At 69.9% G+C, this 46,311-nt stretch carries 39 protein-coding genes and 1 pseudogene; 21 read left to right on the forward strand and 19 right to left on the reverse strand.

The window, feature by feature from the left end:
* Positions 1–18: 18 nt before the first annotated feature.
* A complete protein-coding gene (locus tag STRIP9103_RS38620; protein WP_009336563.1) occupies positions 19–852 on the reverse strand; it encodes a D-alanyl-D-alanine carboxypeptidase family protein in 834 nt (277 codons plus the stop codon).
* A gap of 302 nt (positions 853–1,154) precedes the next feature.
* Between STRIP9103_RS38620 and STRIP9103_RS38625 the strand changes: the two genes are divergently transcribed.
* Both STRIP9103_RS38625 and STRIP9103_RS38630 read left to right on the forward strand, forming a co-directional pair.
* Positions 1,155–1,868 carry a GntR family transcriptional regulator gene (locus STRIP9103_RS38625; RefSeq protein ID WP_048821752.1) on the forward strand — a complete coding sequence of 238 codons (714 nt, stop codon included), beginning with the start codon at positions 1,155–1,157 and terminating at the stop codon, positions 1,866–1,868.
* Positions 1,865–3,190, forward strand: a complete 1,326-nt coding sequence (locus STRIP9103_RS38630; RefSeq protein ID WP_009336531.1) for an MFS transporter — start codon at positions 1,865–1,867, stop codon at positions 3,188–3,190. Before STRIP9103_RS38625 ends, STRIP9103_RS38630 begins: the two co-directional genes overlap by 4 nt.
* 260 nt (positions 3,191–3,450) lie before the next feature.
* Here STRIP9103_RS38630 and STRIP9103_RS38635 read toward each other — a convergent pair whose 3' ends face one another.
* Entirely contained in the window at positions 3,451–4,275 is an 825-nt protein-coding gene (locus tag STRIP9103_RS38635; RefSeq protein WP_009336566.1) for a maleylpyruvate isomerase family mycothiol-dependent enzyme, read from the reverse strand.
* 213 nt (positions 4,276–4,488) lie between these two features.
* Between STRIP9103_RS38635 and STRIP9103_RS38640 the strand changes: the two genes are divergently transcribed.
* A complete protein-coding gene (locus STRIP9103_RS38640; RefSeq protein ID WP_009336583.1) occupies positions 4,489–5,307 on the forward strand; it encodes a carbon-nitrogen family hydrolase in 819 nt (272 codons plus the stop codon).
* 99 nt (positions 5,308–5,406) lie between these two features.
* On the opposite strand, the gene STRIP9103_RS38645 is transcribed toward STRIP9103_RS38640, so the two are convergent.
* Positions 5,407–5,910, reverse strand: coding sequence for an LURP-one-related/scramblase family protein (locus STRIP9103_RS38645; RefSeq protein ID WP_009336515.1), 504 nt, complete (start codon positions 5,908–5,910; stop codon positions 5,407–5,409).
* A 173-nt stretch (positions 5,911–6,083) separates the two neighbouring features.
* Between STRIP9103_RS38645 and STRIP9103_RS38650 the strand changes: the two genes are divergently transcribed.
* On the forward strand, positions 6,084–7,943 hold the full coding sequence (locus STRIP9103_RS38650; protein ID WP_009336556.1) for an NHL domain-containing thioredoxin family protein: 1,860 nt from the start codon (positions 6,084–6,086) through the stop codon (positions 7,941–7,943).
* Positions 7,944–7,961: 18 nt separating this feature from the next.
* On the opposite strand, the gene STRIP9103_RS38655 is transcribed toward STRIP9103_RS38650, so the two are convergent.
* From STRIP9103_RS38655 to STRIP9103_RS38665, 3 genes are all read right to left on the reverse strand, one after another.
* The gene (locus STRIP9103_RS38655; protein ID WP_009336550.1) at positions 7,962–8,201 is read right to left on the reverse strand and encodes a DUF6458 family protein; all 240 of its coding nucleotides are present in this window, start codon (positions 8,199–8,201) and stop codon (positions 7,962–7,964) included.
* A 131-nt stretch (positions 8,202–8,332) separates the two neighbouring features.
* Positions 8,333–9,631 (reverse strand): M18 family aminopeptidase, encoded by a 1,299-nt coding sequence (locus STRIP9103_RS38660; protein WP_009336522.1) that lies wholly within the window; start codon positions 9,629–9,631, stop codon positions 8,333–8,335.
* Positions 9,632–10,076: 445 nt separating this feature from the next.
* Positions 10,077–11,918 carry an acyl-CoA dehydrogenase gene (locus STRIP9103_RS38665; RefSeq protein ID WP_009336539.1) on the reverse strand — a complete coding sequence of 614 codons (1,842 nt, stop codon included), beginning with the start codon at positions 11,916–11,918 and terminating at the stop codon, positions 10,077–10,079.
* Between the two features lie 148 nt (positions 11,919–12,066).
* On the opposite strand from STRIP9103_RS38665, the gene STRIP9103_RS38670 reads away from it, so the two are divergent.
* The 3 genes from STRIP9103_RS38670 (at position 12,067) to STRIP9103_RS38680 (ending at position 14,181) form a co-directional block, all read left to right on the forward strand.
* A complete protein-coding gene (locus tag STRIP9103_RS38670) occupies positions 12,067–12,576 on the forward strand; it encodes an SseB family protein (RefSeq protein WP_009336570.1) in 510 nt (169 codons plus the stop codon).
* 274 nt (positions 12,577–12,850) lie between these two features.
* Entirely contained in the window at positions 12,851–13,066 is a 216-nt protein-coding gene (locus STRIP9103_RS38675; protein WP_009336535.1) for a hypothetical protein, read from the forward strand.
* A 143-nt stretch (positions 13,067–13,209) separates the two neighbouring features.
* Positions 13,210–14,181 carry a pirin family protein gene (locus tag STRIP9103_RS38680; protein WP_009336520.1) on the forward strand — a complete coding sequence of 324 codons (972 nt, stop codon included), beginning with the start codon at positions 13,210–13,212 and terminating at the stop codon, positions 14,179–14,181.
* Positions 14,182–14,321: 140 nt separating this feature from the next.
* Here STRIP9103_RS38680 and STRIP9103_RS38685 read toward each other — a convergent pair whose 3' ends face one another.
* Positions 14,322–15,074, reverse strand: coding sequence for a right-handed parallel beta-helix repeat-containing protein (locus tag STRIP9103_RS38685; RefSeq protein ID WP_009336552.1), 753 nt, complete (start codon positions 15,072–15,074; stop codon positions 14,322–14,324).
* Positions 15,075–15,384: 310 nt separating this feature from the next.
* Between STRIP9103_RS38685 and STRIP9103_RS38690 the strand changes: the two genes are divergently transcribed.
* Positions 15,385–16,488: a helix-turn-helix domain-containing protein gene (locus STRIP9103_RS38690; protein WP_063747360.1), complete on the forward strand. Its 1,104-nt coding sequence runs from the start codon at positions 15,385–15,387 to the stop codon at positions 16,486–16,488.
* A gap of 355 nt (positions 16,489–16,843) precedes the next feature.
* Positions 16,844–17,887, forward strand: a complete 1,044-nt coding sequence (locus STRIP9103_RS38695; RefSeq protein WP_009336527.1) for an AI-2E family transporter — start codon at positions 16,844–16,846, stop codon at positions 17,885–17,887.
* A 118-nt stretch (positions 17,888–18,005) separates the two neighbouring features.
* On the opposite strand, the gene STRIP9103_RS38700 is transcribed toward STRIP9103_RS38695, so the two are convergent.
* Positions 18,006–20,447 (reverse strand): SpoIIE family protein phosphatase, encoded by a 2,442-nt coding sequence (locus tag STRIP9103_RS38700; RefSeq protein WP_199790612.1) that lies wholly within the window; start codon positions 20,445–20,447, stop codon positions 18,006–18,008.
* A 336-nt stretch (positions 20,448–20,783) separates the two neighbouring features.
* Between STRIP9103_RS38700 and aspS the strand changes: the two genes are divergently transcribed.
* Positions 20,784–22,547: an aspartate--tRNA ligase gene (gene aspS / locus STRIP9103_RS38705; RefSeq protein ID WP_009336577.1), complete on the forward strand. Its 1,764-nt coding sequence runs from the start codon at positions 20,784–20,786 to the stop codon at positions 22,545–22,547.
* A gap of 178 nt (positions 22,548–22,725) precedes the next feature.
* Positions 22,726–23,664 (forward strand): intradiol ring-cleavage dioxygenase, encoded by a 939-nt coding sequence (locus STRIP9103_RS38710; protein WP_048821750.1) that lies wholly within the window; start codon positions 22,726–22,728, stop codon positions 23,662–23,664.
* Between the two features lie 634 nt (positions 23,665–24,298).
* On the opposite strand, the gene STRIP9103_RS38715 is transcribed toward STRIP9103_RS38710, so the two are convergent.
* Positions 24,299–24,895: an O-methyltransferase gene (locus STRIP9103_RS38715; RefSeq protein ID WP_009336560.1), complete on the reverse strand. Its 597-nt coding sequence runs from the start codon at positions 24,893–24,895 to the stop codon at positions 24,299–24,301.
* Between the two features lie 49 nt (positions 24,896–24,944).
* Entirely contained in the window at positions 24,945–25,622 is a 678-nt protein-coding gene (locus STRIP9103_RS38720; RefSeq protein WP_009336548.1) for a hypothetical protein, read from the reverse strand.
* Positions 25,623–26,017: 395 nt separating this feature from the next.
* Between STRIP9103_RS38720 and STRIP9103_RS38725 the strand changes: the two genes are divergently transcribed.
* From STRIP9103_RS38725 to STRIP9103_RS38730, 3 genes are read left to right on the forward strand one after another with little or no spacing between them, the layout of a single operon-like run.
* A complete protein-coding gene (locus STRIP9103_RS38725) occupies positions 26,018–26,860 on the forward strand; it encodes a helix-turn-helix domain-containing protein (RefSeq protein WP_009336568.1) in 843 nt (280 codons plus the stop codon).
* A gap of 3 nt (positions 26,861–26,863) precedes the next feature.
* Positions 26,864–27,037 carry a DUF397 domain-containing protein gene (locus tag STRIP9103_RS47710; protein WP_078614193.1) on the forward strand — a complete coding sequence of 58 codons (174 nt, stop codon included), beginning with the start codon at positions 26,864–26,866 and terminating at the stop codon, positions 27,035–27,037.
* Complete coding sequence (locus STRIP9103_RS38730; protein ID WP_009336564.1) at positions 27,034–27,411, forward strand: hypothetical protein; 378 nt, start codon at positions 27,034–27,036, stop codon at positions 27,409–27,411. Before STRIP9103_RS47710 ends, STRIP9103_RS38730 begins: the two co-directional genes overlap by 4 nt.
* 41 nt (positions 27,412–27,452) lie before the next feature.
* Here the strand turns inward: STRIP9103_RS38730 and STRIP9103_RS38735 are convergent, their stop codons facing one another.
* The 5 genes from STRIP9103_RS38735 to STRIP9103_RS53255 all read right to left on the reverse strand — a co-directional run bounded on the left by STRIP9103_RS38735 (position 27,453) and on the right by STRIP9103_RS53255 (position 33,150).
* Complete coding sequence (locus STRIP9103_RS38735) at positions 27,453–27,890, reverse strand: hypothetical protein (protein ID WP_009336544.1); 438 nt, start codon at positions 27,888–27,890, stop codon at positions 27,453–27,455.
* A 115-nt stretch (positions 27,891–28,005) separates the two neighbouring features.
* Positions 28,006–28,194, reverse strand: coding sequence for a hypothetical protein (locus STRIP9103_RS38740; protein WP_009336584.1), 189 nt, complete (start codon positions 28,192–28,194; stop codon positions 28,006–28,008).
* An 18-nt stretch (positions 28,195–28,212) separates the two neighbouring features.
* The gene (locus STRIP9103_RS38745; protein WP_009336542.1) at positions 28,213–28,947 is read right to left on the reverse strand and encodes a hypothetical protein; all 735 of its coding nucleotides are present in this window, start codon (positions 28,945–28,947) and stop codon (positions 28,213–28,215) included.
* Between the two features lie 70 nt (positions 28,948–29,017).
* Complete coding sequence (locus STRIP9103_RS38750) at positions 29,018–29,656, reverse strand: pathogenesis-related family 1 protein (protein ID WP_009336546.1); 639 nt, start codon at positions 29,654–29,656, stop codon at positions 29,018–29,020.
* A gap of 248 nt (positions 29,657–29,904) precedes the next feature.
* Entirely contained in the window at positions 29,905–33,150 is a 3,246-nt protein-coding gene (locus tag STRIP9103_RS53255; RefSeq protein ID WP_009336529.1) for a S8 family serine peptidase, read from the reverse strand.
* A gap of 245 nt (positions 33,151–33,395) precedes the next feature.
* Between STRIP9103_RS53255 and STRIP9103_RS38760 the strand changes: the two genes are divergently transcribed.
* The 5 genes from STRIP9103_RS38760 to STRIP9103_RS38775 all read left to right on the forward strand — a co-directional run bounded on the left by STRIP9103_RS38760 (position 33,396) and on the right by STRIP9103_RS38775 (position 38,467).
* Entirely contained in the window at positions 33,396–33,998 is a 603-nt protein-coding gene (locus STRIP9103_RS38760; RefSeq protein WP_009336575.1) for a DUF4956 domain-containing protein, read from the forward strand.
* The gene (locus STRIP9103_RS38765) at positions 33,995–34,843 is read left to right on the forward strand and encodes a VTC domain-containing protein (protein WP_009336518.1); all 849 of its coding nucleotides are present in this window, start codon (positions 33,995–33,997) and stop codon (positions 34,841–34,843) included. Before STRIP9103_RS38760 ends, STRIP9103_RS38765 begins: the two co-directional genes overlap by 4 nt.
* The gene (locus STRIP9103_RS38770) at positions 34,840–36,732 is read left to right on the forward strand and encodes a carbohydrate-binding domain-containing protein (RefSeq protein ID WP_234022412.1); all 1,893 of its coding nucleotides are present in this window, start codon (positions 34,840–34,842) and stop codon (positions 36,730–36,732) included. The genes STRIP9103_RS38765 and STRIP9103_RS38770 overlap by 4 nt, the downstream gene beginning before the upstream one ends.
* 89 nt (positions 36,733–36,821) lie before the next feature.
* Positions 36,822–36,953 (forward strand): hypothetical protein, encoded by a 132-nt coding sequence (locus STRIP9103_RS52925; RefSeq protein ID WP_009336511.1) that lies wholly within the window; start codon positions 36,822–36,824, stop codon positions 36,951–36,953.
* Between the two features lie 146 nt (positions 36,954–37,099).
* The gene (locus tag STRIP9103_RS38775; protein ID WP_009336540.1) at positions 37,100–38,467 is read left to right on the forward strand and encodes a pectate lyase family protein; all 1,368 of its coding nucleotides are present in this window, start codon (positions 37,100–37,102) and stop codon (positions 38,465–38,467) included.
* Positions 38,468–38,557: 90 nt separating this feature from the next.
* Here STRIP9103_RS38775 and STRIP9103_RS38780 read toward each other — a convergent pair whose 3' ends face one another.
* The 3 genes from STRIP9103_RS38780 to STRIP9103_RS53800 all read right to left on the reverse strand — a co-directional run bounded on the left by STRIP9103_RS38780 (position 38,558) and on the right by STRIP9103_RS53800 (position 42,364).
* Positions 38,558–38,923: a PH domain-containing protein gene (locus tag STRIP9103_RS38780; RefSeq protein WP_048821751.1), complete on the reverse strand. Its 366-nt coding sequence runs from the start codon at positions 38,921–38,923 to the stop codon at positions 38,558–38,560.
* A gap of 92 nt (positions 38,924–39,015) precedes the next feature.
* A complete protein-coding gene (metG, locus tag STRIP9103_RS38785) occupies positions 39,016–40,734 on the reverse strand; it encodes a methionine--tRNA ligase (protein ID WP_009336537.1) in 1,719 nt (572 codons plus the stop codon).
* Positions 40,735–40,915: 181 nt separating this feature from the next.
* On the reverse strand, positions 40,916–42,364 hold the full coding sequence (locus STRIP9103_RS53800; protein ID WP_459170922.1) for a VWA domain-containing protein: 1,449 nt from the start codon (positions 42,362–42,364) through the stop codon (positions 40,916–40,918).
* A 1,553-nt stretch (positions 42,365–43,917) separates the two neighbouring features.
* On the opposite strand from STRIP9103_RS53800, the gene STRIP9103_RS38795 reads away from it, so the two are divergent.
* Complete coding sequence (locus STRIP9103_RS38795; protein ID WP_009336579.1) at positions 43,918–46,002, forward strand: PhoX family protein; 2,085 nt, start codon at positions 43,918–43,920, stop codon at positions 46,000–46,002.
* Positions 46,003–46,046: 44 nt separating this feature from the next.
* The gene (locus tag STRIP9103_RS52930; protein WP_009336586.1) at positions 46,047–46,169 is read left to right on the forward strand and encodes a hypothetical protein; all 123 of its coding nucleotides are present in this window, start codon (positions 46,047–46,049) and stop codon (positions 46,167–46,169) included.
* 45 nt (positions 46,170–46,214) lie between these two features.
* Here STRIP9103_RS52930 and STRIP9103_RS49445 read toward each other — a convergent pair.
* Positions 46,215–46,311, reverse strand: a pseudogene (locus tag STRIP9103_RS49445) (hemerythrin domain-containing protein); the annotation flags it as partial.

Raw genomic sequence — 46,311 nt, forward strand, 5'->3', positions numbered from 1 at the left:
CTCCTCGTATCAGTGTGGTCAGACCTTGAAGCCGTAGTTCAGGAGCTTCTTCGCGTCCGACAGACGGTCGGCCTCGGTCGGGGCGGCGAGGACCGTGCCGATGATCGTCTTGCCGTTACGGGTGGCGGCGAAGACGAGGCACTTCTTGGACTCGGGGCCCGAGCCGGTCTTCACGCCGATCGCCCCGCTGTAGGTGCCCAGCAGCGGGTTGGTGTTCTTCCACGGCTCCATCGTCCGGGTGCCGCCGGACTTCGTTTTGGTCTTCGCCGTGTACGTCTTCGTCTTGACGACCGTGCGGAACGTGGAGTTCTTCATCGCGTTGCTGGCGAGCTTCGTCAGGTCGCGCGCCGTCGAGTAGTTCGCCCCGTTGCCGATGCCGTCGAACGAGTCGAAGTGCGTGTTCTTCAGGCCAAGGCTCTTGGCGGTGGAGTTCATCTTGCCGATGAACGACTTCACACGCGCAGCGCGGGTCGAGCCCGTGCCGAACTTGTCGGCAAGCGCGTAAGCGGCGTCGCAGCCGGACGGAAGCATCAGGCCGTACAGCAGCTGACGGACGGTGACCTTGTCTCCGACGATCAGGCGAGCCAGGGAGGCGTTGTTCTTCACGACGTAGTCGCTGTACGCCTTCTGGATCGTGACCTGGGAGTTCAGGTTGAGGTTCTTCTGCTTCAGCACCACCAGTGCCGTCATGATCTTGGTGGTCGAGCCGGTGGACAGCTTCTTGTCCGCGTTCTTCGTGAACAACGACTTGCTCGTGCCGTTGTTCATCACGAACCCGCCCGTGGCGGTGATCGTGGGCTTCGCGACGGCCGCCTGCGCGGGAGCGGAGCTGATGACTCCGGTCGCGATCATCGCACCGGTGGTGACGACTACAGCAGCGGCTCTGCGGACACGTGCGCCCTTTATGGCGGTAATCAAGTCAAATACCCCGATTGCGTCAAATGTCTGTGGAGCGCGGCCATTTGGGTGCCGACGTGCAGGCAAAGCGCGGCCGCTACTCGTGAGACAAGTGAGTAGCACAAAAGGTTGTGCGGCGGTTGAGGCGGGGGCCGATTCAGGCCTCTCCGACAGTGCTCCGACAGCTCCTTGACGGCATTCGTCCCGGATCGTGGACAAGGGCAGTCATGCGTACGTGTTGTATCTATGCTGTGGGCATGCCCTCAGTGTCGCCCACGACCACGCCGAACCGGACCGCCGCCACAGCCACTTCCAGCACCGCCGCCCCGGCCCTCAGGCAGCCGCCCGCCGCGGACCGCGTCTACTCCCATGTCAAACAAGGAGTCTTGGAGCGCCGCTACGAAGGCGGCACGCTGCTCACCGAGGGCGAGCTGGCCGAGGCGGTCGGGGTGTCGCGGACGCCGGTGCGGGAGGCGCTGCTGCGGCTGGAGGTCGAGGGGCTGATCAAGCTCTACCCGAAGAAGGGCGCCCTGGTGCTGCCCGTCTCCGCACAGGAGATCGCGGACGTGGTGGAGACCCGGCAGCTGGTCGAGGAGCACGCCGTCCGCAAGACGGTCCCGGCCTCGCCGCAGCTCATCGCCCGTCTGGAGGAGCTGCTGGAGCAGCAGAAGGCGCAGGCGGCGGCCGGTGACCTGGCAGCCGCGGCGGTGACCGACCGCTGTTTCCACGCCGAGATCGTCCGCAGTGGCGGCAACGAGATCCTCTCCCGCCTCTACGACCAGCTCCGCGACCGGCAGTTGCGCATGGGTGTCGCCGTCATGCACGCCCACCCGGACCGTGTCACCAAGACGCTCACCGAACACGAGGAGATCCTCCAGGCGCTGCGTGCCGGCGACGCCGAGGCGGCCGTGGACCTCGTCCACCGGCATGTCAGCTGGTTCTCCAACCTGGCGCGGGGGGAGGTCCGTTGAGCAGCGCGGGTATATCCTCGTCGTCCTCCGCGTCCCTCCCCGGTGACCCGCCCGGCGGCCGTCGTGCCCTCGCGGTCTGGAGCATCGGCGTCGCGGTCTACTTCGTCGCCGTCATCTTCCGTACGTCGCTGGGGGTGGCCGGCCTCGACGCCGCCGACCGCTTCCATGTGAGCGCCTCCGCCCTGTCCACCTTCTCCATACTCCAGTTGCTCGTGTACGCGGGCATGCAGATACCCGTCGGTCTGCTGGTCGACCGGCTCGGCACCAAGAAGGTGCTGACCCTGGGCGCCTTGCTGTTCACGGCCGGCCAGCTCGGCTTCGCTCTGTCGCCGTCGTACGGCACGGCGCTGGCCTCGCGCGCGCTGCTGGGCTGTGGCGACGCGATGACGTTCATCAGTGTGCTGCGGCTGGGTACCCGCTGGTTCCCGGCCCGGCGCGGGCCGCTGATCGCGCAGTTCGCGGGGCTGGCCGGCATGGCGGGCAACCTGGTCTCGACGCTGGTGCTGGCCCGGCTGCTGCACGGTGTGGGCTGGACGGCGGCGTTCGCGGGCAGTTCGGCCGCCGGGCTCGTCGTCCTCGTACTCGTCCTGCTGTTCCTGAAGGACCACCCCGAGGGCTACGAGCCGGAACCGTCACCGCACCAGGGCGCGGCGTACGTACGGCGGCAGATCGCGACGTCCTGGCGGGAGCCGGGGACGCGGCTGGGTCTGTGGGTGCACTTCACCACGCAGTTCCCGGCGATGGTGTTCCTGCTGCTGTGGGGGCTGCCGTTCCTGGTCGAGGCGCAGGGGCTGAGCCGGGCCACCGCCGGTGATCTGCTCACCCTCGTCGTCCTCTCCAACATGGTCGTCGGACTGGTGTACGGCCAGGTGGTCGCCCGGCATCACGCGGCGCGGCTGCCGCTGGCGCTCGGCACGGTCCTCGCGACGGCGACGGTCTGGGCGGCCACGCTCCTGTACCCCGGTGAGCACGCGCCGATGTGGCTCCTGGTCGTCCTGTGCACGGTCCTCGGCGCCTGTGGCCCCGCCTCCATGCTCGGCTTCGACTTCGCCCGCCCGGCGAACCCGCCGGAGCGTCAGGGCACCGCCTCCGGAATCACCAACATGGGTGGTTTCGTCGCCTCCATGACGACCTTGCTCGTCGTCGGCGTGCTGCTGGACATGACGAACGACGACTACCGCGTCGCCTTCTCCGCCGTCTTCGTCCTCCAGGCCCTCGGCCTGAGCCAGATCCTCCGGCTCCGGGGCCGCGCGGCCCGCCGTGAGCGGGAACGGCTGGTGGCGAGCCGGGTGGAGACGGTCCACGTACCGGCGTCTCGGTGACGCATGGTGCCGTGACGGGGGCGGGCCGGCAACGCGCGCCGTCGTGCGCGGGCGCGGAACGACGGCATACGCGAGCCGAACGCGGGTCGAGCACCGGGCAGCGGACCCCAGCCTCATGGCCATGGGCCGAACCGCTACCGGCCAGAAGGCCCATGCTCCGTCGGCCAGAGGCGGAACCGTCACCGCTCAGAGGCGGAACCGTCACCGCTCAGAGGCCGAATCGTCGCCGCCCAGAGGGCTGAGCCGTCGCCGGCCCCGGGCTAGACCGTCACCGCGAAGGAGCGCAGGATCGCGGCGATCAGCTGCGGGTCGCCCTCGCCCTTGATGCGGTCGGCGACGGCATCGGCGGTGACGCGGCCGCAGGCCAGGCGGACGTAGGTCTCCCAGTCGAGGGTGAGGGTGGCGGCGGGGCCGAGGGCGGGGGCGGTCTCCAGGGTGCCGCGGCCCTGGATGTCGACGCGGACGGTACGGATGAACTCCACCGGGCCGTGCACGTCGAAGACGACGGCCGAGCTGCGCGGCGCCTGCGCGTCCTCGGCGACGACCTTCGGCAGTACGGACAGCAGCTCGTCGCGGACGACGTACGCGCCCGGCGAGTCCAGATTCCCCGGCTGCCCCAGCGCGGCGCGCAGGTCCTGCTCATGGACCCACACGTCGAACGCGCGGTTGCGCATGGCCTGTTCCAGCGTCAACTCCGTACCGAGCGGTCCACGCACGATGTGGTCCGGCATCCGCGACTCGTTCCGCAGCTGGCGGTTGCGGCGGATGATCGTGTACTCCAGCTCGGCGGTCATCTCCGGCGCGGTGTGGTGCCGGCGGGCGTCGACCTGCATCTCCATGTATCGCTGGTGCTCGGTCCGTACGTGGTACAGGTCACGCGGGAGGGTGTGGATCGGCCGCGGGTCGCCGAGCATCTCGGAGTCGAGGCCGATCACATGGGAGACCACATCGCGCACCGACCAGCCGGGGCATGGGGTCCGCCTGTTCCACTCGCCCTCCACGAGCGGTGACACCAGCTCGGATATAGCGTCCACGGAGTGGGTCCAGGCGTCGGCGTAGGGCTGAAGAGTGGGATGCAGACTCACGGAACGGGACCCCTCGGGCGGTCGGTACGGTCGGTACGTGGTGGGTGGGTTCTCGGTGGGGGCGTCGACGTTGACGGCGGTGAGCGGGCGTGGGCGGCTGTCGGTGGGTGCTGTGGAACGTTAAGTTACGCTGCTGAGCGGCACCCCGGCAGTGCTTTCGTGTGACGATCGTAGGGCCGGTATGGACGGCTCGAATGCCAGGACGGTGGTAGTGTGCGCGCCTCGCTCATCCAGATCGGCGTAGACGAGGGCGAATCGGTCGATTCGCGCAGGCGGCGGGTGGCTTCGCTGGTGCGGGAGCAGGCCGGCGCCGATCTCGTCGTCCTCCCGGAGCTGTGGACCACCGGCGCATTCTCGTTCGAATCCTTCACCGTGGAGGCCGAGCCGCTCGACGGCCCGACGTACGAGGCGATGGCCAAGGCGGCGAGTGACGCGGGCGTCTGGCTGCACGCCGGCTCGATCCCCGAACGGGCTGCCTCCGACAGCGGCTCCGCCGCGGGCGCGGGCCCCCTTTACAACACCTCCCTGGTCTTCTCACCCTCTGGTGAACTCGCCGCCGCCTACCGCAAGATCCATCGCTTCGGCTTCGACAAGGGCGAGGCCGTACTGATGGGCGCGGGCACGGAGCTGGTGACGCTCCGCCTCCCCGAGACCACTCTCGGCATCGCGACCTGCTACGACCTCCGTTTCCCCGAACTCTTCCGCGGCCTCGTGGACGCCGGCGCCGAGACCTTCGTGCTCTCGGCGGGCTGGCCGGAGCGCCGCCGCTCCCACTGGACGCTCCTCGCCCAGGCCCGGGCCGTCGAGAACCAGGCGTACGTCCTCGCCTGCGGAACGGCGGGTACGCACGCGGGAGTTCCCCAGGCCGGTCACTCGATCGTGGTCGATCCGTGGGGGGAGGTGCTGGCGGAGGCCGGCGCCGACGAGGAAGTCCTCATGGTGGAGTTCGACCCGGCGAAGGTGGCGACCACGCGGGAACAGTTCCCCGCGCTGAAGGACAGGCTGCTGGGGGTGGCGGCCCCGCGCCGCTGATCCCGACCGAGCGGTGGGCCTACGGCCGGTCGGATCATGGCCGTCAGCCGTCAGCCGTCAGCCGTCAGCCGTCAGCCGTCAGCCGTCAGCCGTCAGCCGTCAGCCGTCAGCCGTCAGCCTCTCCTTCTCCGCCAGGTGGATCACGCACACCGCGACGGCGATCAGCAGCGCGGGGTCCGCGTCGTCCCGTACGACGTCCAGACCGTATGTCTCCCTCACATGCAGCCAGCGGCACGAGACGACGGCGAGCAGGTCACCCTCGTACTCGACGACGAACTCACGGTCGAGGATCTTGCCGCTGACGTCGAGTTCGGTGCGGCCGTCCGCCAAGGACACGCGGTAGTGGTTGCGGAGCAGGGAGAGACGTTTGCGGCGGACGGTGGCCAGGGGTTCGCCGTCCCGTTCGATCACCATGGTGTCGCGCAGCGCGAACATCTTCTGCCGGATGTCGATCAGAACCCGCCCTTGGGTGTCCTTCAGATCGAAGGTGTCCCGCAGTCGCATGGCCTTGCCGTCGACGAGGAAGGCCTTCCTGCCGTGCTCGTCCTCGATCCAGTAGTCGTCACCGATGCCGAGGAGCCGGTCGCGTACGAGGAATCTCATGTTCCCAGGGGTTCCCCGGGGCCCGCTCCGAAACGTCCCCGATAGGCCGGAAGGGCCAGCTCGCGAACACTGTCCACAGTTCGTGGGGAGGTTGTCCACAGGCCGGTACGGGAGTTGCGGCAGGTTGTCCACAGGCTCGCGAGCGGATCTTGCGCAAGTGGCAGTCTGGACCCATGAACGACTCCACGACCAAGCACCCGGTACCCCGCCGTGTCCGTGTCCGCGCCCCCGAGCTGATCGGGAAGGGCGGCTGGCTGAACACGGGTGGGAAGCAGTACAGCCTCGCCGACCTGCGGGGAAAGATAGTGGTGCTGGATTTCTGGACGTTCTGCTGCATCAACTGTCTGCATGTCCTGGACGAGCTGCGGCACTTGGAGGAGAAGCACCGGGACACGGTGGTGGTCATCGGGGTGCACTCGCCGAAGTTCGCGCACGAGGCGGAGCATCGGGCGGTGCTCGACGCCGTCGAGCGGTACGAGGTGGAGCACCCCGTGCTCGACGACCCGGAGCTCGCCACATGGAAGCAGTACGCGGTACGGGCCTGGCCGACGCTCGTGGTGATCGACCCGGAGGGCTACGTGGTCGCCCAGCACGCGGGCGAGGGGCATGTTCACGCCATAGAGCGGCTGGTCACCGAGCTGGAGACCGAGCACGCGGCGAAGGGCACGCTACGGCGCGGTGACGGGCCGTACGTACCACCGGAGCCCGATCCGACGGTGCTGCGCTTCCCCGGCAAGGCGCTGCTCCTGCCGGACGGCGACTTCCTTGTCAGCGACACCACCCGGCATCGGCTGGTCCGCCTCGCGCCGGACGGCGAGACAGTCGTACGGCGTTACGGCACCGGAGAGCGCGGTTTCGTGGACGGCCCCGCCGACCACGCCCGCTTCAGTGAGCCGCAGGGACTGGCGTTGCTGGACAGCGGTGATGTGGTGGTCGCCGACACCGTGAACCACGCCCTGCGCCGGCTCGACCCGGACACCGGCCATGTCGCGACCCTGGCCGGTACGGGCCGTCAGTGGTGGCAGGGCTCGCCGACCTCGGGACCGGCGTGGCAGATCGATCTGTCCTCGCCGTGGGACGTGGCCGTCTTCGGCGGCAAGGTCTGGATCGCCATGGCCGGTGTCCACCAGCTGTGGACGTACGACCCGGCCGACTGCACGGTCGCCGTGGCGGCGGGCACGACGAACGAGGGGTTGGTTGACGGGCCGGGGCCGGAGGCCTGGTTCGCGCAGCCGTCGGGGCTCGCGGCCACCGCCGACCGGCTGTGGCTGGCCGACTCCGAGACGTCCGCGCTGAGATGGGTGGACCTCGATGGTGTGGTCCACACGGCGGTCGGCACCGGGCTCTTCGACTTCGGCCACCGTGACGGCGACGCCGAACAGGCGCTGCTCCAGCATCCGCTGGGGGTCACGGCCCTGCCGGACGGTTCGGTGGCGATCTGCGACACGTACAACCACGCGTTGCGCCGCTACGACCCGGCGACGGGGGAGGTGACCACGCTCGCCACGGACCTGCGGGAGCCGAGTGACGCGGTGCTCGTCGGGGACGACATCGTGGTCGTCGAGTCCGCCCGCCACCGGCTGACCCGGCTGCGGCTGCCGGAGGAGGCGGTACGGGTCGAGGCCGTCGCCCATAGGACCCAGCGCGCGGCCACCGACATAGCCCCCGGCAGCTTGCGGTTGGATGTCGTCTTCCAGCCCCCGCCCGGCCAGAAGCTCGACGACCGCTACGGTCCCTCGACCCGTCTTCTCGTCTCCTCCACCCCGCCCGAGCTGCTGCTCAAGGGCGACGGCGCGGACACGTCCCTCTCTCGCGAGCTGCAACTGAACCCGTCGATATCCGAGGGAGTCCTCCACGTCTCGGCGATGGCCGCCTCCTGTGACGACCCTGCGTCCAACAGTGACTCCGCCGCGGGTGCCGAGTACCCGGCCTGTCACGTCCATCAGCAGGACTGGGGCGTGCCGGTCCAGGTCAGGGACGGCGGGGTGGACAGGCTGCCGCTGGTGTTGGCGGGGATGGATGAGACCCCCTAGCCGATCCGCTGGGGTACGTCAGTACCCCTGGTAGCCGTCCCGGTGGTGGTGTCGTTCCTCGTCGATGACGGGGGTCGTCGGTGGCACCACCACTCGCCGCCGCCGGGCGATGCTGCTGAACGTCACGACGCCGATGAGTCCGACGAGGATGAGGATGATGCCGACCAGGTCGAGGTTGACCCCTTGCATGTCCCAGTCGGTGGCGAACGTGAGGATGGCCCCCACGGCGATCAGGATGATGCACCCGCCCAGGCCCATGAGTGTTTCCTCCCAGTCCGGTTGGGTCGGCCGGTCGTTCCGGTCGCTCGGTCCTACCGGTCGTTTCCGGGTACCCGAATGGGCCTGGTGGTAACGGGTCAATGGGCCTGGCAGTGACGGGTCCCCGGTAACTAGCCCTCCAGGAACGCCGCCAGGGCGTTCGTCAGGAGGTAGGGGTCCTTCGCGCCGCAGAGTTCGCGGGCGCTGTGCATGGAGAGGATGGCGACGCCGATGTCGACGGTGCGGATGCCGTGGCGGGCGGCGGTGATGGGGCCGATGGTGGTGCCGCAGGGCATGGAGTTGTTGGAGACGAAGGTCTGGAAGGGCACGCCGGCCCGTTCACAGGCGGCGGCGAAGATGGCGCGGCCCGAACCGTCCGTGGCGTAGCGGTTGTTGACGTTCACCTTGAGGATCGGGCCGGCGTCGGCGCGGGGGTGGTGCGTCGGGTCGTGGCGCTCCGCGTAGTTGGGGTGGACGGCGTGGCCGGTGTCCGAGGAGAGGCAGACCGTACCGGCGAAGGCGCGTGCCCGGTCCTCGTACGAGCCGCCGCGGGCGAACACCGAGCGCTCCAGGACCCCGCCGAGGAGGGGTCCGTCGGCGCCGGTGTCGCTCTGGGAGCCGTTCTCCTCGTGGTCGAAGGCGGCGAGGACGGGGATGTAGGGGAGGTCGTCGCCGGAGGTGGCGACCGCGGCCAGCGCGGCGGTACCGGCGTGCACGGAGAGGAGGTTGTCCATGCGGGGACCGGCCAGGAGTTCCTTGTCGCGGCCGAGGTAGGCGGGTGGCTCGACGGAGTGGGTCATCAGGTCCCAGCCGGTGACCTCGCCGGCGGGCAGGCCCGACTCCTGTTCCAGGAAGGAGATGAGGTCGCCGTCGCGGATGTCGTCGCCGAGGCCCCAGATGGGCTGGAGGTGGCGCTGTTTGTCGAGTTTCAGACCCTCGGAGGTGACCGCGCGGTCGAGGTGGATGGCGAGTTGGGGCACGCGGAGGAGGGGTCTGTCGATGTTGACCAGGCGGCTGGTGCCGTCGCGCAGGGAGAGACGGCCGGCGATGCCGAGGTCGCGGTCCAGCCAGGAGTTGAGCAGGGGGCCGCCGTAGATCTCGACGGCGACCTGGCGGAAGCCGTGCCCGCCGGTGTCCGGGCGGGGCTTGACCCGCAGGTTGGGGGAGTCGGTGTGGGCGCCCACGATGCGGAACGGGGTGTGCGGGTCGGCGCCCTCCGGTACGTACCAGGCGATGATCGCGCCGCCGCGCAGGACGTACTTGCCGCCCAGTGAGCCGTCCCACGCGTCGGTCTCCGAGACCTGTCGGAAGCCGGCCTTCTCCAGCCGTTCCGCGGCGTTCGCCACCGCGTGGTACGGGGACGGGCTGGCCGTCAGGAAGGACATGAGGTCGTCGGTGTGGCCGCGATCGAAGCGTGGGGGTGTGCGCATGGGGTTCACCTTAACGACGTACGAGGGCCCGCTCCCGGGGCTTGGGAACGGGCCCTCGTGGGGGCGGTGCTGTGGAGGGCCGTGGTACCGGAGGGCCGGGCAGGGGCCGTCCGGCATGACGGGGCGCCTTTCGTGCGCGGTCGCCGTGGGTCGGCTTTCGGGCACCCGGTGTGTCCCGCGTCCCCCAGGCACCTGGTGCGTTGGGCAGGAGCGCGGCGGCTTCGGCCGGGCGGGCGTGGGTCTCGCTCACCGGCGCTTGCCGGGTGCCGCTGCGCCCACGCTCTCCCGCTCTCGGCTTCCCATCCGGTGCCACTGCTGGGTGGGCAGCCGCTCCAGTGGTACGACTGCCCACGGCTACGCCTGGCGGTGGCCGCAATGGTGCGACTGCCCGTTGCTGCGTATCGCTGCGAGTGAGACGAGCGGCGGCGGGTGCCCAGTGTTCGTCCTAGAACGCCGCCTCGTCCAGCTCCATCAGGTCCAGGTCGACGCCCTCGGCGACCTTGCGGGCCAGGGTGACGCCGGGGAGGACGTTGGTGGCGAAGAACTTCGCCGCCGCGATCTTGCCCTGGTAGAAGGCCACATCTTTGGAAGACACAGCCTTGGCGGAGGCGGTCTGAAGCTTTTCGGCGGCGACCGCGGCGCCCTTGAGCAGCAGGTAGCCGACGACCACGTCACCGGAGGCCAGAAGCAGGCGGGTGGTGTTGAGGCCGACCTTGTAGATGTTCTTGACGTCCTGCTCGGTGGCCGCGAGGTCGGTCAGCATCAGGCCGACGACGGCCTCCAGCTCCACGGCCGCCTTGGCCAGCTGCTCGCGGGCCGGGGCGAGCTCCTCGCCGCCCTCGCCGAGAGCCAGGAACTTCTTGATCTCCTCGGCGAGGGAGTTCAGCGCGGCGCCCTGGTTGCGGACGATCTTGCGGAAGAAGAAGTCCTGGCCCTGGATCGCGGTGGTGCCCTCGTACAGGGTGTCGATCTTGGCGTCGCGGATGTACTGCTCGATCGGGTACTCCTGCAGGAAGCCGGAGCCGCCGAAGGTCTGCAGCGACTGGGCGAGCTGCTCGTAGCCCTTCTCGGAGCCGTAGCCCTTGACGATGGGCAGGAGGAGGTCGTTGAGCGCGTGCTCGGCCGAGGCGTCCTCGCCCGCCGCCTCCTTCACCGCGATCGCGTCCTGGATCGAGGCGGTGTACAGCACCAGCGCCCGCATGCCCTCGGCGTACGCCTTCTGCGTCATCAGCGAGCGGCGGACGTCGGGGTGGTGGGTGATGGTGACCTTGGGCGCGGTCTTGTCCATGAAGTTCGCCAGGTCCGGACCCTGGACGCGCTCCTTGGCGTACTCCAGGGCGTTCAGGTAACCGGTCGACAGGGTCGAGATGGCCTTCGTGCCGACCATCATCCGGGCGAACTCGATGATGCGGAACATCTGGCGGATGCCGTCGTGCTTGTCGCCGATCAGCCAGCCCTTGGCCGGGTGGCGGTCGCCGAAGGTCATCTCGCAGGTGTTGGAGGCCTTCAGGCCCATCTTGTGCTCGACGTTGGTGGCGTAGACGCCGTTGCGCTCGCCCAGCTCACCGGTCTCGAAGTCGAACAGGTACTTCGGCACGAGGAAGAGGGACAGGCCCTTGGTGCCGGGGCCGTGGCCCTCGGGGCGGGCGAGGACGTAGTGGAGGATGTTCTCCTCCATGTCGTGCTCACCGGAGGTGATGAACCGCTTCACACCCTCGATGTGCCAGGAGCCGTCCTCCTGCTGGATCGCCTTGGTGCGGCCGGCGCCCACGTCGGAGCCCGCGTCCGGCTCGGTGAGGACCATGGTCGAACCCCAGGTCCGCTCCACCGCGATCTGGGCGATCTTCTTCTGGACCTCGTTGCCCTCGTCGTAGAGGATGCCGGCGAACGCCGGGCCCGAGGAGTACATCCACACGGCCGGGTTCGCGCCGAGGATCAGCTCCGCGTACGACCAGATCAGGGAGGGGGGAGCCGTCGTACCGCCGATCGCCTCGGGCAGGCCGAGGCGCCAGTACTCGGAGTCCATGAAGGCCTTGTAGCTCTTCTTGAAAGAGGCCGGGACCGGAGCGGTGTTGGTCTCCGGGTCGAACACCGGCGGGTTGCGGTCGGCGTCCGTGAAGGACTCGGCGAGCTCGTTCTCCGAGAGGCGCGTCAGCTCCTCCAGGATGCTCTTGGCGGTATCGGTGTCCATCTCCGCGAACGGGCCCGTGCCGTACAGCTTGTCGCGCCCGAGTACCTCGAAGAGGTTGAACTCGATGTCGCGGAGATTCGACTTGTAGTGCCCCATGGCGACGGCTCCGTAGAGAGATCGGCGAGGCACTGGATCCTCGCGCTTGTTCACGTACCAGCAAGTAGGTTGTATGCCGATGATGCTACCCATCGGTAATAAGAAGCAACCCCGATCGGGTCATCTGTGACTCGTTACGCTTTGCCGCATGTACGGCTACGACCAGAGCGCTGGCACTCAGCAGCAGTACGCCCCGCCGCAGCAGCCTATGTCGGGGCAGCAGCAGATGCCGGGGCAGATGCCCGGCGGCCCGATGGGCGGCGGTTACGGGCAGCAGCAGCCGCTGTACCCCGAGCCGTCGCCGCCCTCGCTCGCGGACGCGGTGCGGGCCTTCACCACCGGTCAGATGGCCGCCGAGGACTTCCAGCAGGTCTTCGCCACGTCCAAGGTGTACTGCCCGCGCGGTGACAACCCCGGGTTCCTGGCCCTGCACAACACCCAGCAGCCGGTGATCCCCATGTTCACTTCGCTCAAGGAGCTCCGCCGGTACGCGGGCAAGGAGTCCAAGTACTTCGTCATCACCGGCGCCGAGGTCATCGACCTCCTCCCGACCGGCTACGGCTTCGTCCTCGACATGGAGGGCGAACACCGGATGGTCTTCGACGCGAAGGCCGTGGAGCAGATGGTCGAGTTCGCGATGCGGCGGATGTACGGGTAGCTCCGCGAGTGGCTCCGCCGGTCCGGCCGGTTCCGGGTCGGGCGGGGTGGGATGGGATTCTCTGCGGTCTGCGGTCTGCGGGTCGTGTCTGCCTGACTGCGGCGGCTCTGCCTGCCTGCGGCTCTGCTTGCCCGCACGGCCGACGGCGTGACGTATCTGCTGCGAGCCCGCGGCGCTCCGATGGTGCGGGAGTTCGCGGCGGCCGTGAACCGGGCGCTGCCCGTGCGGGACGCCGAGGAGCCGCGCTCCGCGCCGCGCGTCCGGGGGGATCGCCGTGGAGGGGCGGCTGGAGTGGCCGTACGAGGAGAAGCGGTCCGGAGATGACACCGTCGCGAAGTGCGTCTACTCCTTCGCCGACAGGCGCGGTCAGACTCATGTGCGCCATGGCACACAGGGCCGCGGCGCCGAGCGGGTCGAGATCGTCCACGACCCCGAGGACCCGAAGGGCGGCAACAAGGGGGATGGGCGTCCCCTGTCCGGGTGGGGGTGAGCGTCCCGTGTCCTCGGCGGGAAGTCCCGTGCCCTCGGCGGGAAGTCCCGTGTCCCCGGTGGGAATGGGTGCGGCCTCTGTGTGGTTTGGGCTGGCAGAAAGTTCAACGATAAACTAAACTGGCCGCACAAGGAGGTACCGACATGCCCGCAGTGACCGTCGAGAACCCGCTGACCCTGCCCCGTGTCATCGCGTCCGCCGACGCCGTGTCCCGCCCGGTGCTCGCCGTGACGACCGCGCCCAGCGGCTTCGAGGGCGAGGGCTTCCCGGTTCGCCGTGCGTTCGCCGGGATCAACTACCGCCACCTCGACCCGTTCATCATGATGGACCAGATGGGTGAGGTGGACTACGCGCCCGGCGAGCCGAAGGGCACGCCCTGGCACCCCCATCGCGGCTTCGAGACCGTCACCTATATCATCGACGGGATCTTCGACCACCAGGACAGCCAGGGTGGTGGCGGCACCATCACCAACGGTGACACCCAGTGGATGACCGCCGGTTCGGGCCTCCTCCACATCGAGGCGCCGCCTGAGTCCCTTGTCATGTCCGGCGGTCTCTTCCACGGCATCCAGCTGTGGGTGAACCTGCCCGCCAAGGACAAGATGATGGCCCCGAGGTACCAGGACATCCGCGGCGGCCAGGTCCAGCTCCTCACCACCCCCGACGGCGGCGCGCTGCTCCGCGTCATCGCCGGTGAGCTGGACGGCCACCAGGGGCCGGGCATCACCCACACCCCGATCACCCTGCTCCACGCGACCGTGGCGCCGGGCGCGGAGATCACGCTGCCGTGGCGTGAGGACTTCAACGCCCTCGCGTACGTGCTCGCCGGGCGCGGCAGTGTCGGTGTGGACCGGCGTCCGATCCACCTGGGTCAGACCGCCGTCTTCGGCGCCGGCTCCTCGCTCACCGTCCGCGCGGACGAGAAGCAGGACTCCAACACGCCCGACCTGGAGATCCTCCTCCTCGGCGGTCAGCCCATCCGCGAGCCCATGGCCCACTACGGCCCGTTCGTCATGAACACCCGCGAGGAACTCCAGCAGGCGTTCGAGGACTTCCAGAAGGGCCGGCTCGGCACCATTCCGGCGGTCCACGGGATGTCGGAGGGCGGCCTCTGACGGTGTCGTAGCCGTGTGAGTGCGCGTGAGTGCGCGTGAGCGCCTGAGGCCCCTGCCCGGTGATGGGCAGGGGCCCTTGGCATGTGGGCCAGCCTGTGAGCTGCAGGTTTGTGTGAGGCGTCTGCTGTATGGACGCCTTGTCAGAACCTCTTGTTGCCGCCCTTGTTGACGACGGTGGCCTTCTTGCAGTTCTTCCAGGTGAGCTTGTTGGGGCCGCTCTTGCCGCTGCCCTTGCCGCCCCAGAGGATGAGGGGGAGGGACTTGCCGTAGTAGCCGGGGCCGTACTTGTTGTTCTTGACGACGTTGCCCCCGCCGCAGGTTTCGCCCTTCTTCGGGTCGCGCCACTCGCTGACGATGGCGTAGGTGCCCGACTTGGTGGAGGTGTTGCCGCTCACGGTGTTGTTGCGGCTGCCGTCGCGGAGGCGTACGGGGTCGCCGGTGATGGAGGAGAACTTGTTGCCGGTGATGGTGCTGCCCGTGGTCTTGACCAGGTAGACCCCGTGCATGTGGCCCTTGTTGCGGAGGTTCGAGAACGTGTTCTTCTTGATCACGATGCCGGAGGAGTTCTTCACATGGACCCCGGCGTAGCCGTTCGCGCCGCTGAGGTTCTTGAAGGTGTTGCCGGTGATCGTGACGTTCGAGACGTTCCGGAGCAGGATCGCGTTGTCGTGGCGGGAGAACGTCCTGCCCTTGATCGTGAAGCCGCCGGGACCACCGTTGATGCAGAGCTGGTAGTCGCCCGGCGGGCACTTGCCCTGACCCGGGTACTTGGCGGCCACCGCCGGCGCCGACCAGCTCGGCTCGGCCAGGGCTCCCAGTATCAGCGCGCTGCCGACAGCGGTGGTGAGGACGGCCTTCGATACGGAACGGGTACGCGGGGCGTGCGTACGCATGGAGCGACTCCTCTTCGGATCGGATTGGGTCGGGTCGGGGGGCGGAACAGTCCGTTCAGAACGGTCCGTTCAGAACGGTCGGTGGTTGCGTGCCCCGGCCGGTCCACCCCCGTGGGGTCGGCCGTGGCGACAGCAATCGAGCCTGGGGCGGCGGATCTTGTCCGGCAACGGTTTTCCGTGTCCGGGACAGTCGTACGGCTGTCCGGGCTGGTCAGCGGCCTGTCCGGACCGTGCGGGTGGTGCGGTCGGGGCGCTCGACGTGGCCGGGACGAGGGTTGTCGGTCGCGATCGGTGGGTTCACAATGACCGCATGGCGAGTACGGGGGACAGCCGGGACATAGAAAACGCAGAGGAAACCAGGGAGTTGGACCCCGGGGCCGCGCGTACCTCCGCCGAGTACGTCGCCCTGTTGCGGCGGCTCAAGGAGCACAGCGGGCTCACCTTCCGGCAGTTGGAGCAGAAGGCCGCCGAGCGGGGGGACATCCTCGCCCGCAGCACGCTCGCCGACGTACTGCGCCGCGATGCGCTCCCCCGCGCCGAGATCGTCACCGCGCTCGTACGGGCCTGTGGGGTGCCGAAGAACGACGAGCCCGCGTGGCTGGAGGCCAGGGAGCGGATCGCCTCCGCGTCCGACGACGGAGGGGATGCCTCCGACGAGGAGAGGGAGTCGTCGCGATCCGTCGAGCCGCGCTTCGGATCCGGTGACTCCCGTGACAGCCGTACCGGCGGTACCAGTCGTACCGGCCGTACCAGCCGTACCGCCGCGGTGGCCGCCGTCGCCTCGCTCGGTACCGTCGCCCTGCTCGTCATCGGTGTCGTGGTGCTGTTACCGCAGGGAGGAGACACATCGTCCACCGGCGGGGCGGATGCGAAAGCCTCGAAGTCGTCGGGCGCGTCCATGAACCCCGCGGCCACTCCCCTCGGGCCCGGACCCGCTCCCGGGCTGTCGCGGATCCGGCCCGCGCGGGCGCCGGAGTTGTGTCTGACGGACGGGGATGTGCGGGCAGCCGGCGGGGAGTCCAAGTTGGTCGCGGTGCAGCGGCCCTGTGCCGAGGCCGTGCCGCCGCGTACGTATCTGCTGCGGGCGGACAACGGGCTGTACCGCATCCAGTGGGACAACCCCGAGTTCGGCAAGGGCTGTCTCACCCTGCTGAACGACGGGGACTTCCGGCACATGCTCGAGCCCTGGGACGACTGCGAGGTCGGCGGGTCCTCCCAGCTGTTCCGTATCGAGCGGGTCGAGGGCACGGACGGCTGGCGGCTGCGACCGGCGCAGGGCGACGAGGTGTGCGTGGGGATCAGGGGGGCCGCGGAGGAAGAGGGTGCGGCGGCAGTGGCCGAGGGTTGCGAGGAGCTTGTGACAACCGGCGGCGATGACAGCGGCCGCCAGCTGTTCCTCATCGGGCGAGGGTGAGGGTGAGGGTGACGAGATCGGGCGAGGGCGACGAGAAAGCCGACAGCCAGTCAGCCCGCCCGTAGGTTCAGGCAAGCGTTCGCCCGTCCAGTCGTCTCGCCAGCTCGCCAGTCCGCCAGTCAGCCCGTTCGCCGGAGAGGCGTCACCTGGCAGTCGTCCCTCCTGGCAGTCGTCCCCCGGCGGCCGTTCTCCGGCAGTCGTCCCCCGGCGGCCGTCCTCCGGCAGTCGTCCCCCGGCGGCCGTCCCCCAGCAGCCATCCCCCGGCAGTCGTCAGTCGGCCGTCGTGCTCGGCAGCCGTCACTCGGGCGGTCCGTCCGCGCACGACACATATGTCTGTCCATGATCCGCTGGTTCCGTGCAGTTGCTTCCCGAACCCGTGCGGCGTCTCGCCGCCTGGTGTGCGGTCGTCCTGCTCGTGGCAGGTGTGGTCTACGTCGGGATCCGGCTGTGTGCGGAGTTCCGTACGGCGGTCGTGCCCGTGTTGCTCGCGCTGCTCGGTACGGCTCTGCTCGGGCCGTTGCACCGGCGGCTGGTCAAGGCTCGCGTGCACCGTTCCATCGCGGCCGGGGTCACCTGCGTCGCCGTGGTGGCGGTGGTCGGTGGGGCCGTGTACATCGTGGTCGCGGCGCTCATCGACACCGGGGACCAGATCATCGCCTCGCTCCGGGACGCGGCCGAGGATCTCACCGAGTACTTCGGGGCCGCCGGGACCTCGCTCGACGATCTCGCCGCCAACGCCAAGGAGCTGCTCACGAAGTTCGGGGGGACCGCGGCCTCGAACGTCATCAGCGGGGTGAGCGTCGTCGGTGAGGCCATCGCCATGGCCGTACTCGCGTTGCTGCTCGTCTTCTTCTTTCTGCGGGACTCCCATCGGGCCGTCGAGACGATCCGGGCCGTGTCGCCTCGCGGGGCCGTCGACACGGTGGAGGCGATGGCGCGGCGGGCCTTCGAGGCCGTCGAGGGGTTCATGCGCGGGACGACGCTCATCGCGCTCATCGACGCCATCTGCATCACCGTCGGGTTGCTGATCCTCGGGGTGCCGGGTGCGGTCGGGCTCGGCGCGCTGGTCTTCGTGGGGGCGTACATCCCCTATCTCGGCGCGTTCATCTCCGGTGCGGCGGCCGTGCTGGTCGCGTTGGCCGACCGGGGGTTCGTGATCGCGCTGTGGGCGCTCGGGGTCGTGCTCGCCGTGCAGATTCTGGAGGGGCATGTGCTTCAGCCGGTGATCCAGAGCCGGACCGCGCACATGCACCCGGCGGTCGTGATGCTGGCGATCACGGCGGGCGCGTCGGTCGCCGGCATCCTCGGCATGCTTCTCGCGGTGCCGTTGACGGCGGCGGTGTTCGGGGTCGTCCATGAGCTGCGTGAGCGGTATGCCTCCGGCGGTCAGGCCGCGTGAGGGGGGAGTGAGCCGCCGGGGTGCGGTGGCGCCGTGCCCCGTGAGGGGCGCGGGGAACTGCGTGACCAGCCCCCACTCACCCGCAGCCGAAATCACCGCACCCGGCCGGCCGCATCCCTCAATCGCAGTCCAAGTCGGATAATCCAACCAAGGTGGCCGAATCCTCCCGGCTCTCCGGCGGAGCCGTCTCGTGGAGTTCGAACCAGATGCTCTTGCCGTCCCCGCGCGGGTCCACGCCCCAGGCGTCGGCGAGCATGTCCATGAGGACGAGGCCCCGGCCGGAGGAGGCCAGTTCGCCGGGGTGGCGCTTGTGGGGGAGGTCGTCGCTGGTGTCGGTCACCTCGATCCGCATCCGGCGCTTGCCGCCCTCGCCGGTCATCTCGGCGACGAGCAGCGCGTCGGCGTCTGTGTGGACCAGGACGTTGGTCAGCATCTCGGAGACCAGGAGGACCGCGGAGTGGACCTGGTCGTCGTCGGTCCAGTCGTGCAGCAGTTCGTGGACCTGCCGGCGGGCCCCGGCGATGCGCTCGGGCTCGGCCTGGGCGACGGTCAGGGCGGTACGGCGTACCGGGGGTCCCACGGCGTCGCCGCAGCCACAGCCCTCGCCCTCCCGGCACAGCAGCAGCATCGCTATGTCGTCCTCGCGCCGGTCGGCGAGCGGACCGGGCGTGTGGTGGGACGACGGCCCGTGCACGCCCTGCACGAGCGCATCGGCCAACGCCTCCAGACGCTCCGGCGCCAGCCCGACCGGTTCCAGGGCGCGGGGCTTCCCACCATCGGGCGCCGGCCCACCGGCACCGGCACTGGCACCGGCACCGGCACCGGCACTGGCACCGGCACTGGCACCGGCACCGGCACCGGCACTGGCACCGGCACTGGCACCGGCACCGACGACACCGGCGCTGTCGACGCCCCCGTCCCGTACACCGTCTCCATCCCGCACACCGTCTACGCGGCTCCCCACCCCGTCCACGGCCCCGTCTCCCTCGTACGGCCTCGCGTCGAAGGACTCCAGGATCTCGCGGACGCGGCGCCAGCCCGTGTCGAGGTCGTGGCCGCCGGTTTCGATGAGGCCGTCGGTGCACAGGAGCAGGGTCTCGCCGGGCTCCAGCACCAGCCGGGTGGTGGGGTAGTCGGCGTCGGGGTCGATGCCGAGGGGGAGGCCGCCCGGGGTCGGTCGTACCAGGACCGTGCCGTCGGCCATCCGGATCGCCGGGTCGAGATGTCCGGCGCGGGCGATGTCCAGCACCCCGGACACCGGGTCGACCTCGACGTACAGGCAGGTCGCGAAGCGCAGGTCGGCGAAGTCGGTGGAGGCGGCGGCGGAGTCGTGGGTGACGCCGTGGAGGAAGCGGGAGGCGCGGGAGAGGACGGCGTCGGGGCGGTGGCCCTCGGAGGCGTAGGCGCGCAGGGCTATGCGCAGCTGGCCCATGAGACCGGCGGCGCGTACGTCGTGGCCCTGGACGTCACCGATGACCAGGGCGAACCGGCCGTTGGGCAGGGCGATCATGTCGTACCAGTCGCCGCCCACCTGGAGCCCGCCGCCGGTCGGGACGTACCGCGCGGCGACGCTCATGCCGGGTATCTCGGGGCCGAGAGTCGGCAGCATCGTGCGCTGGAGGCCGTCCGTCAGCTCGCGCTCGGTCTCGGCGGCGCCCGCGCGGGACAGGGCCTGGGCGAGCATACGGGCGACGGTGGTCAGGACCGAGCGCTCGTCGGGCGAGAAGGCGACCCGGCATGTGAAGCCCGCCATCCAGGCGCCGATGGTGCGGCCGGCGACGATCAGCGGCAGGAACGCCCAGGACTGGCGGCCGAACTGCTCGGCGAGCGGCCACGAGGTGGGATAGCGGGTCTTGTACTCCTCGGGGGAGGAGAGATAGACGGCGCGGCCGGTGCGGACCACCTCGGCGGCCGGGTAGTCCGTCTCCAGCGGCATGTTGAAGGGGCCCTCGTCGCCCTTCTTGTGCCCGTGGTGCCCTATGACGGTGAGGCGGTCGGCCTCCACGCCGAACACCGCGAGCCCGTCCGGGGAGAAGCCCGGCATCGCCAGGCCCGCCGCGACCCGCAGCACCTCCTCCGTGGACCGCGCCTCGGCCAGCGCGCGGCCCGCGTCCAGCAGGAACGCCTCGCGTGAGCGCCGCCAGTCGCCGGTGACGGCCGGGGCGCGGGAGGCGGTCTCCGGTGAGGGCTCGGTGACCTCCTGGAGGGTGCCGATCATCTCGAAGGAGTTCCGCACCGGGTCGAACGTCGCCTTGGAGCGGCTGCGGACCGTACGGATCACCCGGCCGCGCTCGTCCATGACGCGGATCCGGACCTCGGCGATGGTGTCCTCGGCGACGGCGAGCTGGACGACGGAGACGATCTCGTTCCAGTCGACGGGGTGGAGCCTCGCTCGCGCGCCGGCCTGGGTGAGCGTCGTGGGCTCCGCGGGCAGCCCCAGCAGCCGGGCGGCTTCGGCGTCCACGGTGACGGCACCGGCAGCGCTGTCCCAGGTCCACAGTCCTGTCGCGAGGGCGGTCAGGACGTCCCCCATGGCCGACGGGGGCTCACCAGTGCGCATTGACCCACTCTAAGAACAGCTGATCGGAGCGTGCCACCGAACTGTACGGGGCACCGAGCGGTACCGAGGGCAACCGCGATCGGCGGCGACGGCGGTACGACCCCCGACGCTATCGACAGAAACCGCTTGCGGTCCTGCGGATGGCCATGCCCACGGCTTTGACGGTGCGTGACGGGGGTGCTCAGTAAGGGGTGACCGGTGCGCCGCGGTGGCGCGGCGGTAAATGGTGAGGAGGCGATCTTTGGGTGGCCGGTACCCTGTTTCACGTGAAACACGGACTGTGAACCGTGCGGCACAGCCCCAGAGCCCCGATCAACGAAGGCTGGATGAACGACGATGCATCGGTACAGGTCCCACACCTGCGGCGAGCTCCGCGCCTCTGACGTCGGTACCGACGTCCGGCTGAGCGGCTGGCTGCACAATCGGCGCGACCTGGGCGGCATCCTCTTCATCGATCTGCGCGACCACTACGGCATCACGCAGCTCGTCGCCCGTCCGGGCACCCCCGCGTACGAGGCCCTGGACAAGATCTCCAAGGAGTCGACCGTCCGGGTGGACGGCAAGGTCGTCTCCCGTGGCGCCGAGAACGTGAACCCGGACCTCCCGACCGGCGAGGTCGAGGTCGAGGTCGGCGAGGTCGAGCTGCTCGGTGCCGCCGCCCCGCTCCCCTTCACGATCAACACCGAGGACGGGGTCAACGAGGAGCGGCGTCTGGAGTACCGCTTCCTGGACCTGCGCCGCGAGCGCATGCACCGCAACATCATGCTGCGTACGGCGGTGATCTCCGCGATCCGTCACAAGATGACGGCGCTGGGCTTCAACGAGATGGCGACCCCGATCCTCTCCGCGACCTCTCCCGAGGGCGCCCGCGACTTCGTGGTCCCCTCGCGCCTGAACCCGGGCAAGTTCTACGCCCTCCCGCAGGCCCCGCAGCAGTTCAAGCAGCTGCTGATGATCTCGGGCTTCGACCGCTACTTCCAGATCGCGCCCTGCTTCCGTGACGAGGACGCGCGCGCGGACCGTTCGCCGGGCGAGTTCTACCAGCTCGACGTCGAGATGAGCTTCGTGGAGCAGGAGGACGTCTTCCAGCCCATCGAGAAGCTCATGACGGAGCTGTTCGAGGAGTTCGGGGGCGGCCGTCACGTCACCTCCCCCTTCCCGCGCATCCCGTTCCGCGAGGCGATGCTCAAGTACGGCTCCGACAAGCCGGACCTGCGCGCCCAGCTGGAGCTGGTCGACATCACCGACATCTTCGAGGGCTCGGAGTTCAAGGCCTTCGCCGGCAAGCACGTGCGCGCGCTGCCGGTGCCGGACGTCTCCGGCCAGCCCCGGAAGTTCTTCGACCAGCTCGGCGAGTACGCGGTGGAGCAGGGCGCCAAGGGCCTGGCCTGGGTGCGGGTCGGCGAGGACGGTTCGCTCTCCGGTCCGATCGCCAAGTTCCTCACCGAGGAGAACATCGCCGAGCTGACCAAGCGGCTCTCCCTGGCCCCCGGTCACGCCGTCTTCTTCGGTGCGGGCGAGTTCGACGAGGTCTCGAAGATCATGGGCGCGGTCCGCGTCGAGGCCGCCAAGCGCGCCGGCCACTTCGAGGAGGGCGTCTTCCGCTTCTGCTGGATCGTCGACTTCCCGATGTACGAGAAGGACGAGGAGACCGGCAAGATCGACTTCTCGCACAACCCCTTCTCCATGCCGCAGGGCGGTCTTGAGGCCCTGGAGACCCAGGACCCGCTGGACATCCTCGGCTGGCAGTACGACATCGTCTGCAACGGCGTCGAGCTCTCCTCCGGCGCGATCCGGAACCACGAGCCCGACATCATGCTCAAGGCCTTCGAGATCGCGGGCTACGACCGTGACACCGTCGAGGAGCAGTTCGCGGGCATGCTCCGCGCGTTCCGCTTCGGCGCCCCGCCGCACGGCGGTATCGCGCCCGGCGTCGACCGCATCGTCATGCTCCTCGCCGACGAGCCCAACATCCGCGAGACCATCGCCTTCCCGCTCAACGGCAACGCCCAGGACCTGATGATGGGCGCGCCGACGGAGCTGGAGGAGGCGCGGCTGAGGGAACTGCACATTTCGGTGCGGAAGCCGCAGCCGAAGTAGGGAATCGACGGCTGAGCCGGAAATGGGCGCAGCCGATTGAGTAAGGCAAGCCTTTCTTGGGTTTGTTCTGCAAAGGGTCCTGAAATCGTCCGTCGATTTCAGGACCCTTTCGCATGCGTGGTGAAAAGGCTTCGTTTTCTCAGCTCGTTGACAGGCTTCATATCTAACTTCCGGGCGTATGACAGCCAATCAACAGCATGAGCGGAACCAGCAGCCTCAAGAGCCGACGGGAACGCAGGATGTGACGCGCCGCAAGGTGGTCGCGGTGGGCGCGGGCGCGGCGGCGGCGATGGGCCTCGGCACCGCCCTGGCCGCGAACGCCGTCGCCGGTGAGCGGAGAGGGGCCTCCGCTCGAAAACCGGGTGCCAGGGGCACCGCCGAGGAGTGCTACGTGCTCACCTCGGAGACCGTCGAGGGCCCGTACTACATCGACGCCGACAAGATCCGCCGCGATGTCACCGAGGACCGCGAGGGCATCCCGCTTCTGCTCCGTCTCAAGGTGATCGACGCCGAGACCTGCCGGCCGATCCGCGACGCCGCCGTGGACATCTGGCACTGCGACGCGGTGGGCGTCTACTCCGGTTACGAGGACATGGGCAACGGCGGTGGTGGCCCCGCCCCCACGGGCGAGCCGCCGACCGCCCCGCCCCCGGGGACGCCCACCGACACCCCCACCGGCCCGCCCCCGGGCGGCGGCCACCAGGAGCCGACGGACGACACCCGCTATCTGCGCGGCACATGGCGCACGGACCGGCATGGCCTCGTCACCTTCAGGACCGTCTTCCCCGGCTGGTACCAGGGCCGCTGTGTGCACATCCACACCAAGGTGCATGTCAACGGTGAGTGGACGGACGCCGGTTACGAGGGCGGCAACACCTGCCACACCGGTCAGTTCTTCTTCGACGAGGAGTCCGTCCTCGCCTCCGCCGAGGTCGAGCCGTACTCGACCTCCACGACCGAGCGCACCACCCTCGACGAGGACACCATCTACGACGGCAGCGGCACCCAGGGCGGTCTGCTCAAGCTGAAGTACAAGAAGAGCGACATCGCCAAGGGCGTCATCGGCACCATCACGGTCGGCGTCGACCCCGAGGCCACCAACACCGGCACCACGTGACACAGACGAGCTGACGGACGTACGGCTCGGCGAGCGGCCCGGAACCTCACCCCCTGGGTTCCGGGCCTTCGCCATGCCCTCGTGCTCGTGCCGGGCCGCCCGCTTGGGAAGTCATCAGACGACGCACAGGTTTCTCGACGGATGGGCACAGCGGGACGGGGTCTGATGGGACGTACAGGGTGAGGAACCCGTAGAGCCCGTACGCCCCTTACGGCCCGTACGACTCATACGGCTCATACGAGAACGCATACGTCGAAACGCTGGAGGAGGCCATGGAGATCGCCGTGCTGGTGGCGCTGCTGCTGATCGTCGGGGCGGTGGGTGCGGTCGTCGTGCGGCGGCGGTCCGGTGCCGGGCATGAGCCGACATCGGACCTGGACGCCGAGGCCGACGCCAACCGCTGGGTGGTGCGGCTCGGCGGCAGCCTGGCCGGCATCGACGTACGGGCGCAGGCCGGGGCCGGGGGCAGCGCGGCCCAGTCCCTGGCCGACGCCGGCGAACGTCTGCGCACGGCCCGCGCCCAGCTCGCCGCCGCCCGTACGCCGGACCAGTACGCGCTGGTCACACGGACGGCGGTCGAGGGCTTGCATCATGTTCGGGCGGCGCGTACGGCGCTGGGCCTGGAGCCGGTGGTTCAGGAGACGGACCCTGTGACGCGTACGGCGATCAGCAGGCCGCTCGACCAGGCCAGCCGGGTCGTGCGGAAGCCGGGGCGGTCCTCCAGCGCGGCCAGCAGATCGGTCACCGCCTCCTCGTGACCTTCCGGCCGGCCGGGCGTGGGCGTCAGGTCGTCGATGAGATACGTACCGCCGGGTGCGACCAGTTCCAAGGCCCGGTCCAGGTGGGTGAACTTCCCCGGCCAGGTGTCCGCGAAGACGAGGTCGAAGGGGGCGCCGTCGTACTCCTCCAGCCAGCGCCCCGCGTCGGCGCTCACAAAGGTGACGCGTCCGTCGCCGCCGAGGTGCCGCCGGGCGACGTCCTGTACGGAATCCTTGAGCTCGACCGTGACCAGCGTCGCCGTCTCGCTCATCCCGCTCAGCAGCCAGGCGGTGCCTTCGCCGACGCCGGTACCGAGTTCCAGGATCCGCCCGCCGGGGCGGGTCGCGGCGAGGGTGGCGAGCAGACTGCCGGTGCGGGTGTCGCAGGACATGGTGAATCCGGCGGTGTGGGCGGCGGTCTGCAACTCCGGGAGGGCGGCGGGGAGTCGGGTGGTGGTGGGGTTGTCGTCCATGCCGGGATTCTGTGAGCGGGACGACGGACGGCTCAACCCGATTCCGGATCTACCCGGTCCGGGTGCGGTCTTCGCGCAGGTCCTCCCGCCACGTCTTTCCGGCCGAAGTGTCCTCCAGACCGACGGCCAGCAGTTCGCTCAGATACTCCGCCGTGTCGCCGTCGAGTGACCGCATCCCGTGGGCGAGCGCGTCCAGCGCGGCACCGATTCGTTCGTCCTCGCTGTGCGCGACGGCCGCGAGTGCGGCCAGCAAGGGATGCCGTACCGCCGTCGCCTCTTCCACGATCGGCGGGATGCTCTGCGGCCCCAGGGCCAGCGGGCGCAGGCTCATGGATGTCCAGTCTCCGCAACGGGTCTCGAAGGGGCCGACCGCCCACGACGCCGTGGTCCGGCGCCGGCAGACCACGAGGAGCAGTACCGGCATCTCGTACGTGGCGTGCAGATGGGCCAGGTAGAAGGCCCAGCTCGCCGGTTTGTCCGGGTCCGGCTCCGCCTGGAACTCGATCGCGAGCAGGAAGCCGTCCCCGTCGGGGCGCTCGATCTTCAGCAGTGCGCCGGGGCAGCGTTCCAAGAGGGGGATCCGTGTGGTGTCGTGCAGCGCGTGGATGGCCGTCTTCGGGATGGGCGGGATCTGCAGGGCCTCGAAGACGGGGGCGAGGGCGTCCGGGTGCTCGGGGAGGATCCGGTAGGACGCCGGGTGAGACGCCTCGTGAACTGGGGTGACCATGTGGGGCAACCTAGGGGGATCTCGGGCCGGGCGCCCGGCCGACGGGATGGGATCACTCTTTCGGGTTTGGGCTGCTCTTTCGGGTTGGGGTCGTTCCTCCGGGCCGGAACGACGTTCACGCCGTGCGGGCCGGTTCGCATGGGTGACTCCTTGGTGCGGAGCGGAGTTTGGGGAGTCGGGTTGTGCTGCGGAGACGGGCGGTGGCATTGCCGCGCCCGTCCTGGCAGGGCGGTGCGGTGCGCTTCCGGGAGTCCCGGGATTCCGCAGCGTGTGCGTCGCATGACCGACAGTAGGGGGAAATATTTAGCCCCCGCAAGTCGTTCGCGTAGCCTTACACCCGATCGGGGAGTCCCAACCCCACCCGGGCGCTGCGCTGTTGGGGAAGTGAGAGTCGTATGCCGCCGAGGATGCAGCCGACCGTTCGCCAGGTCCGTCTGGGCACCGAGCTGCGCCGATTGCGGGAGACCGCGGGGCTGACGTCACGGGAAGCGGCGGGCTTGCTGGGGATCAACCCCGCGCAGATGAGTCAGTTCGAGGCGGGCAACGTGGGGATCAGCGAGGCGCGGGTACGGCGGCTGATGGCCCATTACGCCTGCCCGGACTCGGAGTTGGTCGAGGCGCTGGTGGAGATGGCGACCGACCGGACTCGGGGGTGGTGGGAGAGGTACCGGGGAGTGCTGCCGCCGGTCTTCCTGGACCTGGCGGAGCTGGAACATCACGCGACGTTCATCGAGGAGATCGCGACCGCGCACATCCCGGGCCTGCTCCAGACCGAGGAGTACGCCCGAGCCGTGTTCGCCTACTGGCGACCGGAACTTCCGGAGAGCGAGCTGGTGCCGAGGGTGGAGCACCGGATGAGCCGCAAGGTGGTGCTGGAGCGGTGCCCCTATGAGGTGGTGCTGCACGAGCCGGTGCTGCGCACACGGGTCGCCGACCGGCGCGTGGCACGGGCCCAGCTGGACGCGCTCCTGGCCCGGTCGCAGGCGCCCGGTGTCACCGTGCGGGTCGTTCCGTTCGACGTCGACGGTTTCGCCGGGGCCAGTGCGGAGTTGCTGTACGTGGGCGGTCGGGTGCCCACGTTGGACACGGCTCAGCGGGACTCCCCGCAGGGGCCGGCCTTCATCGACGCGGCGGCACAACTCCAGTCCATGCGAACGCTCTTTCGTAAGGTGCAAGGAGCGTCCCTCGACCCCGTCCGGTCCCGGGACTTCATCCACCGGCTGGCGAAGGAACTCTGAGACGTGACCCAGTGGCAGAAGTCGAGCTTCTCCAGCGGACCCGATGGCAGCAACTGCGTCGAAGTCGCCCACGGCAGCGCAGAGTTGCTGCTCCGGGAGAGTGACGACCCGGGCCGCGTACTTTCTCTCGCTCCTGCCGCGCTGATCGCCTTCATACGCGAAACCTGCCGCCGATGAGCGAACCGACTCCGGAGTTCACCGAAGCCTTGGCCGTTGTGCTGCGCGACCTTCGTGCCCAGTGCGCCGTCCAGCCCGACATCCGCGACAACGAGGACGGACCCGGCGTCATACTCTTCGCCCCCGACGGCTCCGGGCAGGGCGTCCACGCCGAACCGGATGGACGGGGGCCGGCGACGCTGCTCGCCGAGGTGGCCGATCAGGTGCAGGGATGGGCCGTGGAGGCGTTGTGGGCGGCGGGGGCGTCGGCGGTGTGGCCGGGGTGCCCTGAGCATCCGGATACGCATCCGCTGGGGGTGGAGGTGGTGGAGGGGGCGGCGGTTTGGGTGTGTCCCCGGACGGGGGCTGTTGTTTGTCGCGTCGGGGAGCTGTGACGACGGCTCCGTCCCGCCCCTGGACGGTGGCTGCTCTCCGATCACGACGAACGTGGTGCCGTGTGGCCGTCGCCGGTGATCGCGACGCCGATGTTGCCGCCTGCGGCGATCGAGAGGGGGCCCGATGCCGTCACCGTCGTACCTCCGGCGTCGCCGGTCGGCGTCGGCAGCAGGGACGTCAGCTCGCGCCGCAGTTCCGCGTCCTCGCGCAGTGCCTTCTTGATCTGTTGGCGGAGGGCTCCTGCCGCGTCGTCGTCCTCCGGCTCGGCGGCTGCGTCCGCGACCGCTGACTCCAGCGCCGCCCGGCCCTGCTCGTCACGGTGGTGCCATGCCGCCCGGAGCATCCGGTGGCCGATGTCCGCCGTGGCTTCGACCGCCGCGCTCTCCTCGCGCGTCAGCACCCCACTGCCGTACGCGATCACGGCCGCCGTCAGGTACGGGCTCGCCTGGCCCACCAGGTGATTGATCTCCGTGCTCATCCTCAGCCCCAGTCCTCTCGCCAACCGTCCGGCATCAACACAGCGTAGGGAGACGCCACTTCCCGTAAGTCGGAAACGCGGATGAGGGAATCGCGGTTCCAGTCCCGGGCAACAGCTACCGCTTCAACGCCCGGTACCGCCTCAGCAACGCCGACAGTCTCTCCGGGTCCTTCCCGCCGTTCAGCTCCGTCAGCAGGTCGTCCGGGCACAGTTCGTACAGGTCGCCCCACCAACCCCGGCGGCGGTTGTCGTATATGCGGTAGCCGCCGGGGACGCCCCGGGCTACGTAGCGGCGTTTGCTCATCTCTGGATCACCGGTGGCTCACCACGGGTCGTCCTCCGTCGGGGGGTTCAACGCCTCCTCTTCCAGAAGGCGTTCGGCGATGTCGTCGGCCCAGGTCCGGGCCCATGTCCGGAGGTGCAGGATCGCTTGTTCGTCGAGGCCGTGGCGAGCGAATTCCCTGTCGTCCAGCCACTCGATGGCCTCCAGACGGGACTGGAGGTCGGACAGGTCGAAGGGGGAGGACATGTCCTGGGTGCGGCGGCGGGCCAGTTCCTCCAGTTCGGGGTGGGTCCAGTGGCCCGCGGTGGCGTGCACGGCGATCAGATCGCGGGCCGCGCCCCGGTCGGCCAGGGAGCGTACCTTCGTGCCGATGACGTCTTCGAGGGAGAGGGCCGGGCCGAGACCCGTCTCCACCGGCGGACGCCAGAAGGTCTCCTTCACCAGGTCCAGGGTGCGGTCCTCCGCCGTCGTGGGGTCGGTGATCAGGAGACGGGCCGAGAGAGGGGTCGTCGCCACCTCGGTCACCAGCCAGCCGCGTGACACCAAACCAGAGCGGATCGCCGTCGCGATCCGGTCCATGGGGGTGGGATGTTCGGTCGCCAGCTCCAGGGCGCTTCCGCGGCCGACCCTGTCCAGCAGGCCGTGCGCCTGCGCCGCGTAGTCGCCGGTCAGGGCCAGGTCATACGGGGCGCCGATGGTCAGGATGTCCGTGAGGAGATGGTGGACCGGGTCGGGGAGGTCGTCGGTCGGACGGGGCGGACGGGGGTCGTTCACGTGGGGGCCTGAGTGGTCGTGAGGGATGGGGCCATGGCTGGATTATCACGGCCCCGGGTCCCGACGCCGTTCAGTACGGCCGCTGCCCCACCCAGTTCCCCGGCGGGTCGAAGTTCGCCACCACATACGTCCAGCCGTTGCGGCACTTGGCCTTGGCCGCGCCGATCCGCGTCGAGGTGCGCCAGACCACCTGGGTGTAGTGGAGGCACTGCCTGTCGTTCACGCAGGAGTTCGAGGCGTGGTCGTAGTCGGGCTGCTGGTCCACCCACAGGCGGGCCGCGTCCGGCATCGAGAAGTCGGGGCTGGAGCCCTTGGCCAGGTTCTCGCCGTACCGGCTGTCCGAGTGGACGAGGCGGCAGTCGGCGACCCTCACCCTGGCCCAGTGGCGGGCGTGGGCGGCCACCGATTCGTCCCAGACGAGCGGGGGAACGCCGACGTCGGCCCGCGCCTTGTTGATGATCGACAGGAAGCCGTTGACCTCACGTTTCCGCGCCGCCACGCCCGTCGCCGCCGCTGTCCCACCCGCTGCCTCAGCCGCCGTTCCGGCCACCACCCCGCTCACGGCATCCCACGCCGTCGTCGCCGGCCTCGCGGCCGTCACCTCCTCCACCGCCGTCGGCCGGTGACCGACCGCATGCGCCGCCCCCGGCGTCAGCGTCACCATGGCCGCCGCCATGGCGACCAGCGCCCGCACCCTGTCCAGTCGCACGCCCTGTGCTCCCCCTCTTTCGTCCCCAACTTCCTTGCCGGCACTGCAAGTTGTAGAGGAAGGGCAGGAGACTCCGTGGTGGAGGCAGTCACCTGCCATCCCTTCGGGGGAAACCGGGAGCCGGAGGTTTCGGAGCCTCTTCTCGTGACCCCACCCAACGCCCGACAACGCCCGACAACGCACGAACCGCCCGCGAACTCAGGTGAGTTCGCGGGCGGCTCGTCCAACAGCAGTCAGCCGACGGTTCCTTACGGCGTCACAGTGAGCGGCGTACGTCCCGTCACCGTCTCCCCGTCGCCGAACTCCACGACACCCACGTACCGTTCGCCCTTCTTCGCGTCCGGCCAGGTGACCGTCACCTCGGGGCGGGTGCCCGCGGTGACCTGCTGGGTGGACGGGGTGACCGTGGGGGTCACCGCCGGGGTGCCCTGGCCGACCTCGTACGTCCAAAGGGTGTACTGCTGGCTGGTGGTGCCGGCCGGCAGCTCGTACTGGAGGACGTAGACGTCGTAGTCGCCGGGCGGCAGGTCGGCGTACTCGTCGGAGCCGATGTCGGCCCAGCGGCCCACGTGGTTGCCGGCGGTGTCGAAGGCGTAGAGGTCGATGTCACTGCCCGGTACATGATCCGCGGAGGTGATCGCGACTCGCGTGAACGCGGCGCCCTCGGGGACATGGACCCGGTGCTTCACGACCGCGTCGTTCGTGTGCTGGCTCTCCCAGAAGCGGGACTGGTCGGTGCCCGTGAGGGTGCCGGTGGTCTTCTTGCCCGTGTAGAGGGAGGCCTTGGCCGTCAGATCGCCGTTCCAGCCGACGCCGGGAGTCAGCTTCACCGACTCCTCGCCGGTGACCGTCACCTCGGCCGGTGCGGAGAAGCGGGTGGCGCGGAGCGCGATGGGGCTGGTGACCTTGTGGCCGTAGGAGTCGCTGAGGGTCAGCGAGCCGAAGGACCAGGTGTCGAAGGCGGCGTCCGTGCGCTCGAAACGGATCGTGTACGAGGCCGACTCGCCCGGTGCCAGCCGCAGCGACGCCGGGGTGACCTTCGCCTTGAAGCCGGCCGGGGTCTGGAGCTCGGCCCGGTAGGTGGAGGTCCTGGCGGAGACGTTGGTGACCTTGCGGGTCACGGTCTGGGAGCCGAGCAGGTCGCCGACCGAGATCGACGCGTAGTTCAGGTCGCTCGGGTCGAGCTTCGCGGCTGTGGCGCAGGCGTCCGTGCCGTCCTGTGCGGCCGGTGGCAGACCGATCGCACAGAGGTACGCGGTCCAGTCGGCGGACGTGGAGTCGTAGACCAGGCCGGGGTCGGCGGCGCGGGTGACGCGGGGCGTGCCCGCGCCGTAGTCGATGGGCGTGGCGGAGTCGGCCTGCTGGCGGCCGATGGGGTCGCCCGCCCCGTCCTTCGTGGTCGCCGTCGTCATCAGGGCCGACTTGATCTCCATCGGGGACCAGTCGGGGTGCAGCTGCTTCAGCAGGGCGGCGAGGCCCGCGATGTGCGGCGCCGCCATCGACGTACCGGAGGCGAAGCCGAAGGTGCCCGCGAATCCGGCCTCGGTGCCCGGCACCGTGCCCGCCGGGACGGCCTCGCCGGGGGCGGCGATGTCCGGCTTCAGCAGGTCGCCGTCGCTGAAGTGGTCGGGGCCGCTGGAGGAGAAGTCGGTGACGTCCCGGGTCGACACCGGCTCGCTCCGGCTGGCGGTGAACCCGGCCGTCGCGCCCGCGCCCGCCGCGTACTCCTTCACCACCTTCGCCTCCTCGGGGCTCACCTGGAACATGGGCACCCGGTAGACGTAGGCGATGAAGTCCTGGCCGCTGGTCGGGGTGTGGGCGAGGACGAACGCCTTGCCGCCCGCCGCCGCGACCTCGTCGGCCTTCGTGGTGAGGAAGACACCGTCGCCGCCCCGGTCGCAGACCACGATCTTGTCCCTGGTCTTCGCCGGGTCGAGGGTGCCCGGCGCGCAGAACGCCGCCTGCTCGCGGTCCGCGTCCGCCTTGCGTACGTCGACGGCGTCGACCAGCGGCGCGGACGCGACACCCGGGTTCATGTTGCGGTGGGTGAAGGTACGGCCGTTGCCGAGGACCATGGACCCGGTGTAGCCGGTGTCGTGCGAGGACGCGGCGACCGTGGTGACCCAGGGGGCGGTGTGGCCGACCGTGTCGGGGCCGCCGTTGCCGGACGAGGCGGAGACGAAGACGCCCGCCTTGGCCGCGTTGAACATGGCCTCCTTGGTGGGCGGCCTGGCTATGTCACCGCCGATGGAGTAGTTGATGACGTCCACGCCGTCGGCCACGGCCCGGTCGATCGCGGCGGTGGTGTCCACGTCCCAGCAGCCGGTGCTCCAGCAGGCCTTGTAGTACGCGAGGCGGGACGCCGGGGAGACACCGCTGAGGACTCCCTCGGCGTTGCTGCCGGGGACGGACGCCTTGACACCGTGGTTGCCGGCGGCCGTGGTGCCGGTGTGTGTGCCGTGGCTGTCCCGGTCCATCGGCGAGGAGACGTCGTCGGCGGTGGGCTCGGCGACGCCCTTGCGGAACCACTGGGCGCCGATCACCTTGTTGTTGCAGGTGACCTTGTACGCCGGGTCGGTGCCGGGGTCGCAGTCGCCCTTCCACTTCTTGGCGATGGCCTCGGCGTCCGGGCGTGGCTCCGGCAGCGGGGCGAGCATCGGGTTCGACGGGTCGACGCCGGTGTCGACGATGCCGACGATCACACCCTCGCCGGCGTGCTCGGGGCCACCGACCTTGGACCACAGGCCGTTCTTGCCGCTCAGGCCCAGCATGCGGGGCAGATCGGGGAGCTGGGCGGTGCCGGCCGCTTCCTCGGTGGAGGTGGCGGAACCGGCGGACGTGGCGTCGGGGGCGGAGGGCGAGGGCGCGGGCGACGGGGACGGCTGCGGGGCCCGGTTGCCGGCCCCGGCCCCGGCGCCGCTCCCGGCCCCGGCGTCAGCCCCGGTGCCTGTCCCGGCGTCGGCCCGTCCGGCCGCGCTCACCCCCGGCCCGTGGTCCGGAGCCGGAGCGTCGGACGTCAGGTGGCTGACCGTGCTGCGGGTCAGCGAGACCACGCCGGGCTGGTCGGCCAGCGTCCTGGCCTGCTTGGCGGTGAGTTCGGCGGCGAAACCGTTGAACGTGTAGTCGTAGCGGTACAGCGGCCGGACCCCGGGGACGGCGTCGAGGACCTTGTCCCGGCGGGTGTCCAGATGCTCCAGGTAGTCCTTGACCGCGGCGGAGTCGGTGTCGAGCCGCCGGCCCGCCGTCGAGGCCGTGCGCTTCAGACGGGGCAGTCCGCCCTCGTAGGCGGCTACGGGTGCGTCGGCGAGCTTCACGACGTAGGTGCCGGGGCCGAAGTTCTCGTTGCTTCCGCTCGCGCCGCTCGCGCCGCTCTCAGCGGAGCCGGCGTCGGCGGCGAAGACGGGTGCGGTGACGGCGGTCAGCGTCAGGGCACCGGCGAGAAGGGGCGTCAGAAGGGTGACGGCCGCCCTCGGGCGTATGTGATGGAGTGTCAACTGTGGTCCATGTCGGTCGATTTGGTAAGACCTGGTCCCCCATGGACCTCATTCAACAGATGACTCACCGGTAATAAATCTTGAAGGGTCAAGTACTGGTGGGTCTCCACAGTCGTTTCACAAGAGGCCATCGGAGCCACCGTGAAACACCTCGGATTCACCCGGTGTTGGGTCACTGAACTTCTCAAGTTCAGTTAAGAAGAGGCAAAGGGAGCTCAAAGCTTCACCCGCGATCGTTCCTTGTCATGGACCAGACCCTTCTCGTGGTCGCCGACCTGGCCGCCATCTCCGTGCTGACCTTCGCGGTCTACTTCCCGCGCCACCACCGCCGTGACCTGGTCACCGCGTTCCTCGGCGTCAACGTCGGCGTCCTCGCGGTGGCGATGACGCTCAGCTCCTCCTCCGTGGGCATCGGGCTCGGGATGGGGCTGTTCGGGGTGCTGTCGATCATCCGGCTGCGCTCGTACGAGATCGCGCAGCACGAGATCGCGTACTACTTCTCCGCCCTCGCCATCGGCCTGCTGGCCGGGCTGCCGGAGAGCGTGAACGTGCTGTCGACCCTCCTCATGGCGCTGATCGTCGCCACGATGTACGTCGGCGACCACCCGAAGCTCTACGGTCGCCACCGGCAGCGCAGCCTCCGCCTCGACGCCGCCTACACCGACGAGGACGCCCTGCGCGCCCACCTCGAAGTGCTGCTGGGCGGACGCGTGGTGAACCTCTCCGTGCAGAGCGTGGACCTGGTCAGCGACATCACCCAGGTCGAGGTCCGCTACGTCGTCGCCGGCGCCGGATCCCGTGCGCCGCAGGAGGTGGGCGCCCGGGTCGGCCAAGGGGTCCGGGCATGACGGCCGTGGACCACTCCGTCGCACCGGTCCTCCGGGCGCTGCGGCCCATCGGCCTCGACGAACTGGTCGCGCGCGCCGAGCCGTTGACCCGCGTCGACCGCAAGTACATGCTCCCCGCCACCGAGCTGCCGTTCGTGATCGGCGGCCTGGACGGTGGGGGCACCTCCCGGTCGAGCGGCGTCGAGCCCGGGGGAGTACAGGTGCTGGAGGTGGACGGGCAGCGGCAGTTCGCGTACCGGTCCGTGTACTTCGACACCCCCGACATGGACGGTTACCTGGGCGCCGCCCGACGCCGCCGACGCCGCTTCAAGCTCCGCGTCCGTACGTATCTGCCGTCCAGCCCCGAAGGTGAGGCGCGGCACTACTTCGAGGTCAAGACACGCGGCCCGCGTGGCACCACCGTCAAGCAGCGCATCCCGTACACGGGCGATCTGTGGCGGCTCGACGCCGAGGCCCGCGCGTACGCCGACGAGATGCTCGGCGCGGCCGGCATCGACTCGCGCGGCTTCCGGCTGGTGCCCACGCTCACCACCCGCTACCGGCGCACCACGCTGTTCCTGCCGGACAGCGGCAGCCGGGTCACCGTCGACACCGACCTGACCTGGGCCCTGCCCGACGGCACCGAACTGCGCACTCCCGAGCGGACCATCGTCGAGACCAAGGCCGGGCGCGCCGGATCCAGCGCCGACCGGCTGCTGTGGTCGCTGAAGCACCGGCCCTGCCCGGTCTCCAAGTACGGCACCGGCCTCGCCGCCCTGCGCCCCGACCTCCCCGCCAACCGATGGCTGCCCGTCCTGCGCCGCCACTTCCCCACCGCCCCCGCACTGAACGGGAGTCCCGCATGAGCACGCGATCAACCAGGCGTTTCCGTATGAGGGCCCGAGGCTCTCGTACGACGGTCCGAAACTCTCGTACGACGCTCCGAGGCTTCCGTACGAAGGTCGCGGGCGCCCTCGCCTCCGTGGTCCTCGCCACGGCCGCGCTCGCCGGGTGCTCGGCCGGGAGCGGGTCGGACTCCGAGACGGCGTCCGGTTCGTCGTCGAGTGCGAGCGCGGCGGCGGTGGACGGTGGGCAGACGGCTGCCGCCGTGCTCGCCGACAACGAGGACACCCACGCCGAGGACGGGGACACGGAGTACGACGAGTCCGAGACCGTCGACATCGAACTGAAGGGCGACTCGGCGTCCGCCGACGGCAAGGGCGTGGACGTCGACGGGTCCACGGTGACGATCACCTCCAGCGGCACCTACCGGCTCAGCGGGAGTCTGGACGACGGGCAGATCGTGATCACCGCGCCCGAGGCGACCGTGAAGCTGGTGCTCGACGGGGTCGACATCGCCAGTTCCTCCGGGTCGGCGATCGCCGCCACCGAGGCGGAGCGGCTGGTGGTCGTGCTCGCGGACGGCAGCGAGAACAAGCTGAGCGACACCGACTCCTACGCCGAGGACGCCGAGGCGAACGCCGCCCTGTACAGCGCGGGCGACCTGACGATCGGTGGCAGCGGCTCGCTCACCGTCAAGGGGAACGGCAACGACGCCATCGCCGGCAAGGACGGGCTGGTCGTCGCGGGCGGGAACATCACCGTCGAGGCCGCCGACGACGGGATCCGCGGCAAGGACTACCTGGTGGTGAACGGCGGCGACATCACCGTCACCGCGAAGGGCGACGGGCTGAAGTCCGACAACTCCGACGAGGAGGACGCCGGTTACATCGCGGTCGACGGCGGTACGGTCGCCGTCACCGCGAACGGCGACGCCGTGGACGCCGCCACCGACCTCGTCGTCACCGGCGGCGAGCTGACCGTGAAGAGCGAGGCATCCGACGACACCTCCGCGCACGGGCTGAAGTCCGGTGTCATCACCGTCCTCGAGGGCGGCACGATCGACGTCTCGGCCTCCGCCGACGCCCTGCACGGCGAGGCGGCCGTCCACGTCAACGGCGCCGACGTCACCCTCTCCGCCGGCGACGACGGTGTGCACGCCGAGGGCGACCTGGTCATCAGCAAGGGCACGCTGGACATCACCGGCTCCAACGAGGGCCTGGAGGGCAAGGACATCCTGGTCGGCGGCGGTACGACGACCGTCACCTCCAACGACGACGGCGTCAACGCCTCCGGCAGCGAGGCCACTTCGCAACAGCAGGGCGGAGGCGGCTTCGGCGGCGGGGGCGGCGGCGAGAACGTCGGCGACTACACCGCCAAGGTCACCGGCGGCACCCTCGTCATCAACTCCCAGGGCGACGGCTTCGACTCCAACGGCACCGCCGAGATCACCGGCGGCACGATCGTCGTCAACGGCCCCGAGACGGGCGGCAACGGCGCGCTCGACGTCAACGGCAGTTTCACCGTCAGCGGCGGCACGCTGCTCGCCTCCGGCAGCGCGGGCATGGTCGTCGCCCCGGACGAGGAGTCCGAGCAGGGCTGGCTCTCGGCGACCCTGGACGCGTCGGTCGACGCCGGCACGACCCTCCACATCGTCGACTCCGACGGCGAGGTCGTCGCCTCGTACGTCACCTCCAAGACCATCCAGAACGTCGTCTACTCCGGCGAGGGCATCGAGAGCGGCGAGGAGTACACCGTGTACACGGGCGGCAGCACCTCCGGCTCGGACACCGGCGGCCTCGCCGAGACCGGCGAGCTCGGCTCCGCCGAGAAGATCGCCACGGTCACCGCCGGCGAGGCCCCGGAGGGCGGCGGCTTCGGGGGCGGGCCCGGCGGGGGTGGTCGCGGACAGTAGCCGTACGGGCGCCGGGCGCGCGGGCAGCGGTCGTACGAGCAGGGGGCGCGTGCAGTGGTCGTACGGCGCGGGCGCGGGTCTCGCGGCGGGTGGCGGGCGAGGCCTTCTACTGGGCCCCCGGTCACGCGCCGGAAGCACTTGAGGACTGCGAGTACGTGGACCTCTCGCCCAGGAAGGAGTTCGAGGAGGTCATCGGCCACGTCAAGTCGAACCTGGGCTGACCCCGGCTCAGTTTCTCCTGAGAAAGGGAAAGGTGGAGGCAACCTTTCCCGACACGGCGACCACACATGAGTCGAAGCTCCCTTCACGGGGGCTCCACACGAACCACGTGTTCCTCGAACCACGTACGTTACGTAAGGACTCATCCGTGGCCTCTGCCTCCTCGCGCACGTCCCACCGCCGGTCCCTCCGCAAGCGCCGCGCCCTCGTGGTCACCGCCGCCGCCGTGGCCGCCGGTGTCGGCGCCGGCGTCCTGGTGATGAACGCCAACGCCGGTGCCGTGGACCTCTACCACCAGGTGCTGCCCGCCAAGGACGGCTGGGCGGCGTCCGGTTCCGGAACGACCGGCGGTGCCAAGGCGGACGCGGCGCACACCTTCACGGTCTCCACCCGCGCGCAGCTGGTGAAGGCGCTGGGCTCCCAGACCGACACCACCCCGCGGATCATCAAGATCAAGGGCACGATCGACGCCAACACCAATGACTCCGGCAAGAAGCTGACCTGCGCGGACTACGCCTCCGGCACCGGCTACTCGCTCTCCGCCTACCTCAAGGCGTTCGACCCGGCGACGTACGGCAAGAAGGCGCCGTCCGGCACCCAGGAGACCGCCCGCAAGGCCGCCGCCGACAAGCAGAAGAAGAACATCGTCTTCCGGGTGCCCTCCAACACCACCATCGTGGGCGTCCCCGGCACCAAGGCCGGCATCACGGGCGGCAGCCTCCAGGTCTCGAACGTCAAGAACGTCATCATCCGCAACCTCACCTTCGCGGACACCCAGGACTGCTTCCCGCAGTGGGACCCGACCGACGGCTCGTCCGGCAAGTGGAACTCCAACTACGACTCCGTGACGCTGCGCGGCGCCACCAACGTCTGGGCGGACCACAACACGTTCACCGACGCGCCGACCTTCGACAAGACCGAGAAGACGTACTTCGGCCGCAAGTACCAGGTCCACGACGGCGCCCTCGACATCACCAACGGCTCCGACCTGGTGACCGTCGAGCGCAACCAGTTCCTCAACCACGACAAGACCATGCTGATCGGCAGCAGCGACACCGACAGCACGGGCAAGCTGCGCGTGACCATCCACCACAACGTCTGGAAGGGCATCGTCCAGCGCGCCCCGCTGGCCCGCATCGGCCAGATCCACCTCTACAACAACGTCTACGAGACGACCACGGTCAACGGCTACGCCCCGAAGTACAGCATCGACTCCCGCGCCAAGGCCCAGGTCGTCGCCGAGCGCAACGTCTGGAAGCTCCCCGCCGGCGCGAAGGTCGCCAAGCTGCTGAGCGGCGACGGCACGGGTTCGATCGCGGGCAAGGGCAACCTCGTCAACGGCACGGAGACCGACCTGGTCGCCGCGTACAACTCCGCGAACTCCAAGAAGATCAAGACGACGGTGAACTGGACCCCGACCCTCACGGCCGGCCTCCAGACCTCGGTGAAGAACCTGCTGACGGACCTGACGAACCTGACGGGCACGTCGGCCGCCGGCGCCGGGCTGCTGTCGTAGACGCCGGGCTGCTGTCGTAGAGGAGAGAGCCCTGGCCCGGGAAGCGTTCGGCTTCCCGGGCCGTGGCATGCCGTGCTCGTGGCCGTCCGGCTACCTGGCCACGAACTGCGTGAGGATCGCCTGGACCTCGTAGATGTCCACGCCCTTGGTGAACGTCTTCTCGATCGGCTCGGAGGTGCCGGAGAGCCAGATCTTGAGCTCGGCGTCGAGGTCGAAGTGCCCGGCCGTCTCGACCGCGAAGTGCGTGATGCTGCGGTAGGGGACGGAGTGGTACTCCACCTTCTTGCCGGTGAGCCCCTGCTTGTCGATCAGGATGAGACGGCGGTCGGTGAACAGGATGGTGTCGCGGATCAGCAGGAACGCGGCGTGAACCTGCTCCCCGTGACCCAGCAGGCGTGCGTAGTCCTGCTGGGCCTTGCCGGGATTGACGGTGTGCGCGTTTCCGAACAGTGCCATGTACCGGGAGACGCGCACCGCCGTGCACGGGGTTGCGCGCACTGGGTGCGTGCACGGGTCGCGCGCACGGGTCGTGTGCGCGCTACTGCTGGTTACAGCGTCGGCTCGCCGCCGAAGCGCTCCTTGTACGCCACCAGGTCGTCCTCCGTGAGCTTGGCGAAGAGGACGGGCGGGACGGTGAAGGGCGTACCGGCCGGGACGGAGTCCAGGGACCTGGCCTGGTCGGCGGTGACCCAGGTGGCGGTGTCGTCCTTCAGGGCGAAGGCGCCGCGCATGGCGGCCGACGACGTGGGGATGAACGGCTCGGAGACCACCGAGTAGAGGTGGATGAGGTTCATCGCCGTACGGAGGGTGAGGGCGGCGGCGTCCTGGTCGGTCTTGATCTCCAGCCAGGGGGCCTTCTCCTCCAGGTAGGAGTTGCCCGCCGACCACAGGGCGCGCAGCGCGGCGGCGGCCTTGCGGAACTGGAGGGCCTCCATGTGCTCCTCGTACTCGGCGAGGAGACGCGCGATCTCGTCACCCAGGCGGACCTCCGCCTCACCGGCCGCCGCGCCCGCGGGCACCTCGTCGCCGAAGCGCTTGCGGGAGAAGGACAGGACACGGTTGACGAAGTTGCCGAGGGTGTCGGCGAGGTCCTTGTTGACCGTGGCGGTGAAGTGCTCCCAGGTGAAGGACGAGTCGTCCGACTCCGGGGCGTTGGCGATGAGGAAGTACCGCCAGTAGTCGGCGGGCAGGATGTCGAGGGCCTGGTCGGTGAAGACGCCGCGCTTCTGCGAGGTCGAGAACTTGCCGCCGTAGTACGTCAGCCAGTTGAAGGCCTTGACGACGTCGACCTTCTTCCACGGCTCGCGGATGCCCAGCTCGGTGGCCGGGAACATGACGGTGTGGAAGGGGACGTTGTCCTTGGCCATGAACTCCGTGTAGCGGACGTCGGTGTCGACGTCGTACCACCAGGACTTCCAGTCGCGGTTCTCCGGGTCCTGGTCCGACCACTCCTTCGTGGCGCCGATGTACTCGATCGGGGCGTCGAACCAGACGTAGAAGACCTTGCCCTCGGCGGCCAGCTCCGGCCAGGTGTCGGCGGGGACGGGGACGCCCCAGTCCAGGTCACGGGTGATCGCGCGGTCGTGCAGGCCCTCGGTCAGCCACTTGCGGGCGATGGACGACGCCAGCTGCGGCCACTGGTGCTCGTGCGCCGCGACCCACGCCTCGACCTCGTGCTGGAGCTTGGACTGCAGCAGGAAGAGGTGCTTGGTCTCGCGGACCTCCAGGTCGGTGGAGCCGGAGATCGCCGAACGCGGGTTGATCAGGTCGGTCGGGTCGAGGACGCGGGTGCAGTTCTCGCACTGGTCGCCACGGGCCTTGTCGTAGCCGCAGTGCGGGCAGGTGCCCTCGACGTAACGGTCCGGGAGGAAGCGTCCGTCGGCAGGCGAGTACACCTGACGGATGGCGCGCTCCTCGATGAACCCGTTCTCCTTGAGCCTGCGGGCGAAGTGCTGGGTGATCTCGACGTTCTGCGGGCTGGAGCTCCGGCCGAAGTAGTCGAAGGCGAGGGCGAAGCCGTCGTAGACGGCCTTCTGCGCGTCGTGGGCCTGCGCGCAGAACTCGTCCACCGGCAGCCCCTGCTCCTTCGCCGCCAGCTCCGCCGGGGTGCCGTGCTCGTCCGTCGCACAGATGTACAGCACATCGTGGCCGCGCTGGCGCAGGTACCGCGAGTACACGTCCGCCGGGAGCATGGACCCCACCATGTTGCCCAGGTGCTTGATCCCGTTGATGTACGGAAGGGCGCTGGTGATGAGGTGTCGAGCCATCGCGGGCTGCTCCCAGGTCGTTACAAGGGGTGACGATCGTGGAATTCGGGTCGTCTACGGAACTTTGAAATCGTAGCCGACATGGGTGTGCCGCCCGCTTCTCGTTTTCAGGTGTGAGAAGCGGGCGGCACGGTGGTGGGCGGGCCGGGTGCGGGGCCGGAGCGCCGGGCGGGCTCCGGCGCTACGGGCGCCAGCCGGCCAGGATGCCCTCGTACACCTCGGCGTCCGTCAGCTCGCGCGGGCTCTCGCCGGCGAGGAAGTGGGAGGCGTTGCCCGTCTTGAGCTTGCGGAGGTAGTCGAAGGCCTTGTTCTCCGGGTCACCGAAGGCGACGAAGGCGAAGTGGACGGCCGGGTGGTTCTTCGCGGCGTCCGTCAGCGCCTGGGTGGCCGGGGTCTTCGCGTCCGGGGCGCCGTCCGTCTGGAAGACGACCAGGGCCGGGGCCTTGGGGTCGGCCGACTTCTGGTGCTGGGCGAGGACCTCCTCCACGGCCACGTGGTAGCTGGTACGGCCCATGCGGCCCAGGCCGTTGTGCAGCTCGTCGACCTTGTTCTCGTACCCGGCGAGGGTGAGCTCTCCGGTGCCGTCGAGCTCGGTCGAGAAGAAGACGACGGGTACGGTCGCCGCCGGGTCCAGATGGGCCGCGAGGGCGAGCGTCTGCTCACCGAGCGCCTGAGCGGAACCGTCCTTGTAGTACGGCCGCATCGACGCGGAGCGGTCGAGAACCAGGTACACCTTCGCACGGGCCCCGACGAGGCCCTGCTTCTCCAGCACGGCACGGGCGGCGTCGTACGCGGTGACGAGGCCGGGGGCGTCGGCCCGAACCCGCTCCACGTCAACGGCCTGCCCACCCGCGGGGCTTTCACCGACGGGGGTGGGTGCCACCAGCGGGGCATCCTCACCGTCGGCGACTGCGGGTTCGGGGGAGGGGGCGGATTCGGTGGACTCGGACGGCTCGGTGGGCTCCGTGGGCTCGGTCGCGCGGGGGGTTTCCGCAGATTCGGAGGCTGCCACGGGCACGGGGGCCTCCGCAGGCTCGGGGGTCACTGCGGGTTCGGAGGTCTCCGCAGGGGCGGTGATCTCCTCGGGTACGGGAACCTCGGCGGGTGCGACCGCCTCCGTGGACGCGGGGGTCTCCGCAGCCGCGGCTACGGGTTCCGGTGCGGTGTCCGGCTCCGTGGCAGCTGCGGGCTCCGGCTCCTCGGCAGCCGTGGGCTCGGGCTCCGGTACGGTGTCCGGCTCCTTGGCGGCCGTGGGCTCGGGCTCCGGTGCCTCCACGGCCTCGGGCTCTTCCACAGCCGTGGGTTCCGGTGCGGTGTCCGGCGCCTTGACGGCCGTGGGTTCCGGTGCCTCCACGGTCTCGGGCTCTTCCACAGCCGTGGGCTCCGGCGCCGGCGCCTCCGCGGCCTCGGGCTCCGACCGAACCTGCGGCTCGGGGTCGGCCTCGGACTCGGGGGCAACCGCGGCCTCCGGCTCGGAAGCGACTGCCGCCTCCGGCTCGTCGACGGGCTCGGTGTCGGCCACGGCGACCGGCTCCGCGGCCTCGGCCTCGGCCTCGGCGGCAGGCTCCGCCGGGCTCTCCGTCTCCGCGTTCACGACAGCGGGCTCGGCGTCCGGCTCAGCCTCGACCACGGCGGCGGACTCGGCCCCGGCGCTCGTCCCGGGCTCGTCCGCGCCGGTCTCCGGCGTCTCCACGTCCCCGTCGGCGGACGCGGACTCGGAGCCGCCACTCAGCTCGGCCCCCTTCGCGGCCACCGGCTCCGCCTCGACTTCCGCAACGCCTTCGGGCCCCGCCTCGACAACCTGCTCGGCCTCGGCCTTCTCCGCCGCCACCTCGGTCTCGGGCGCCGCAGCTTCGGCCTCGGCAGTCTCCCCCTCTACCTCGGCATTGGGCGCCGCAGGCTCGGCTTCGGTCTCCGCCACCGGCTCGGGCTCGGGCGTGCCGGGCTCCTCCTCGGCGGCAGCGGCAGCCTTCGGCTCGGCAGCCGCCGTCGGCTTCGCCGCAGCCTCGGCCTTCTCCGCCTCAACCTCGGGCGCCGCAGGCTCGGTCTCCGTGACCGTCTCGGCCTCGGCCTTCACCTCGGGCTCCGCCGCCGAGGAGGAGGCAGGCTCCTCCTCCTCGGTGGCGGCAGCCGCGACCTCCGGCTCGGCGGCCACGGTCGGCTCCGGCGCAGCCGCCCGGGTCTCCCCCGGCTCCTCACCCCTCGGCTTCGGCACGGTCACGTTGTCGAACGCCGCGGAGACGAGTTCGTCGGCGACGGACGGGGCGGGCTCGGTCGCGGGGGTGGGCACCGAGCCCGTCGGCTCCGCCTCGGCGGTGGTCGTCGGCTCGCTCGCCGGGGCCGGAACCTTCGGCTCGGCCTCCGGCGAGGAAACCGGCGTGGCTTCCTGCGAAGGAACCGCGTCGTGTCCCTTGCGGGAGCGGCCGAACGCGTTCCGCAGACGAGAAAGAATGCCCATCAGTGTCCTTTCGAGGGGATCACCGGACGCGGCCGGTGAGGAAGTCGAGTCCAGCTCTGCGGCGCGGAGCGGCACTCCGACCGGGCTTCAGGGGTTGTCACCATGTGTGCTCTGTCAGTCACGTGTCGTATGTACAGTTGCCGAGTGGTTGTGCCCAGGAAGGTACGCCGGGTCTCCGGTGACGTGTGAGACCTCGGAGCCCTCGTGGTGTGGTGCCCGAAGTGCCGCCGCCCGGTGCTCGGAGGGACCGGCGGTGGGAGATCGTGGCGCTGAAGGTACTGGCAGAGCGGCGGGGAGAGCGGCAGGAGAGGCGGACGGGGAGGGGAAGGGGCGGAGGAGATCCGCGCTGACACGTTCCTGCCCCGCGCCTGCCCGGCCGGTGGGCACACCGCGAAGGAGAACGGCGTCAGGTGACGTGCCGCACAGGCGACGACGCAGGAAGCCCGCGCGGCTACGCGTGGGTGGAGTCACGTGCGCAACCCTTCGCGTGAGTTGAAGCCCGTCAATCCCTGGCCAGGACGGACACGTAAGGTTAACGGCCGTGGGTGGTGATCTTGGGGTGGGGCGGGGGGGCTTTCCCTATCCCCGGCGGTCGGCGCTGTCAAGGTCGCCTCAACTGCCGCAGGTTCACCGCGTGTTCACCTTCCGGCCGTGTTTTCGAACGCACGCGCCCCTAACGTCGCGCTCACACCAAAAAGACATATATAACGAGCAAGGAGCGCGCTGTGCGCAAGCTGCTGCCCATGATCGGCTCGCATTCCGGCGGCCGTTCCGCCATGACCTGTCGGTTCCGTTGTGGTGACGCCTGCTTCCACGAGGTCCCGAACACCAGCACCAACGAATACGTGGGTGATGTCATCGCGAGCGCGCTCAGCCGCCGCTCGGTGATGAGAGCCGCCGCCGTCGTCTCCGTGGCCGGGGCCGCGACGACCTTCGGGACGGCCATGCCCGCCGCCGCGGCCACCAACGCCACCACGGCCACCACCGGCGCCGCTGCCTCCTCGAAGAACTACAAGACGCCCACGAAGAAGGCCGCCCGCGGTCTCCGCTTCACCGCCGTCGCGCCCAACACCGCCGACGCCGTGACCGTCCCGGACGGCTACCGGCAGAACGTCGTCATCCGCTGGGGCGAGCCCATCCTGCGCGGTGCCCCGGCCTTCGACCCGGAGAACCAGACGGCCGCCGCCCAGGCCGGCCAGTTCGGGTACAACAACGACTTCCTCGCGCTGCTCCCGCTCCCGGGCGAGCGTCACCGCAAGCTCCTCGTCGCCAACCACGAGTACACCGACGAGGTCCTGATGTTCCGCGGCTACGACGCCGCCAACCCGACCCGCAACCAGGTCGAGGTCGCGTGGGCCGCCCACGGCCTCTCCGCCGTCGTCGTCGAGGAGGACCGCCGCACCGGCAAGCTCACCGCCGTGCCCCGGCACCACCTCAACCGGCGCGTCACCGCCACCACCGAGTTCAAGCTGACCGGCCCCGCCGCCGGCTCGGACCTCCTCAAGACCTCCGCCGACCCGACCGGCACCAAGGTCTACGGCACCCTCAACAACTGCTCCGGCGGCACCACCCCCTGGGGCACCACGCTGCACGGCGAGGAGAACTTCAACCAGTACTTCGCCAACAGCAGCCGTACGACCGACAAGCGGTACGGCATCGGCACCGGCGCCACCGAGCGCAAGTGGGAGCGGTTCGACAAGCGGTTCGACGTCGCCCAGGAGCCGAACGAGGTGCACCGCTTCGGGTACGTCGTCGAGTTCGACCCGTACGACCCGGCCTCCACTCCCCGCAAGCACACCGCCCTCGGCCGCTTCAAGCACGAGGCCGCGACCATCCGGCTGACCTCCGACGGCCGTCCCGTCGTCTACTCCGGTGACGACGAGCGCTTCGACTACTTCTACAAGTTCGTCAGCAGCAAGCGGATGAAGAAGGGGTCGAGCCGCGCCGTCCGCGAGCACAACCTCTCGCTCCTCGACGAGGGCACCCTCTACGTCGCCAAGCTGACCGGCGACTCCCCGGCGATCGAGATCGACGGCACGGGCAAGCTGCCGAGCGACGGCGAGTTCGACGGCAGCGGCGAGTGGATCCCGCTGGCCACCGCCACCGCCAAGGGCGCGGTCTCGCATGTCGAGGGCATGACCGCCGACGAGGTCTTCGTCTTCACCCGCCTCGCCGGTGACAAGGTCGGCGCGACGAAGATGGACCGTCCCGAGGACATCGAGCCCAACCCGGTCTCCGGCAAGGTCTACGTCGCCCTCACCAACAACTCCAACCGCGGTGTCGGTACGAACGCCAAGGCGGACGAGGCCAACCCGCGCAACACCAACAAGCACGGCCACGTCCTGGAGCTCACCGAGCGCTGGAACCGGCCGGAGAGCACCAAGTTCGCCTGGCTGCTCTTCCTCGTCGCGGGCGACCCCGACGACCCGGCGACCTACTTCGCCGGCTTCCCGAAGGACGACGTCAGCCCGATCTCCTGCCCGGACAACGTCGCCTTCGACCCGTACGGCAACCTGTGGATCTCCACCGACGGCAACCAGCTCGGCTCGCACGACGGTCTGTTCGGCGTGGCGACCAAGGGTGACCGGCGCGGTGAGCTGAAGCAGTTCCTGACCGTCCCGAGCGGCGCCGAGACCTGCGGCCCGATCGTTCAGGACCGCCGCGTCCTCGTCGCCGTGCAGCACCCGGGCGAGCTCGACGGCGCCTCCGTCGAGAACCCGAAGAGCACCTGGCCCGACGGCCCCGGCAAGATCGTCCGCCCGGCGGTCGTCGCGGTCTGGCGCGCGGACGGCTGCGACATCGGCGTCTGATCCCGGACAGCACCACATGAGAGTGCGGGGCGGCCGGCGCCAACGTGTCCGCGTCCAACATCGGCAACGCCCTGGGCGCCTGGACCGGAGGTCTCGCGATCACGGCGGGCTTCGGCTACACATTGCTCGACGCCCCTCATCCCCCTCCGCCGCCCACCCGGGCGTGAACCCGCCCGCGCCGCACCACGTCGCCGACCCGGGCGGGCACCTCCTCAGCTGGACTTGCCCCGTCCGGTGAGCGCGTCGCGGAGGCGGTCGACCAGGCCGGCGCCGGGGGCCAGCAGCTTGTTGGCCGGGGGCTTGTCCGGT

It is taken from the genome of Streptomyces ipomoeae 91-03 (assembly GCF_000317595.1).
Lineage (GTDB): Bacteria > Actinomycetota > Actinomycetes > Streptomycetales > Streptomycetaceae > Streptomyces > Streptomyces ipomoeae.

What these genes read in the sequence shown, in the direction of transcription:
- STRIP9103_RS38620 (WP_009336563.1), bottom strand. Translation starts at nt 852, where the DNA reads ATGATCGCGACCGGAGTCATCAGCTCCGCTCCCGCGCAGGCGGCCGTC.
- STRIP9103_RS38625 (WP_048821752.1), top strand. Translation starts at nt 1,155, where the DNA reads ATGCCCTCAGTGTCGCCCACGACCACGCCGAACCGGACCGCCGCCACA.
- STRIP9103_RS38645 (WP_009336515.1), bottom strand. Translation starts at nt 5,910, where the DNA reads ATGAGATTCCTCGTACGCGACCGGCTCCTCGGCATCGGTGACGACTAC.
- STRIP9103_RS38650 (WP_009336556.1), top strand. Translation starts at nt 6,084, where the DNA reads ATGAACGACTCCACGACCAAGCACCCGGTACCCCGCCGTGTCCGTGTC.
- STRIP9103_RS38655 (WP_009336550.1), bottom strand. Translation starts at nt 8,201, where the DNA reads ATGGGCCTGGGCGGGTGCATCATCCTGATCGCCGTGGGGGCCATCCTC.
- STRIP9103_RS38660 (WP_009336522.1), bottom strand. Translation starts at nt 9,631, where the DNA reads ATGCGCACACCCCCACGCTTCGATCGCGGCCACACCGACGACCTCATG.
- STRIP9103_RS38665 (WP_009336539.1), bottom strand. Translation starts at nt 11,918, where the DNA reads ATGGGGCACTACAAGTCGAATCTCCGCGACATCGAGTTCAACCTCTTC.
- STRIP9103_RS38670 (WP_009336570.1), top strand. Translation starts at nt 12,067, where the DNA reads ATGTACGGCTACGACCAGAGCGCTGGCACTCAGCAGCAGTACGCCCCG.
- STRIP9103_RS38680 (WP_009336520.1), top strand. Translation starts at nt 13,210, where the DNA reads ATGCCCGCAGTGACCGTCGAGAACCCGCTGACCCTGCCCCGTGTCATC.
- STRIP9103_RS38685 (WP_009336552.1), bottom strand. Translation starts at nt 15,074, where the DNA reads ATGCGTACGCACGCCCCGCGTACCCGTTCCGTATCGAAGGCCGTCCTC.
- STRIP9103_RS38690 (WP_063747360.1), top strand. Translation starts at nt 15,385, where the DNA reads ATGGCGAGTACGGGGGACAGCCGGGACATAGAAAACGCAGAGGAAACC.
- STRIP9103_RS38700 (WP_199790612.1), bottom strand. Translation starts at nt 20,447, where the DNA reads ATGCGCACTGGTGAGCCCCCGTCGGCCATGGGGGACGTCCTGACCGCC.
- aspS (WP_009336577.1), top strand. Translation starts at nt 20,784, where the DNA reads ATGCATCGGTACAGGTCCCACACCTGCGGCGAGCTCCGCGCCTCTGAC.
- STRIP9103_RS38710 (WP_048821750.1), top strand. Translation starts at nt 22,726, where the DNA reads ATGACAGCCAATCAACAGCATGAGCGGAACCAGCAGCCTCAAGAGCCG.
- STRIP9103_RS38715 (WP_009336560.1), bottom strand. Translation starts at nt 24,895, where the DNA reads ATGGACGACAACCCCACCACCACCCGACTCCCCGCCGCCCTCCCGGAG.
- STRIP9103_RS38720 (WP_009336548.1), bottom strand. Translation starts at nt 25,622, where the DNA reads ATGGTCACCCCAGTTCACGAGGCGTCTCACCCGGCGTCCTACCGGATC.
- STRIP9103_RS38725 (WP_009336568.1), top strand. Translation starts at nt 26,018, where the DNA reads ATGCCGCCGAGGATGCAGCCGACCGTTCGCCAGGTCCGTCTGGGCACC.
- STRIP9103_RS38730 (WP_009336564.1), top strand. Translation starts at nt 27,034, where the DNA reads ATGAGCGAACCGACTCCGGAGTTCACCGAAGCCTTGGCCGTTGTGCTG.
- STRIP9103_RS38735 (WP_009336544.1), bottom strand. Translation starts at nt 27,890, where the DNA reads ATGAGCACGGAGATCAATCACCTGGTGGGCCAGGCGAGCCCGTACCTG.
- STRIP9103_RS38740 (WP_009336584.1), bottom strand. Translation starts at nt 28,194, where the DNA reads ATGAGCAAACGCCGCTACGTAGCCCGGGGCGTCCCCGGCGGCTACCGC.
- STRIP9103_RS38760 (WP_009336575.1), top strand. Translation starts at nt 33,396, where the DNA reads ATGGACCAGACCCTTCTCGTGGTCGCCGACCTGGCCGCCATCTCCGTG.
- STRIP9103_RS38765 (WP_009336518.1), top strand. Translation starts at nt 33,995, where the DNA reads ATGACGGCCGTGGACCACTCCGTCGCACCGGTCCTCCGGGCGCTGCGG.
- STRIP9103_RS38770 (WP_234022412.1), top strand. Translation starts at nt 34,840, where the DNA reads ATGAGCACGCGATCAACCAGGCGTTTCCGTATGAGGGCCCGAGGCTCT.
- STRIP9103_RS38780 (WP_048821751.1), bottom strand. Translation starts at nt 38,923, where the DNA reads ATGGCACTGTTCGGAAACGCGCACACCGTCAATCCCGGCAAGGCCCAG.
- metG (WP_009336537.1), bottom strand. Translation starts at nt 40,734, where the DNA reads ATGGCTCGACACCTCATCACCAGCGCCCTTCCGTACATCAACGGGATC.